Consider the following 57547-nt stretch of genomic DNA (forward strand, 5'->3'; position numbering starts at 1 on the left):
TCCGTCGATGCCTGGGAATCCTATCTGGAGCGCGCCTGATGTCACTCGGTCCCCAACAGGCGATGCGCGCCGCGGTCGCCGTGCCCGGCGTGCCTCGCGATGAGGATGGCCCGGTGTTCCGCGAGCCCTGGGAAGCGCGCGCCTTCGCGATGGCGCTGGCGCTGCACGAGGCCGGCGTCTTCACCTGGAATGAATGGGCGGAGGCGCTGGGCGCCCAGATCAAGCGCGCGCAAGCCGCCGGCGATCCCGATACGGGCGAGACGTACTATCGGCACTGGCTGGCCACGCTGGAAACGCTGGTCGCCGCCAAGGGCGTCACCACGCCGGACAATTTGCACCGCTACCGCGACGCCTGGGACCACGCCGCCGACCGCACCCCGCACGGCAAACCGATCGAGCTGACGCCGGGGGATTTCGGGTAGCGCGCCGTCATTGCCTGCAACAAACGCGAAGCGTTTGTGCAAGGGAGCGAAGTGACGAAGCAATCCATGCATCCGCCACGCGGTGGCATGGATTGCTTCGCTTTGCTCGCAATGACGGGGATAGGTTCTGATTAAATATCAAACAGCCTAATCGTGTCATCACCCGCGCATGCGGGTGATCCAGTATTCCAGAGACGCCTGCGATTGTACCGATGGGCCGCGGCGTACTGGATCGCCCGCATTCGCGGGCGACGACAGTTGAGGTATGCGTCCGCAGCCCCCTACGGCGCCGATCAATGATCCCCGCGCGTGCTGCGCGCCGCATACTCCCGCCAGCCTTTGGCGCGCAGCGCGCAGGCCGGGCATTCGCCACAGCCATAGCCCCAGTCGTGCCGGGCGCCGCGTTCGCCGAGATAGCAGGTGTGGGATTGCTCCCGGATCAGGTCGACCAGCCCTGCCCCGCCGAGATCATGCGCAAGCTGCCAGGTTGCGGCCTTGTCGAGCCACATCAGCGGTGTGTGCAGCTCGAAATTTTTGGCCATGCCGAGGTTGAGCGCGGCCTGCTGCGCCTTGATGGTCTCGTCGCGGCAATCGGGATAGCCGGAGTAATCGGTCTCGCACATGCCGCCGACGATGTGGCGGATGCCGCGGCGATAGGCCAGCGCCGCAGCGAAGGTGAGGAACACCAGGTTGCGGCCGGGCACGAAGGTGTTCGGCAGGCCGTCCGCTCCCATCTCGATCGCGACGTCACGCGTCAGCGCCGTGTCGGAAATCTCCGCCAGCGTCGGGATCGCCAGTGTGTGGCTGTCCCGGAGCTTGGCGGCCCAGTCCGGCCGCATCGCCTTCAGTTCGGCCAGCAGGCGATCGCGGCGATCGAGCTCGATCGCATGACGCTGGCCATAGGCGAAACCGAGCATCTCGACGCGGGCAAAGCGGGACAGCGCCCAGGCGAGGCAGGTGGTGGAATCCTGGCCGCCGGAGAACAGCACCAGCGCGGTTTCAGAGGTGGATTGATCGCTCATGGGCTTCAACTAATTCACTTCCCTGCGATCATCAACGTGTCAGGATACGCCGCCCCGACAGCACGTCCGTTGCAAGCGCATGCGCGCTATGGTAGTGGAGAAATAAATAAGCACCTGATGGAGGAGTTCGAGGGTTTGGTCAACAGCGGTTTCAAAGTCTCGCAAGACGGCCGCTTGCTGTTCTTTCCATGGGGCGTGCTGAGCCGTGGATACGTGGTCCCCTCGGAGGACGATTATTGGCGACTCCAGCGACTGATCACCGCCTGCATGGTGGTCACCACCGCAGTCATCCTCGTACCCACCTTCTTTGGCGCTTACGCCGTTGCGGCCGTTCTGGTCGTCGCCGTGCTTGTCCTCTATTACGTCTGGACGCGGCTCGCGCTGCGTCACTTTGAAGTGGTCGACGAAAGATTGTCGTTCCATGAAATCATGACGCCGGTGGCCCATGCGCTTGGTCCGGTCAAGCTCTGGCTATCGGTAATAGGCTCCTTGGTATTTGTCTTGGTCGGTACACTGCTGTTCATCCTCACGCCTGGTGACTGGCTGTTTCCGCTCGGCATCATCGGCTTTTTCGGTCTCGGTGGAGTAGCAGCTATCTACATGCTCATCCTGCGATATCGGACGGCCGAGACGGAAGCCTGATCGCGGCGGATCGGTGGAAATTGAGGGTGACACCGGCCGGTTCCGCTGGGCTCGCGTGGAAGGTTTTGGCATAAAGCCCAAACCATCCACGTTCCGGTGCCCGATGACCCCTTCCCGCGATATTTCCCGCCTGATCGAGATCATGGCTGCGCTGCGCACGCCGGTGACCGGATGCCCGTGGGACCTCTTGCAGAATTTCCAGACCATTGCGCCCTACACAATCGAGGAGGCCTATGAGGTCGCGGACGCGATCTCGCGCAACGATTTCGAAGACCTGCGCGACGAGCTCGGCGATCTCCTGCTGCAGGTGGTCTATCACGCCCGCATGGCCGAAGAGCAGAATGCGTTTGAATTCGGCGATGTCGTCGAGGCGATCACGAAGAAGATGATCCGCCGCCATCCGCATGTCTTCGCCGACAAGGACGGCAACATCCAGCCGGCCGGCGTCAAGAGCGCCTGGGACCGCATCAAGGCCGAGGAGAAGGCCGAGCGCGCCGCGCGCCGTGGACCTGACGACCTCGCCCACTCGTCCCTGCTGGCGAGCGTGAAAGCCGGCCTGCCCGCGCTGTCGCGCGCGATGGAATTGCAGCGTAAGGCCTCCACCGTCGGCTTCGACTGGAACGACCCGCGCGCCGTGTTGGCCAAAATCCGCGAGGAAGCCGACGAGATCGAGGCTGCGCTCGACCGCAACGACAGCCAAGAGCTGGCGGAAGAAACCGGCGACCTGCTGTTTGCCGTCGTCAACCTCGCCCGCCACGTCGATGCCGATCCAGATGCGGCGCTGCGCGCCACGAATGCAAAATTCGAGCGGCGGTTTGCCTATATCGAGCGGACGCTGACTGCGAAGGGACGTTCGCTGAACGATGCGTCGCTGCAGGAGATGGATGCGCTGTGGAACGAGGCGAAGACGAAATCCCCCACTGTCGTCCCGGCGAAGGCCGGGACCCATACCGCGTGATCTATCGATGGACTGAGGCAGCTAATATCACGCGCGCAAGCCACGCCACGAGTGGGGCAACTGCTCTCGTGCTCAGCAACACGATTCGGTGGTTATGGGTCCCGGCCTTCGCCGGGACGACAATGTCGCGGCAGTAGCGGCCGCCTCACAGCAGCGTGCCGCGCAGAATCACCGCCGCCACGCCGAAATAGATCACCAGCCCTGTCACGTCGACCAGCGTCGCCACGAACGGCGCCGATGCGCTCGCGGGGTCGAAGCCGATGCGCTTGAGGATGAAAGGCAGCATCGAGCCCGACAGTGATCCGAACGTCACGATGCCGACCAGCGCCGCGCCGACGGTCACAGCGACGAGGCCCCAATGCGGGCCGTAGTCGAACAGGCCGAGCGTCTGCCAGAGCGTGATCCTGACGATGCCGATCACGCCGAGAATGGCGCCGAGCGTGATGCCGGTCGGCAGTTCGCGAATGGCCACGCGCCACCAGTCACCAAGCCGCACCTCATGCAGCGCCAGCGAGCGGATCAAGAGCGAGGTGGCCTGCGATCCGGAATTGCCGCCCGAGCTCATGATCAGCGGAATGAAGAGCGTCAGCACGATCGCCTTCTCGAGCTCGCTTTGGTAAGTCTGCATTGCGGTTGCCGTCAGCATTTCCGACAGGAACAGCGCGCACAGCCAGCCGGCGCGCTTCTTGATCATTTCGCCGAAACTGATCCGCAGATACGGCTCGTCGATCGCTTCCATGCCGCCGAACTTCTGGGCGTCCTCGGTCGATTCCTCGACAATGGCGTCGATGACGTCGTCGACCGTGACGATGCCGAGGATGCGGCCGGGACCGTCAACGACCGCGACCGCGAGCACATCGTAACGGGAGATCAGCCGCGCCGCCTCCATGCGGTCGGCTTCCGGCGAGACCGTCAACGGCCGCCGCGCCGGCGCCGCGGTCAGCACGCTGGCGTGCGGGTCGCCCGAGATCAGGCGGCGCAACGGGACGGCCTGGATCAGCGTCTTCTTGACGGGATCGATCACGAAGATCGAGTAGACCGTCTCGCGCGTGCGCTCGACCATGCGGATGTGATGCAGCACTTCTGCGATGGTCCAGGTCGCGGGCACGCTGACGAACTCCGTCGTCATGATGCTGCCCGCGCTGCGCTCGGGATAGGCGAGCAGTCCGGAGATGACGGTGCGGGTCTCAGGGGTGAGCCCGTTCAGCAGCGTGGTGCGCAGCGGCTCGATCAGCTCCTTGAAGATGTCGGCCGCGCGGTCGTCGGAGACGCCGGACAGCAGCGCGACGGCCGTCTCGGTCGGCAGTTCCGCGATGATCTCGCAGGTGCTGGCGAGCCCGGGCAGATCCAACACCTCGATCGCCTTCTCGGCCGGCAGCGACCGCAATATCGCTGCGGCCTTGTCCGGGCCATGTGCATTCATCGCCTCGACGATGTCGGGCGCACGCTCCTGGGCCAGAGTCCCCGTCCCGTTGCCGAGCTTGTCGCCCGCCATGGCTTCATTGGCATTCTGCATGGATCGGCCCTCGCCTTTGCACTCCGCAGCGCAATGGACCAAGACGACGCCGATTTCAAACAGAAAGTGCGGCAACCTGCCGCACCCGGGCAAAGTCATGTCATTGTCATGGTTTCCGATATTGCCCCAGCTGAAACCGTGCGGGACCTAGGCGCCTGATGGTACGGCATCAAACCGGTTCATCACGATATCCCGCTTCGTCTCATCGACGCGGACGGTCATGTCGAAGCGCTCGCCGTGCAGCTCCTTGTTCAGCACCTCGGCGTTGCGATGCAGCCAGGAGATGCCGGCGCCGTCGGACGCTGATATCGAGAGATTGAGCGTCATGCGCTTGGCCGCAAGGCGGTCCTCGATCGCGGTCAGCAGATCGTCGATCCCCTCGCCCGACACGGCCGACACCAGGAAGCACGGCCGTTCCGGCGGTCGGCGCGCGGCGATATTTTTGAGATTGTCGCGCTCCTCGGGATCGAAGCGGTCGATCTTGTTCCAGACCTCGATGATGCGGTTGCCGGAATCGGCCGAGGGATCGATGCCGAGCTGCCGCAGCACGTTCTCGACGTCGGCCTCCTGCGCCTCGGCATCCTCGTGCGAGATGTCGCGAACATGCAGGATGATGTCGGCCTCCAGCACCTCCTCCAGCGTGGCGCGGAAGGCGGCGACGAGCTGGGTCGGCAAATTGGAGATGAAGCCGACAGTGTCAGAGAGCATCGCCTTGCCGCCATGCGGCAGCGTCAGCGCGCGCAAGGTGGGATCGAGTGTGGCGAACAGCATGTCGGCGGCCTGCACGTCGGCACGCGTCAGGCGATTGAACAGCGTCGACTTGCCGGCATTGGTGTAGCCGACGAGCGCCACCACGCGATACGGCACGCGCTGGCGGCCGGCGCGATGCAATCGCCGCGTCGCCTGCACCTTCTTCAACTCGCCTTCGAGCTTGGTGATGCGCTCGCTGATCAAGCGGCGATCGGCCTCGATCTGGGTTTCGCCGGGGCCGCCCATGAAGCCGAAGCCGCCGCGCTGGCGTTCCAGATGGGTCCAGGACCGCACCAGGCGCGAGCGCTGGTAATTCAGATGCGCCAGCTCGACCTGCAGCGCGCCCTCCTTGGTCTTGGCGCGGCGGCCGAAGATTTCCAGGATCAGGCCGGTGCGGTCGAGCACCTTGGTGCTCCAGGCCTTCTCGAGATTGCGCTGCTGGATCGGCGACAGCGCGCAATCCATCACCACGAGCTCGACATGCTCGCTGGCAACGAGACCATTGATCTCCTCGACCTTGCCCTTGCCGAGATAGGTGGCGGGACGGATCTGGCTGATCGGCGCCGGCAGCGCCTGCGCCACGGTGAGATCAATGGCGCGCGCGAGACCGGCGGCTTCTTCGATCCGCGCCTCATAATCGCGAACAGACGATTCCGTTTGCGCATCGCCGTCGCCACGGCGCGTGCGCAGGTAAGGGCCGATGACGATCACTCGCCCGGTCTTGCTGTTCCCCGCCGATCGCGGACGATCGGCGCCCCCTTCACGATCGAAGGGTTCCAATCAGGTCACTCTCAAGCAGGCGCATCCTCGCCGCCTTCGAACAGCTGGATCGGCGCACCCGGCATGATGGTCGAGATCGCATGCTTGTAGACAAGCTGCGAGTGACCGTCGCGCCGCAGCAGCAGGCAGAAATTGTCGAACCAGGTGACAATGCCCTGCAGCTTCACTCCGTTCACCAGAAAGATCGTCAGAGGCGTTTTTGTTTTACGAACGTGATTTAGGAAGGTGTCTTGTAGATTTTGTGCGCGGTCTGCCGCCATTGTTTTTATCCCGCAGTTTCGTGCTTCTTTTTTTGTTGGACCGAGTGTTGCCCTCTCGCGGAGCCTCTCCCGGCCACCGTCCCACCCTGAGATCCCCCTCCGGCAGGCTCGGCGTTAGGATTAGAGGCCACGCGCGCTTTTTAGGCAAGCCGGTTCCTGCGCCACTCCGTACGAACACGGTGGCAATTCTACGAAATCGCTGCGAAAGAGATGAATATTCTCAAGCAGCTGTTTGAATCCCCAGCTTTCGGGCAGATAGCCGCACCCGATCCTGACAAATCAGAATCGGGCGCCGAATTGTATACGCGTGACAGCGCTATCAACCGACGCCGAGCGCCTTCAACTTGCGATGCAATGCCGAGCGCTCCATGCCGACAAACTCGGCGGTGCGCGAGATATTGCCGGAGAAGCGGCTGATCTGGGCGATCAGATAGTCGCGCTCGAACACCTCCCGCGCCTCGCGCAGCGGCAGGCCCATGATGTGCTCGCCATTGTTGGAGGTCGGCATCGCCGGCACCATCGAGCCGACGTCCTGCGGCAACATGTCGGCGGTGATGATCGCCTCGGGGCCGCCGCCGGCGAGGATCATCACCCGCTCGACGTTGTTGCGGAGCTGGCGGACGTTGCCCGGCCAGACATGCGATTGCAGCACGGCCATCGCGTCCTGGCCGATCTGCCGCTTCGGCAGGCCGGTCGCGGCCGAGATCTGGTCCATGAAGTAGTCGATCAATTCCGGAATGTCCTCGCGCCGCTCCGACAGCGGCGGCACGCGGATCGGCACCACCGAGAGGCGGTGATAGAGGTCTTCGCGGAAATGGCCGGCGGCGATCTCCTCCTCCAGGTTGCGCGCGGTCGAGGAGATGATGCGGACGTCGACATGCACCTTGCTGGTGCCGCCCTGGCGCTGGAACGTCTGGTCGACGAGGACGCGCAGGATCTTGTTCTGGGTCTCGCGCGGCATGTCGGCGATCTCGTCGATGAACAGCGTGCCGCCATGCGCCTCTTCGAGCGCGCCGGGCTTGCGCTGCTGCTCGCCGTTCGAACCGCCCTCGATGCCGAACAGCTCGACCTCCATGCGCTCCGGCGTGATCGCCGCCGCATTGATCACCACGAACGGGCCCTCGGAGCGGCTCGAGGCGTTGTGCAGCGTGCGTGCGGCGAGCTCCTTGCCGGCGCCGGAGGGACCGACGATCAGGATGCGGCTGTTGGCCTTGGCGGCGCGGTCGATGGTCTGGCGCAGCTGGTTCATGCAGGCGGAGCGGCCGGTCAGCGTGCTCGCCGCAGGCGCCAGCTGCTTCAGCTCCTTGACCTCGCGCTTCAGCCGCGAGGTCTCCAGCGCGCGGGTCGCGACCAGGATCAGCCGATCCGACTTGAAGGGCTTTTCAATGAAGTCGTAGGCACCGCGCTTGATCGCGGCGACCGCGGTCTCGATGTTGCCGTGGCCGGAGATCATCACGACCGGCAGATCGGCGTTGTCCTTCTTGATCTGCTCGAGCAGCTGCAGGCCGTCGAGCTTGGAGCCCTGCAGCCAGATGTCGAGGAACACCAGATGCGGCCGGCGGTTGGCGATCTCGGCCAGTGCCGAATCGCTGTCACGCGCAGTGCGCGTGGCAAAGCCCTCATCGTCCAGGATGCCCGCAACGAGGTCGCGAATGTCTGCTTCGTCGTCGACAATCAGAATGTCACTGGCCATTTGTTACACCTGTCTTGTCAGTTGCCTGTTGCGGCATTGATTTTTGCTTCATCGTTGGTCGCTGGGTCCGGCGCGCTGGTCGCCTCCGCCGGTGGATTTTTTTCTGCGTCACCCTGCACGGGCGTCTCGGGCTTCACCTCGGGGGGCTGCTCCTTGGCGTCCTGCTTGGCCGCATGCCCGGTGACGGCGAAGCGCAAGCGCATCCAGGCACCGCGCTGGCCGTCCCGGAAGTCGGAGGCGTCCTTCAGCTCGATGCGGCCGCCATGGTCCTCCAGTACGCGGCCGACGATGGCAAGGCCAAGGCCCGTGCCCTTTTGCCGCGTGGTGACATAGGGCTCCAGCAGCCGCTGCCGCGCCACCTTGGGCAGGCCGATGCCGTTGTCGACGACGTCGATGATGATGTCGTCGCCCTCGCGCTGCGCCACCACGTCGATGCGGCCCTTGCCGAGCTCCTCCGGCGGCACCTGCTCGATCGCCTCGGTGGCGTTCTTGATGATGTTGGTCAGCGCCTGCGAGATCAGGCGGCGGTCGAACTGCGCCGGCAGCTTGTCCTGCCTGATGTCGGCCTCGATATCGAGATCGGGATGGCCGACCTTCATCAGGAACACCGCCTGCCGCACCACGTCGGCGACGTCCTCGCCTTCCATCACGGGCTTCGGCATCCGCGCAAAGCGGGCGAACTCGTCGACCATCCGCCTGATGTCGTCGACCTGGCGCACGATCGTGTCGGTGCACTGCTCGAAGATCGACTTGTCCTTTTCCTCGGTGATGGTCTTGCCGAACCTGCGGCGGATGCGCTCGGCGGAGAGCTGGATCGGGGTCAGCGGGTTCTTGATCTCATGCGCGATGCGGCGGGCGACGTCGCCCCAGGCCGAGGTGCGCTGCGCCGAGACCAATTCGGTGATGTCGTCGAGCGTGATGATGTAGCTGTCGCGCGACTGGCTGGTCTGCTCGGCCGAGATGCGGACCGACAGGTTTCGCTCATGGCCGTCGCGCATGATGGTGACCTGACCCTGCACCAGGCGCTGGGTGCCCTCCCGCGCGGTCTTCATCATCTCGTCGAGCTCGGGCAGCACGTCGGACAGTGGATGTCCGAGCGTCTCGGACTCAGCATGGCCGATCAGCTTCTCGGCGGAGCGGTTGAGGATGCCGACGCTGGTCGAGGCGTCGACGCCGATGATGCCGGCGCTGGCCGAGGACAGCACGGCTTCGATGAAGCGGCGGCGGCTGTCGATCAGGTCGCTGGCGCTGACCAGCTCGTCGCGCTGGCTGCGCAGCTCCTGCGTCATCTTGTTGAAGGTCTCGCCGAGCTGGGCAAGATCGCCCTCGCTCTTCACCACAGGCACCTGGACGTGGAGATCGCCGGTCGAGACCTGGTTGGCCGCGCTCATGATGTTGCGGATCGGAGCCACCAGCCAGTTGGCGAAGTTGAGCCCGATCAGCACCGAGGCCATCAGGATGGTCAGCGCGATCACCGCGAACATCAGCGCGAAGGTCACCTGGATGCCGAGCCGGCGCGACTCGATCTGGGCGTATTCGGCGACGCTGGCTTCGGTCTGCTTCAGTTGGCTGACGACGCGCGGGTCAAGCAGTCGCGCGACATAGAGGAACGTGTCGGAATAGGCGCGCAGCCGGATCACGGCGGCGACGTAATTGGCATCAGGAAAGACCGCGATCTGCGGCTCGTTCTCGTCGACGTTCTTGAGGAAATCCGCCGGCGGGCTGGTGAAATCCTGTTTGATGCCGGTCTGCGCCGTCATCAGCACCCTGCCGTCCTTGTCGATCAGCATCGCACCCGGAAGGTTGCGCGCGCCGGCGTTGGAGGTCAGGAACTCCTGGAACGATTTCTGGTCCTGGTCGTAGAGCGGCCGGGCCCGCCAGACGTCGTTGGCCATGCCCAGGATGTCGCCGCGGATCAGCTGGGCGTGCTCATAGGTGTAGGCGCGCGCCACGATCAGCGAGTTCTGGATCACCTCGCGCGTCGGCCCGGAGAACAGACGGTCGAGGCCGCGGTCGATAGTGACGTTGGCGACGATCGCGACCAGCACGGCCGGCAGCACTGCGATGATCGAGAACAGGCTGACGATCTGGACGTGCAGCCGCGCCGCCGCCCGGCCACGGCGGCGGGCCTGGATCACCTGCCAGACGTCGCGGACGATGATCCCGATGATCAGCAGGATCGAGGCCGCGTTGATCAGCAGGAAGGAATAGACGACGTGCTTGGTCGGCTCGATCGGGGTCAGCCCGCTGAGCACGATGAAGGTCAGGAGCGCCGACAGCATCGCGGTCGCCGCCGCAAAGGGCGCCAGCCATTTGCGCAGGCTGAATTCCCTCGGTTCGGCAGGCGTCGTGTCGAGCGTTTGAGCCGTGGTCTCTGCGGTCGTCATTCCGGCAATGGGGTGGTGAGCTGAAAGCCTGAATCCGCGGATTCGCGAACTGATGCAATCATATCACAATGTTGCCGAATTGCGACATTTCCGCGGCGCGTGCTTGAGGAAATGCGGTGTCCACAGCCCTCGCCCTCCGACGCTCAATCGGAGGACGATGCAGGCGGGCCTGGCAGAGGCGCGCTAGCCGCCGCTGCGATAGACTTGGATATCGAGATCCCGGATCTTCTTGCGCAGCGTGTTGCGGTTGAGGCCGAGCAGATCGGCGGCGCGGATCTGATTGCCGCGGGTGGCGGCGAGCGCGGCCGTCAGCAAGGGGATCTCGATCTCCTTGAGGATGCGGTGATAGAGGCCCGGCGGCGGCACGCCGTTCGGGAAGCCTGAGAAGTGCGAGGACAGATAGGCCTCGACCGCGCCGCCGAGATTGTCGACGCCGACCGTGGCGTTGCCGCCCGAGGTCACCGCCGGCGGCGCCAGCTCGCCATCGATCACGGACGACGTGATGACGTCCTGCGGATAGAGCGCGGCCAGACGCCGGGCGAGGTTTTCGAGCTCGCGGACGTTGCCGGGCCAGCGGTGCTGCTTCAATCGCTCCAGCGCCTGGGTGTCGAGCTTCTTCGGCGGCAGTCCGTCCTTCTCGGCGAGCGAGAAGAAATGGCGGATCAGGTCCGGCAGATCCTCGATGCGCTCACGTAAGGGAGGCAGCCGCAGCGGCACCACGTTGAGGCGGAAGAACAGGTCCTCGCGGAACAGGCCCTGCTGGATCAGGATGCGCAGGTCCTTGTTGGAGGCCGCGACGATCCGCACGTCGGTCTTGATCGGGGTGCGGCCGCCGACGGTCGTGTATTCGCCCTGCTGCAGCACGCGCAGCAGACGGGTCTGCGCCTCCATCGGCATGTCGCCGATTTCGTCGAGGAATAGCGTGCCGCCCTCGGCCTGCTCGAAGCGGCCGGAGGCGCGGGTGTTGGCGCCGGTGAAGGCACCGCGCTCGTGGCCGAACAGTTCGGACTCGATGAGGTCGCGCGGGATCGCCGCCATGTTGACCGCGACGAACGGGCCGTTGCGGCGCTTGCCGTAGTCGTGCAGCGCGCGGGCCACCAGCTCCTTGCCGGTGCCTGATTCACCGGAGATCATCACGGTGAGATCGGTCTGCATGAGACGCGCAAGGACGCGGTAGATTTCCTGCATCGCCGGCGAGCGGCCAACCAGCGGGATCGAGTCGAACTCGCCGTCATCGGCCGGATTGGCCACCCGCTCCTTCGGCTCGGCCAGCGCCCGGCCGACGATGGTGATCAGCTCCTTCAGGTCGAACGGTTTTGGCAGATATTCATAGGCGCCGCGCTCGGAGGCGCGGATCGCGGTCATGAAGGTGTTTTGCGCGCTCATCACGATGACGGGCAAGTTCGGCCGCATCTTCTTGATCCGCGGCAGCAGATCGAACGCGTTCTCGTCGGGCATCACCACGTCGGTGATGACGAGATCGCCCTCGCCCTGGCTGACCCAGCGCCACAGCGTGGCGGCATTGCCGGTCAGCCGCACCTCGTAGCCGGCGCGTGACAGCGCCTGGTTCAGGACGGTCCGGATCGCGGTGTCGTCGTCTGCGACAAGAATGCTACCTGCAGGCATAGTTGGTCCTCATCGTGCGCCCTGGGAGGCAGGCGACGGCGTACCCGGAACGCCGTCGCGGTTGCTGTGGTCGTGTTGCTTGGCAGCGCTGTACATCGGCATCAGCACGCGGAAGATGGTCTTGCGCGGCTGCGACTCGCATTCGATGATGCCGCCGTGATCGCCGACGATCTTCGCGACCAGCGCGAGGCCGAGCCCGCTGCCGGTCTGCTTGGTGGTGACGAAGGGATCGAACAGGTTCGGCAAGAGATCTTCCGGCACGCCGGAGCCGTTGTCCTTGACGCAGAATTCCAGCGGCAGCGAGACCCGCGATTTCTTCCCCGGTACCGACAGCCGCACGCCCGGCCGGAATGCCGTGGTGAGCTGGATCTCGGCGTCCGAGCCGAGATCGGCAACGGCTTCGGCGGCGTTCTTCACCAGATTGAGGAACACCTGGATCAGCTGATCCTGGTTCGCCAGCACCGGCGGCAGCGACGGATCGTATTCCTCGATGAAGCGGACGTTGCGGGCGAAGCCGGACTGCGCCAGCCGCTTCACATGGTCGAGCACGGAATGGATGTTGACCGGGCCGCGCGCCACCGGACGGTCGTCGCCGAACACTTCCATGCGATCGACCAGCGTGACGATGCGGTCGGCCTCGTCGCAGATCAGCCGGGTCAGCAGGCGGTCTTCCGAGGACGCCTGCTGCTCCAGGAGTTGCGCGGCGCCGCGGATGCCGGACAGCGGGTTCTTGATCTCATGCGCCAGCATTGCGGCCAGCGCGATCACCGAGCGCGCGGCGCTGCGGTGGGTCAGCTGGCGGTCCATCTTGTCGGCGATGGTGCGCTCCTGCAGCATCACCACGATATGGCCGGGACGCTCGGTCAGCGGCGCGACATGCAGATCGACCTGGCGGTCGCCGCCGATTCGGGGCGTACCGAGATCGACCTTGTATTCATTGACCGGCGAACCCGCGGCGCGGACCTGGTCGATCAGCGCCAGCAGCGGGCTGCCGAACGGCACCAATTCCTTCAGCGACTGGCGGCGCAGGAATTGCGTCGAGATCTCGAAGAAGGATTCGGCCGCCATGTTGGCGTCGACGATGCGGCCATCGGGTGCAATCAGCAGCACCGGGTTGGGCAAGGCGTTGAGGATCGCATCGCCATCGGTGGCCACGGGCCGGCGATAGTCAAAGGCTGACGTCATGCGGCAGCACTCCAGGCAAAATCATCGTAGGCGCGTTCAAGCGATTGGTGGACTCTGGCGGGATCGTCCGATGTCAGGATCGCCTGCCGCCAGCCCTTCAACGTCTCGGCGGGCGCACCGCTGGTTTCGGCGGCGACATCAAGGGCCCAGCCGAGATGCTTGCGCACATGCTTCAGGCCGACGCGGACGCCGTAATGGCGCAACCCCTCGTCATAGAGGGTGCGGATATGCGTGAGCTGCGCGGCCAGTGGCGGCGCGGTCTCGGCAACGCCCGTCTCCAATTGGCGGCCGATCTGGCCGGGCAGCCACGGCTGCCCCTGCGCGCCGCGGCCGATCATGACTGCGTCGGCGCCGGATTGATCGAGCGCGTCGAGCGCCTTGTCGTGCGAGGTGATGTCGCCGTTGACGACGACGGGAAGCGTGACCGCCTCCTTCACGGCGCGAACCGCGCTCCAGTCCGCCTCGCCCTTGTAGAACTGACAGCGGGTGCGGCCGTGGACGGTGATCATCTGCACGCCGGCCGCTTCCGCGCGGCGCGCCAGCTCCGGTGCGTTCAGCGAGCGCTCGTCCCAGCCGAGCCGCATCTTCAGCGTCACCGGCACTTTGACGGCGGCGATCGTCGCGTCGATCAGGGTCAGTGCATGGTCGAGGTCGCGCATCAGCGCAGAGCCGGACTGGCCGCCGGTAACATGACGCGCCGGGCAGCCCATGTTGATGTCGATGATGTCGGCGCCAGAGCCTTCCGCGATGCGGGCGCCCTCCGCCATCCAGTGGGTCTCGCAGCCGGCGAGCTGGACCACATGCGGCCCGATCCCGGCTGCCTCACAACGCAGCTTCGACATCGGCTTACCATTGACGAGATCGTCGCTGGCGGTCATCTCTGAGACCACGAGTCCCACGCCGAGGGCTGCCGCAAGGCGCCGGAACGGGGCGTCCGTGACGCCCGACATGGGCGCCAGAAGAACCCGATTGGCGACGGCAATGTCACCTATCTTCAATGGGTTACGGGGCGAACTTGGTACGCCGGTCACGGCTGTCTCGTCAGGGTCACGGCCACGCCATTGCGGCCGTCGGGTTCTATTCTGAGCACAAATGTTGTGCAGTCAAGCTTCATGCCTACAGTTTAGACAGTTCTTTCGTTTGTGCAAGTGCAGTGCAACAAAATCCTCCTCATCCGAAAGCATGGGAAAGCTCTGTTTTTGCACGGCGATCATGGTAAGGCCTGTGCGCGGCGCGTCCGCGCCCCTCCACATCCCCGATTCGTTTGTCATTGAGTGAACATGTCCAAGCCTGAACGGACCGCAGCTATCCTTGTTGCCGCCGGACGTGGATTGCGCGCCGGTGCCGGCGGGCCGAAGCAATACCGGACCATCGGCGGGCAGACGGTGATCCACCGGGCCCTGGAGGCGTTCTCGACCCACCCCGATGTGTTCGCTGTGCAGCCCGTGGTCAATCCTGACGATGCCGCAGTTTTCCGCGAGGCTGTCGCAGGTCTCCGCCACCAGCCGCCAACCAATGGCGGCGCGACGCGCCAGGAGTCGGTCCGCGCGGGCCTCGAGGCGCTCGCTGCCGAGAAGCCCGACATCGTGCTGATCCACGACGCCGCGCGGCCCTTCGTCACCGAGGGCGTGATCTCGCGCGCGATCGCGGCCGCCGGCCGCACCGGGGCCGCGATCCCCGTCGCCCCCGTCACCGACACGATCAAGGTCACGAACGAAGCCGGCGACGTCGAGGCGACTCCCGACCGTGCGCGGCTGCGCATCGCGCAGACGCCACAGGCATTTCGCTTTGACGTGATACTGGAGGCGCATCGCCGCGCCGCGCGCGAGGGCCGCAATGATTTCACAGATGATGCGGCGATTGCGGAATGGGCGGGATTGACGGTTGCGACATTTGAAGGTGATCCTGCCAACATGAAACTCACCACACCGGAAGACTTCGTGCGCGAGGAGGCGCGGCTTGCGAGCCTGCTCGGCGATATCAGGACCGGCACCGGCTACGACGTGCACGCCTTCGGCGAAGGCGATCATGTGATGATCTGCGGCGTCCGCGTGCCGCATACGAAGGGCTTTCTCGCCCATTCCGACGGCGATGTCGGCCTGCACGCGCTGGTCGACGCGATCCTCGGCGCGCTGGCGGACGGCGACATCGGCTCGCATTTCCCGCCGAGCGACGCCAAGTGGAAGGGCGCCTCTTCCGACCAGTTCCTGAAATACGCGGTCGAGCGCGTGACCCAGCGCGGCGGCCGCGTTGCCAACCTTGAAGTGACGATGATCTGCGAGCGCCCGAAGATCGGCCCCTTGCGCGACACCATGCGCGCGCGCATTGCCGAGATCTCCGGCGTCGACATCTCCCGCGTCGCGGTTAAGGCCACCACGAGCGAGCGGCTCGGCTTTACGGGGCGCGAGGAAGGCATCGCAGCCACCGCAAGTGCCACCATTCGTCTTCCCTGGAGCGTCTAGGCCATGGGCGGCAGCGACGCTAGAGCCCTCTCCCGCTCGCTGCTCGACCTGTGCCGGATGCGCAAGCTGACGATCGCGACCGCCGAGTCCTGTACCGGCGGGCTCGTCGCAGGCGCGCTGACCGACATCCCCGGTTCGTCCGACGTGATCGACCGCGGCTTCGTCACCTATTCCAACGAGGCCAAGCGCGCGATGCTCGGCGTCAAGGCCGCGACGCTGGAAACCTTTGGCGCCGTCAGCAAGGAGACCGCGACCGCGATGGCGGTCGGGGCGCTGGAAAAGGCCGGCGTCGACCTGGCCGTGTCGATCACGGGCATCGCAGGCCCCGGCGGCGCGACGCCGGGCAAACCGGTTGGGCTGGTCCATTTCGCCGTCGCGTCCCGTGACGGCCGCATCATCCATCGCGAGCAGCGCTTTGGCGCGATCGGCCGCAGCACGGTGCGGCAGCGCTCGGTGGTCGAGGCCCTGCGCATGCTGATGGAATTGGCGCGCCCGCCGCAGGCCGCGGTCAAGCCACGCCGCGAGGCGGTGAGCCGATTGCGTCCACGTGTCGCGCGTTCGCCGCGGCGTACTGCCGTGAAGCGCAGGCGCCCGCCGCGCGCTTGAGATCGCGAAGCGAGCCTACGCCCCAGCCTTCCCGTAAATCTGATCCGCCCGCTTCTCGAACGCGGCGGAGAACCGGGCAAATGCGGCGTCGAACATCGAGCCCATCAGCATCGCCAGCATGCGGCTCTTGAACTCGTAGTTCAGGAAGAAGCCCACGTCGCAATCGGTCTCGGATTTCGGCTCGAAGCTCCAGCGGTTTTCGAGATTGCTGAAGGGGCCGCGCAGATACTCAACGAGGATGCGCGAATTCGGCCGGTCGAGGGTCACCTTGCTGGTGAAGGTTTCTTTCACCAGCTTGAACGACACCGTCATGTCCGCGACGACGATTTCGGTGCCGTCCTCCTTCGGCGTGCGCTGGCGGATTTTCAACGACTGGCACAGCGGCACGAATTCGGGATAGCGCTCGACATCGGCGACCAGGTCGAACATTTGCGCTGCGGTGTGCTTCACCCGCCGCTTGCTGGAGAATCTCGGCATCAGTGGAGTTTCGTTGGCATGGTCGTGCGTGCAAGGTCGTTCAAATATTGGTCCGCCTGTGTTCGCCTGGTGAAGCAGATCAGCGCCTGATCCGCCCGCAATCCTTCGAAATATTCGAGCAGTTTTGGCCGCTGCTTTTGGCGATAAGCCCAGACATAGCGGAAGAACTCGAAGTCGATCTTCTCGGGGCAGCCTGCGGCCATTTCGGGGCGGACCTCGCCATAGCTCACCGCAATCCGCCGGAAAATACCGAGCATGCAGGTGATCCGTGGCAAGTCGAACCAGATGATGGTGTCGGCAAGCTCGCGCCGCAATTCGGCGGTGCCGCTATTGGTGTAGTTCCCGTCCATGATCCAGCGCGGCTGCTGCGTGGCCGCCAGCATCCGCAGTTGGAACTCTTCGGTGGCGGATGCCACCCAGCCCGGCTTCCAGAAGATCGCATCGATCGATACGCTCGGCAGGCCGGTGATCTCGGACAAGCGACGTACGAACGTCGACTTGCCGGATCCGGACGATCCCATGACCAGAACGCGTTGCATGGGTGCGATCCAAGGGACTTTGTTTGAGCATGATCTGTTCGGAAAACCGCTTCACACTTTTCCGGATCATGCTCGAGCCTGAGCCGCGCGCGCCGCCTGCAGCTTTGCGAAATCCTCGCCGGCGTGATGCGACGAGCGGGTCAGCGGGCTCGCCGACACCATCAGAAAGCCCTTGGTGTAGGCCACGCGCTCGTACCCGGCGAACTCGTCCGGCGTCACGTAACGCATCACGGCGTGATGCTTGCGCGTCGGCTGCAGGTATTGACCGATGGTGAGGAAATCGACGTCGGCGGAACGCAGATCGTCCATCACCTGCAGCACCTCGTGCCGCTCCTCGCCGAGGCCGACCATGATGCCCGACTTGGTGAAGATGGTCGGGTCGATCTCCTTGACCCGCTGCAGCAGGCGGATGGAATGGAAGTAGCGCGCACCGGGCCGCACCGTGAGATAGCGCGACGGCACGGTTTCGAGATTGTGGTTGAAGACGTCGGGCTTGGCGGCGACCACGCGCTCCAGCGCCCCGTCCTTGCGCAGGAAGTCCGGCGTCAGGATTTCGATCGTGGTGGTCGGGCAGCGCGCGCGGATGGCGCGGATGGTTTCGGCGAAGTGGTCGGCGCCGCCGTCGGTGAGATCGTCACGGTCGACCGAGGTGACGACGACATGGGCGAGCCCGAGCTTGAAGGTCGCCTCTGCGACATATTCCGGCTCGTTGGACTCGAGCGCTGACGGCATGCCGGTCTTGACGTTGCAGAACGCGCAGGCCCGGGTGCAGGTGTCCCCCATGATCATGAAGGTGGCGTGCTTCTTGTCCCAGCACTCGCCGATATTCGGGCAGCCGGCTTCCTCGCACACCGTGACGAGGCCGTTCTCCTTGACGATCTTCTTGGTGTCCCCATAGCCGCGGGTGGTCGGCGCGCGGACCCTGATCCAGTCCGGCTTCGGCGGCGACACGGAATCCGGCCGGTTCACCTTTTCGGGGTGGCGCGGACGGAGCTGGGAGGTGGAGATGGTATCGACGATGGTGACCATGAGCGCCTGCAAGTCGCGAGAGAGCATGATCCGGAAAAGTGGAGACCGGTTTTCCGAAGAGATCACGCTCAAACAATGAACTTAGCTAATCCGTGTTGGAGCGGCTCGCAACCCGGTTGGCGGGACCCTAGCAGAAGGCGCAGGATATTGGCACCCTCACCGCCTGTTCTGGCCCGATTCCCACCTCAAAATGGCTCAAAAACCCAAATCGACCCCCGCCGAGGCGCCGCGCCTCGGCAAGCCGCTGAAGCGCTCGTTCTTCGACCGCAGCGTCCATGAGGTCGCACCCGACCTGATCGGCGCGACTTTCCTGGTGGGCGGGGTCGGCGGCATCATCGTCGAGGTCGAGGCCTATCATCACACCGAGCCGGCGGCGCATTCCTACAACGGCCCGACGCCGCGCAACCAGGTGATGTTCGGCCCGCCCGGCTTCGCCTACGTCTATCGCTCCTACGGCATCCACTGGTGCGTCAATTTCGTCTGCGAGCAAGCGGGATCGGCAAGCGCGGTGCTGATCCGCGCGATCGAGCCGACGCATGGCCTTGCCGCGATGCGCCGACGGCGCGGCCTCGGCGACGAGCGCGCGCTGTGCTCGGGGCCGGGCAAGCTCTGCGAGGCGATGGGGATCACGATCGCGCACAGCGAGCTGCCGCTGGATCGCCCGCCGATCGCGCTCTACGCGCGCACCGAAAAGCCGGAGATTGCGACGGGCATCCGGATCGGCATCACCAAGGCGGTAGAATTGCCCTGGCGCTATGGCGTCATGGGATCGCGCTTCCTCAGCAAGCCGTTCCCGATGTGAGATGGGCGCATTACCTCAGCGCCGGTCGATATGGACGATCCCGTAGGGATTGAACTTCAAATCGTCGGGCTTGTAGGACGAGGCATAGGACAGCCGCGCCTTGCGGATCTTCAACACGGCCTGCACGCCGCGCTGGGCCAGTTCGTCGCCGACCTCATCCATCAGGCTGGCGACCTCGCGCTCGGTCCCCAACGTCTTCGCAACATAGACCTCCGGCAGCCCGACGAGATGATTGCCAACGGTTTCCGTGTAGACGTCGTTGCCCAGCGGACGCTTCGCGAAGGCCAGCCGGCAGATGCTGCTCAAGGCGTGATCGTCATCGGCTTGCAGCGCGGCGGAGGCCTGCTGTGCCAGCACGGCCCATCGGGCGAGCCCGTGCGCGACACCGGCGCTCTCGCCCTTCGCCGCGGTCGCGCCGGCCTTGATCACGGCGTGGATCAGGAACAACGCACCGGTCGAGCAGACGACGGCGTTGTCAGCGGACATCCTGGGTCCCAGCACATAGAGGACGGATTTGTGGTCGGCGACGGCGGCCTCATCGGCCTCGGTCCAGGCGTTCGGCGCGACACGATCCCAGCAGACGCCGAACGAGCGGCTCATCTGCGGGTCCGCCGTGTCCTGCGAATAGGTGGTGTCGATGCTGAAGCCCGTGGCGAATTGTTCGATCGCTTGTGACGCGGCATCCGAGAGCCGCGCCAGCTCATGCTCGCCGCCGAGCAGGCACAGCACGTGGCGCGGCTTCACGGGTGACGGAGCTGCCGCAGCGTCGCCGATACGGGTCACCATTGGCAGGACTCCCATGGCCGCGAGGAGCGTTCGACGGGTCAGAGGCATGTTGACGCACCCGTTCGGGCCGAAGTTTTGCGTGGACGCGCCATTGGTCGATCCCGCGCGCGATCAGGTTCACGGAAGTTCACAAGCGAACCGTTCGAACTTGCCGTGAAAGCCTAACGCGGTCGTAACCACGCGCGCGGGGTTCTTCGCCGAACGCAACAACGGCTCATTCTCGTCACGACACGCCCACGTTGAAACTGCAGCGTTCGCGCGTTGCCTGGTCGTTCGCTTGGTCGAGCGCTCGCACATTCGTCCGCGACGAGAGCGCGGAACCGAAACGCGTGCAGGGTTTCAAAACAAGGAGGCCGCGAGGCAGCAAGACAGAAACTGAAGAAGAAAAGGAGCTGCACGATGGCGGGCGTATTTCCAGTCGAGGGATTTGGCTTTCTATCGAACTACAACGGCGCGTTCGTCACCAGTGCCGCAGCGTCGGCGATGCGCGAAATTGCCGCAACCAACGCGAATTCGATCTCGCTCGCCCCGCGCGTTTTCACGCTGAGTGGAACCTCCAACGACATCATCTTCGATCCCGCCAAGACCGAGAGCGACGCCAATATCGCCACGGCGGTCGCTAATGCCCATGCGCTCGGCCTCGACGTCATGCTCAAGCCGATGCTCACCGGCCTCGACGGCACCAATCAGGGCAAGCTGGCGCCGAGCGATCCTGCTGCTTTCTTCGCCTCCTACAAGGCCGCGCTGGTTCATTTTGCCACCATCGCGCAGCAAGCCGGTGTGGAGTCGTTGTCGATCGGCAACGAGCTCGCCAGCCTCAGCGGCCCGCAATATCGGAGTTACTGGGTCGAAATCATCGACTCCGTGCGCGCCGTCTATGACGGCGCCATCACCTACTCCGCCGCGACCGACGAAGCCATCAAGGTCAGCTTCTGGGACAAGGTCGACGAGATCGGCATCAACGCCTATCCGCCGTTGACGACCAGCCTCGATCCATCGGTCGATCAGATGATCGCCGCGTGGAAGAGCATGCCGACGGACAATTATTGGGCGGCCGCGATGAACCACATGTCGCCGGTCGACTTCTTCCACTCGCTCGCAGTCCAATATGACAAGCCGATCCTGTTTACCGAGACCGGCTACCGCAGCGTCGACGGCACCAATATCAGCCCGGGCGGCTGGGGCGGCACGACGCAGGATCTGCAGGAGCAGCATGACGCGTTCAACGCTTTCTTCCAGGTGTGGGGATCGGAAGGCGGCAGCTGGTTCAAGGGCGCCGAGATCTGGAACTGGGACGCGAACAATCTGTACTCGCCGACCGGCTATTCGCCGATGGGCAAGCCTGCGCAGCAGCTGATCACGGAATGGTACGGCGGACAGCACCAGCCGCCGGCGCTCACCATCACAGGTTCGCCGTCTGCCGATCTGATCGACGTCGGCGGCGGCCATGACTCACTGACCGGTGGCGTCGGCAACGACGTGATCAGGGGCGATGGCGGCAACGATGTCATCACCGGCGGTCCCGACCTGATTCCCAAGCTCACGGAAACAACAATCGCGGTCACGGGCTACAGCCCCCTCGTCGACGGCGTTGGCGGCCAGATGAAGCTTGTGATCAACGGTCAGCAGATCGGCGACATCGTGGAGTTTCACGGCGCGCGCGATTCCTCGGAGTACCAGACCTACACCTTCCAGCTCCACAATCCCGACAGCATAAACAGCCTCGACCTAGCCTTCATAAACGACGCCGTCACCTCCGGCGGCGACCGCAATCTCTATATCAAGGACATCACGGTCAACGGAGAGCACCTCGCTGTCTCCGACGCCGTCAATCCAAGCTCGCCGGGAACCTGGAATCTCTATCAGAACAAATCCATCCATTACGACATGACCGGCCATCAGGACCTGTTCTTCGGTGCGGCGACGGATAATGACAGTCTCGACGGAGGCGCAGGCGCGGATGTGATCAATGGCGGTGCCGGGACGGACATGATCCAGGGCGGCGCGGGCAGTGACGTCATCAATGGCGGGCCCGGCGCCGATGTGATTCACGGCGGCGCCGACGACGACACGATCAGCAGCGGCGCCGGCATCGCGACGGCGACCGATCAGCTCTATGGCGATGCCGGCAACGATATCATCAAGGCCAGTGCCGGCGATACCGGCGCCCTGCTCGACGGCGGCACCGGCAAGGACCAGCTCTACGGCAGCGGCGTCGTCAATGTCATCAATGGCGGTGACGGCAACGACTACCTGTCGGGCGGCGGCGGCGCGGATACCATGCACGGCGATGCCGGAGACGACCAATTAAAGGGCGGTGTCGGAGCAGCCCAATTGTCTGGAGACGACGGCAACGACAGCTTGCAGGGCGGGCGCGGTAACGAATTCCTGTATGGCGGCAGCGGCAATGACCGTCTGATCGGTGGCGCCGGCAACGACTATCTCTCGGGCGGCAGTGGCAATGACACCTTCGTCTTCGCTGCCGGCTTCGGCAAGGACACCATCGCCGACTTTCAGAACACCGATGGCGTGCAGGATGTCATCCAGTTCGACAAGACGCTGTTCGCGGACTTCAGCGCGCTGCAATCGCACATGTCCGAAGTCGGCGGCAGCGTCGTGATCACGCTCGACGCCAACAACACGATCGAGATCAAGAACACGACATTGAGCCAGCTCCACGCCGGCGATTTTCTGTTCGTCTGAGCTCAGGGGAGACCGGCTACACCGGATGGTGGCAGACCGCCTCGATCCGGTTGCCGTCGGGATCGCGCAGGAAGGCCGCGTAGTAGGAGGCGTGATAGTCGCGCAGGCCCGGCGGGCCGTCGTCCTTGCCGCCGGCGGCGATGCCGGCGTCCCAGAACGCATCGACCTGGGTGCGCCACTTCGCCTTGAAGCACCAGTGGCGGCCGAACGCCTCCTCCGGCTTTGAGCCCTTGCGGATGGTGAGGTAGACGCGATCCGGATAGGCCGGCCGCGCCCGCTCGCCGTAGCCGAGCCAGTCGTCGCGGCGCCCGACCTTGACCACGTCGAGCGTCTTCATGATCGCATCGTAGAAGCGTTCGGCGGCGGCGATGTCGGAGACCGTGATGGAGACGTGATCCAGCATCGCCTGCTCCCGTGTTGCCTAAGACGCTTTTTTCAGCCGCTCCAGCGCCTCGAGGATTTTCTCCCGGCGCGCCACGGCCGCCTCGCGCTTTTCCTTCTCTTCCTCGACGACCTCTTCCTTCGCGTTGGCGACGAATTTCTCGTTGGAGAGCTTTGCGTCGGCCCGCTTGATGTCGGCGTCGGCCTTGCCGAGTTCCTTCTCGAGCCGGGTCCGCTCGGCAGCGACATCGACCACGCCCTTCAGCGGTATGGCGACGGCTTCGCCGCGAACCAAAAGCTGCACGGCGCCATCGGGCGTCGTATCGGCAAAGGAAATCTCCGACAGCCGCGCCATCCGCTTCGCGACGTCGCTCCAGCGCTGCGCACGATCCTTCGTTTCGGCCGAGGCACCGACCAGCACCAGCGGAGTCAGCGTCGACGGCGGAATGTTCATCTCCGCCTTCACCGAACGCACCGTGCTCAGGAGATCGACCAGCCAACCGATCTCGGCTTCGGCGGCGGGATCGCTGAACGGGACACTCTCGGGCACGAGCAACGCCGGCGGGATCAAGGGATCGGTCGGGGTCGCCAGCGACATCGCGATCTGCTCGGGCGAGATCGAAGGCGCCTTCAGCGGCCAGTCCGTCAGCACCAGCATCTGGTCGCGCCTGGCCGTCACCGACCACAGCTCTTCGGTGATGAAGGGCATGAAGGGATGCAGCAGCTTCAGGATCTCGTCCCTCACCCACGCGATCATGCCGCGGGTCTCGGTCTTCGCCGGCCCGTCCTCGCCCATCAGCAGCGGCTTGGTCAGCTCGACATACCAGTCGCAATAGACGTTCCAGACGAAGCGATAGATCGCATTCGCGGCATCATTGAAGCGGTAGGCCTCGATCGCCTCCGTCACCTCGCGCGTCGCCAGTGCCGTCTCATGCATGATCCAGCGGTTCAGCGTCTCCTTCGCCTCTTTAGGCGCGAAGCCCGCGGGGATCGCCGCGCCATTCATCTCGGCGAAACGGCAGGAATTCCACAGCTTGGTCGCGAAGCTGCGGTAGCCGTCGACCCGGCTCTCTGCGAGCTTGATGTCGCGGCCCTGGGCTGCCATCGCCGACAGCGTGAAGCGCAGCGCGTCGGCGCCGAACTTTTCGATCAGGTTGAGTGGATCGATGACGTTGCCCTTCGACTTCGACATCTTGGCGCCCTTCTCGTCGCGGACGAGGGCGTGGATGTAGACGATCGAGAACGGCACCTCCTTCATGAAGTGCAGGCTGAGCATCATCATGCGCGCAACCCAGAAGAAGATGATGTCGAATCCGGTGACCAGCGTGTTGGTCGGATAGTAGCGCTGAACCTCCGGTGTCTCGTCGGGCCAGCCGAGCGTCGAGAACGCCCACAGGCCGGAGGAGAACCAGGTGTCGAGCACGTCCTCATCTCTGACGATGAAGCCCTCGCGCTTGGCGGGGTCTTCCGCCATCTCGCGCCCCTGCTCTTCGGTGATCACCTCCTGCTCGACGTAATAGCCAAGCGCGTGACCGACCGCTTCTTCCTCGGTCTCGGCGACGAACACCTTGCCGTCGGGACCGTACCAGGCGGGAATCTGATGGCCCCACCACAGCTGGCGCGAGATGCACCAGGGCTGGATGTTCTCCATCCACTCGTAATAGGTCTTTTCCCAGTTCTTCGGCACGAAGGTCGTGGCGCCCGAGCGGACGGCTGCGATCGCCGGCTGCGCCAGCGTGTGCGCGTCGACATACCACTGGTCGGTCAGGAACGGCTCGATGACGACGCCCGAGCGGTCGCCATGCGGCACCGTATGCACGTTCGGTTCGATCTTCTCGAGAAAGCCAAAGCTCTCCAGCCGCTCGACGATGCGCTTGCGCGCGGCGAAGCGCTCGACCTGATGCAACTCTTCGGCAAACTGCTGCGCGCCTTCGGGCAGACCGCGCAGATAGTCCTCGTTGTCGACCAGGTTGAGACAGCCCTCGCGGTCGAACACGTTGATCTGCGGCAGGCCGTGGCGCTTGCCGACCTCGAAGTCGTTGAAGTCGTGTGCCGGCGTGATCTTGACCGCGCCGGAGCCCTTCTCGGGATCGGCGTAATCGTCGCCGATGATCGGAATCCGGCGGCCGACCAGCGGCAGGATCACGTGCTGACCGATCAAATGGCCGAGCCGCTCGTTCTCCGGATGCACCGCAACGGCCGTGTCGCCCAGCATCGTCTCGGGCCGCGTGGTCGCGACCACGATGAAGCTCGCGGGATCGTCCGGATTGAACGGCTTGCCTTCGATCGGATAGCGCAGATGCCAGAGGCTGCCCTTGACCTCGACCTGCTCCACCTCGAGATCGGAGATCGCGGTGAGCAGCTTCGGGTCCCAGTTGACCAGGCGCTTGTCCTTGTAGATCAGCCCCTCGCGATGCAGTTCGACGAACACCTTCACGACCGCGCGCGACAGACCCTCGTCCATCGTGAAACGCTCGCGCGACCAGTCGCAGGAGGCGCCGAGCCGCTTCAGCTGGTTGACGATGGTGTCGCCGCTCTCGGCCTTCCACTGCCAGACCCGCTCGAGGAATTTGGCCCGCCCGAGGTCGCGCCGGCCGGGCTCCTGCCGTTCCATCAATTGCCGCTCGACCACCATCTGGGTGGCGATGCCGGCGTGATCGGTTCCCGGCTGCCACAGCACGTCGCGGCCGCGCATCCGCTCGAAGCGGCACAGCACGTCCTGTAGCGTGTTGTTGAGGGCGTGGCCCATATGCAGCGAACCCGTCACGTTCGGCGGCGGGATCACGATGCTGAAGGGCGCGGCACCCTTGCGTTCGGGCCGGCCGGCCTTGAACGCGCCGCTCTCCTCCCAGACGCGGGACATCCGGCTTTCGATATCGGCGGGCTGGTAGTTTTTCTCGATCATGACAATGCGCTAAAGGACCATGGGAATGGCTAGAAAGCCGCCGGAACGCGCCAAGTCAACCTGACTGACGCGCAGGACAGCAATTAGAGCGTTTTCGAGCGAAGTGGATGCCGGTTCGCGTGAAGAAAACGCGTCAAAACGAGAATCTACCGATTTGGGTGGCTGAATGAGGGCTTTGGCCCCCTCACCAAGTCAGCGGCCGCGCGATACCCGCTCGATCTCGGCCTTGACGATGCGCTCGACCAGCCCCGGCAGGTTGTCGTCCAGCCAGGATTTCAGCATCGGGCGGAGCATCTCCTTCACCAGGTCCTCCAGCGTCCGCGCATTGTTGCTGAGCACGGTGTTGGCGAGCGAATTGAAGGCGGATTCGACCGATCGCATCGTCGTGCTGGAGATGATGGGCGGGGCCTGCACGGCCTGTTCCATCGGCGGCGGATCATAAGCCGGCTGGTGGTGCAGCGCTTTCGCGGCATTCGACTCGGTGAACTCGACGTCGTCCTCCGGCTCGACCTTCTGGAACGAGGGTGCGGGCGGCGGCGGCGCTGGTGCCGGCTCCGGAATCGCCATCTCGTCGGTCAGTTCGAACACGTCGGCCTCGGGCTGCGGCGGCCTGATGTCGGCTGCCGGCGTGGCCTCATCGAGACTCGCGAGCAGTGCGTCGATGTCGTCCTGACCGTTGGTTTCAGCCGCGGGCGGCGCTGGCGCCGGAGCGGGCTTGGGTGCGGGCGCGGCAGCCTTGGGTGGCGCGGGCGGCGGCGGAGCGGCGGGCTTCGGAGGTGGTGCCTCAGCCTTCGGAGGCGGTGCAGCCGCAGCCGGCTTCTCGGCACCTGCGGGCTTGGCTTCGTCGTCGGCAATGATACGACGGATCGACGCCAGAATCTCCTCCATCGAGGGCTCTTGGACCTTCGCAGGTTGCGTCATCGCCGACTCCACATCGAAACCATTCTACACCAAGCATCACAGGATTCGCTGGTTCCGAATGTGCAGGCCGGGATTTTCATCGCACGCGCCCGACTTGTCCCCAGATCAAGCCCGCCCGACGCATCGCGCGGGGTCCTGCCGCCCCCAAGGCTTTAGGTAAAGGCCTCATCTCAACATCGCGCCGGTCACCGCCTCCGACCCGCCGCGAATCGCTCTGCCGCCCGGAGAAACGGTATGTCAGGGCATTTATCGATTGCAAGCCAACGCAACCAAGCTGCGGCCCGACATGGTCAGACCACAGCCTAGATCACAAAGCCTAGATCAATCTGAAGACGATGATGTGGCGGTTGTTGCGCCAGTTGGTGCAATCGGGAAATCCGCGACGCGGTCTTCCCGATCGGAGATCAACGGCCGTCCGGCGTACGAACGCCGATCCAGCTGTCACGAACCTGATGGTAGTGCACGCTCGGGTCGTAGGTCGTGGTCGCAAGGTTGAGCACCTGCGGCGACAGCCGACCGACGGCTTGCAGGACCGAGTAGGACGCGACCACGCGGTCATGCTGCGCCGTCACCAGCGCGTTGCGCGCGTTGACCAGAGCCTGCTGCGCGTTCAGCACGTCGAGCGTGGTGCGCTGACCGGCCTTGGCTTCTTCGCGCACGCCGTTCAGCGCGATCTCGGACGCCGTCACCTGCGCCTGCGCGGAGGCGACCTGGGCCTTGCCGGCGACCAGCTGGCCCCACGCGGTCACGACGTTGGCACGGGCCTGATCTCGCGTCTGTTCCAGCACGAGACGCTGCTGCGCCAGCGATTCCTTGGATTGGCGGATCAGCGAATATTCCGCACCGCCATTATAGACCGGCACGTTCACTTGCACTAACGCCGAGGCTGTGAAGTTCTTCTGGACCGAAAGCTGCTGATCATTGGCCTGCTGGGCACTGACCTGAAGCCCGACCGTCGGGAACAAGGCGCCTTCGTTGATCTTGACGGTCAGGAAGTTGACGTCGACGCCGAACATCGCCGCAGTGACCTGCGGATTTTGCGTCAAGCCGAGCTCAACGGCAGCCGCCAGCGTGGCCGGCAGGAAGCGATCCACCGGAGATCCCGGTGCAAGGTTCTGCGGTTCGTTGCCGATGACCTGACGGAATTTGGAACGTGTCGTGGTCAGGTTCGATTCAGCCGTGAGCTGCTGGGTCCTGCCGGCGGCGAGCTGCGCCTCCGACTGTGCCACGTCGGTGCGCGTCACTTCGCCGACATTGAAGCGGTCCTGGGTCTGCTTCAGCGTCTGCTCGAGCACGCGCGTGTTGCTGCGCTGAACTTCGACGATGGCGGAATCACGCAAATAGTCCATGTAGGTCGAGGCGGCCGTGAACAGGACGTTCTGCTCGATATTGCGCAGGCCCTCGCGTGCGCCGGACGTCGTGCTCTCGGCGCCGCGCACCCTGTTGGCGGTGACCTGTCCATTGTAGAGGGTCTGGGTGGCGGTGATCCCGACCGATGCCGGAACCAGATTGCCATTGACGCGGATGCCGCTGCTGGTGACGTCCTGATACAGGGCGCCGCCGCTCGCCTGAATGTTCACTTTCGGACGATAGCCGGACAAAGCCTGCGGCACGCCCTCGTCTTGCGCCCGCACAAACGCACGCTGGGCGTTGAGCTGGGGGTTGTTCTGGTAGGCTCGCACCAAGGCGGCATCGATTGTATCGGCGAGCACGGGCGTTGGGCCCATTGCAGCCGATAGGAGGACCGCAACCGCAGCTCCGGTGACAAGCTTCACCCTACGCATCCCCAGTAATCCATTCATATCTTCGCCGGCTGACAAATACGGGCCGGCGTCGCTTCAGACGAAGTGAGTCCCGCCTCACCTTAGTCCGCAGCTAGGCGCAACGGAACTGGTCCGCGAGGCAACACGATGGAAACTCTTCACGTGGGGCAAACGGGCCACACTTCTGATTCAGAACGGAATTTTATCAGCCGCCGCAGTGCAATAGCGGCGACCGACCGGGTGATCAGAAGACGAAGGAAGGAACCTGCGCGAGGCCAGGCAGCACAGGCGCAGCCGCGTCGAACAGCGTCCGATGACCGAAATCGCCGTGCGAGCGGGTTACAACGGTAGCCCGCTGTGGTTGGGAGGTCGCAAAGACCCCAACGAGGCGGCCGCCGTCCTTGAGCTGCTCATAAAGAGCCTTCGGCGGGATCTCGGTCGCACCGTTAAGGACGATCACGTCAAACGGCGCGCTGGTCGCCTCGCCGTCCGCCGCCGCCGCCGTCTTTATACTGACTTGTCCACACCCCTGCTGGGCCAGCACGGTACCGGCCTTCGCGGCGAGCGCCGAATCGCTCTCGGTCGCGACCACGTGAGGCGTGAGCCTGGCGACCACGGCGGCGGCATAACCGGTCGCGCAGCCGACCACCAGGACGCGGTCGCCGTCCTTGATCTCGGCCGCCTGCAGCAGCTTGGCGAACAGCGCCGGCGCGATCAGGCAGCGCTTGGCCGCGCCACCCTCGGCAACGTCGAGATCGAGGTCGAGATAGGCCAGCGCCTGCTTGTCCGCCGGCACGAAGGCCTCGCGCGGCACCAGCAGCATGGCATCGAGGATTCGTGCGTCGGTGACGTCGCTCGGACGCACCTGACCATCGACCATTTTCTGGCGCGCGGTCGAAAAACCGGACATTGGCGGGATCCTGCAGGTCGCGCGGCATTGCCGCGTCAAAGAAAGCTCGAATTGGCCATCTTTTGGAGCAAGCCCCGCCAAAACGCAACACGGCGTTGGCGCACGAAAGCGCGGCTGGTTGCTGCGGGCGGCGAGCCTATTCGATCGTGACGGCGAGCCGGCCGATCAGCCGCGCGACCTCGTCCAGGTGCTCGGAATCATGCTCCTCGACGGCTTTCGCCAGCCGCTGCAGGCATTCATCGTCGCTCATGGCTGGGACATCGGGGCAAAAGACGGTCCGGGGAGCAAGCGTCGGTTCGCGCAGAAACAGGTCGGTCTGGAGAGCGGACATGCAGAATCACCTCTTCGAAACCCGGCAGTCGAAGCGTCGATAGCGATTGAGTCGATTTGGCGGCTAATTCATTCTGTTGTAGGCCACCCACGGCCTTGTGATCGGGGCGCCTTTGGCCCCGATTCCAGACGCCGGGCAGCCGACAAACCCTTGTGCCGCAGCGACTTTCCGCCTCGGCTCGAAACTATGCGGCAGGGTGTGATTTGGTTCTTTGCAAGCCGGAAATGGCCTGTTATACGCTGCCCGCTCGCGAACGACAGTTTCGCCTATTCCTCGGTAGCTCAGCGGTAGAGCATTCGACTGTTAATCGAATGGTCGCTGGTTCGAATCCAGCCCGGGGAGCCAGCAGCTCATGCGCTGGCGTCAACAGTATCTCGTCATCCCGGAATCTCGTCATCCCGGACAAGACATCGTTAGCCACAGTGGCGTTGGGCATTGACGGCCATCGCATGGGAGTTGGCTCAGCGCTAACGCATCGCGTCGACACGCGTGGCCACCATCACTGCGCGCGCCGCGACCTCGCTTTTTGCCGACCTGTAGTCGTTGAAGATTTGTCCGCTCACGAACAGCACTGCGGAAAACACCGCCGCCACCATCAAGGTCGCCAGCTGAGGCATCTCGATCATCGCTTCCGTCCCTCTCCGAGGGCGTAACGGCAGCGGTTTGGCTTGGTTCCTTAAAATGGCGGGATAAAGCTGCAACGGCTCGGCCCCTGCGGTGCTCAGGGGCCGAGGCGAGGATCAGTGGATCATTCAGCCACGAACGACGTGGTCTTGGTGCCGGGGTCGTAGCGCAACCGCAGCACGTTGAACTTGCAGAGGTTGACGTTCTTCCAGAGCACGGACTCGTTGTAGTTCGCCCAGTCGACCTTGATGTTCCAGACGCAGCCTTCGTCCTCGTCGCTGAACTCGACATAGGCGGTGTCCTGGTTCTTCAGGGTCTCGTCGAGTTCGTTCTCCCACTCATCGAGGCCGTCATCCGGTGAATTGAAGCCGAGGAATTTGATGGCGTAGCCGGTCTCGTTGACGACCGAGACGTTGCGGCTGTCGGCGGCAAAAGACGGCGTTGCGGCCAACGACAATCCGATCACCAGCAATGCAGAAAAAATCAATTTCATCGAATCCTCCAGGTGCTCTCCGCCCGCGCGGCGCTGTGCGGGTGCCACGTCAATACCGGTGGAATCGCGCGCCGATCAACTCGTGCGCCGGCTGAGAACAGAGCGTCGAACGGTCGAACCGGTGGGGGATGGCAGCGATGCGGACGCGGCCCACATCCTGGCCACCGCGGTTGAATTTCTGATCGAGAAAACGACGACATTGTCGAGCGCAGCGGCAACGGACGCGCACATGGAGATTCGGGAGTACCGCATCGAAGATGTTGCCTTCGCGGCATGGCCTCCCTAGGTTCGCTGACACCTGCCCGGTTGCGGGAGGCACTGAAATTGCACCAAAGATTATTGGTCAAATGTGAATTGGTTCACACATGGTCCGGTGCGCCGGACCCTAGAGTTCCCGTGGGGCTACTCAACACACTTTTAACCACGACGAACGTGGGCGTTCTTTTGCTAAAATTAGAACGATCCGCTCAATCCAGAAACAAGACGATTTTGCGACGATTGCGCTCTCGGACCCCGGAGGGCGTGATGAGTGAAGTTGAGTTCGATCTGTTGTTGGACGCCGTGAGGACGGCCGTTGCGCCAATTTCAGGGGAGGATTTTTTGACCCAGGCTTCGCCGCGTTTGCAGCCTCTTCCGCGTGCCGCCAATGACAACCGCGCCAATGACAACCGCGCCAATGACAACCGCGCGCCCTGGCCGCTGGTCCCCTTTCCTGAAGGCTGGTACGCCGCCTGCTAATGCGGGCGCGCTCGAACTAGCTAAGGTTGAATCTCGCCTCAAGGGTCTAAGCCCTTGATTTAAATGAGTGGAGGCCACGACCAGAATTGAACTGGTGTACACGGTTTTGCAGACCGTTGCGTAACCACTCCGCCACGTGGCCTCAAGACTTGCGGTGCAAGAGGGCGCACTCTTATACGCCCTCTTCCCGATAGGCAACCTACCCCCGCCGCCGCCTCCTGAAATCCCGCTTCTTCGGTTTTGGCGCCAGCGCCGGCTGCGTCGCCTGCACCTGGCGGAATCGCGCCAGCATCCGCTCGAAGCTTGCGATCAGCGTGTCGGCGATATCCGGTCGCCGCTCCAATGCCGACAAGGTCAGCGCGGCCGCCTCGATCGTGGACAATCCGTCGCGGCGGGGCTCCTTGCGCAACTGGCCATAGCGCGACGGCCGCTTCGGCCCGAGAATCACCCGCTGGCATTTCAGCATCCAGGCGTTGCGCCACCACAGCGCCTTGGCCTGGCTCCAGGTGCCGTCGAGCAGCACAACGCCCTCGATGTCGGCGAGGATGGCGCGCTGGGAGGGCTCGAGCTCACCCTTGCGATTGATGGCGACGATCTCGGCGTCGGTGTCGAGGTCCTCGACCTTGGCCGAGCCGAGATAGAGCACGGCCCAGCGCGACGGATCGGCCACCGGCCGGCCGAGCGCCTTCGACAGGCTCGGCCAGGACAGGCCGATCCGCACCACGGCATCCTTGAAGTGATGCGCGGTCAGCCGGGCGGTGCCGAGCGCCCTGTCCTGCTCCTGCGGATGCAGCAGGATCAGGAGCTGGATGCGGCTCTCGATCGGCGTGACGCTGTCGCAGATGCAGAGCGGCATCGGCTTGCCGCAATGCGGGCAGTCCGGCACGACTTCGGGTGTTTCGACGGGATTCGACATTCAACGGCTATACGCCGGGGATGGCCAAGGCAGCAACCTCAACGCAAGGCCAGCCTGGCAATGCCAAGCGCGACGCTGATGATCCCAATTCCGATGCTGAGCACCTTCAGCTTCTCTCGGCGCGGCAGATCCTTGAACTGGTCGATCAGGAGATAGATCACCGGCGTCGTGTAGAGCGTCAGGATCTGCGACACGAACAGGCCGCCGATGATGGTGATGCCGAGCGGCCGGCGCAGTTCGGTGCCCGGGCCGGTGGCGATCACCAGCGGAATGCCGGCGAACAGCGCCGCCATGGTCGTCATCAGGATCGGCCGGAAGCGCGCCCGGCAGGCCTCGAAGATCGCCTCCCGCGACGACAGGCCCTGGTGCCGCTCCGCCTCCAGCGCGAAGTCGACCATCATGATTCCGTTCTTCTTGACGATGCCGATCAGCAGGATGATGCCGACAAAGGCGATCACGGTCAGCGGCGTATTGGTCACCTGAAGAGCAAGAAGCGCACCGAGCCCGGCCGACGGCAAGGTCGAGATGATCGTGATCGGGTGCGCCAGGCTCTCATAGAGCACGCCGAGCACGATATACATCGCGATCAGTGCGCCGAGGATCAGCAGCGGCTGGCGGCCGCTGGTCTTGTTGAAGTCGCCGGCATTGCCGTCGAAGCTGCCGCGAATGCCTTCCGGCATGTGCAGCTCGTTGACCGCCTGCTGGATGTTCGTGGTGGCGACCTCCAGCGGCACGTCAGGCAGCAGGTTGAACGACACCGTGGTCGAGGGGAACCCCTGCGAGTGATAGACCGCCAGCGCCGCCAATCCGCGCTGCTGGCGCACCAGCGCCGACAGCGGCACCTGCACGTCGTTGGCGCCAGCGACATAGATGCGCTCGAGGTTCGACGGATCGTTCTGGAATTTCGGATCGATCTCCAGCACCACCATGTACTGGTTGCGCTGGGTGTAGACGATCGAGATCTGCCGCTGCGAGAACGCATTGTTGAGCGCGTTGTCAATGTCCTGGACGCGGACGCCGAGGCTCGAGGCGACCTTGCGGTCGATCACGAGGTTGAGCTGCAGCCCGCCGGGATCGCGGTCCGAGGAGATGTCGGTGATGCCCTCCACCGTCTCCATCCGCTTGGCGACGATCGGCGCCCATTTCTGCAGGAGATCGAGATCGGTCGACGACAGCGTGTACTGGTAGTCGGAATCGCTTTGCCGGCCGCCGGTGCGGATGTCCTGTGCCGCGAACATGAACAGGCGAATACCCGGCACCATGAAGAGGTTGCGGCGCAGGCGGTCGATCACCTGCGCGGTAGAGAGCCCGCCCCGCTCCTCCGGCGGCTTCAGGCTGATGAACATGGTGCCGCGGTTGGAGGTCGCCCCGCCCGGGCCGCCGCCCGAGCCGACCGACGAGCCGATGCCGGCGACCGCCGGATCGGCCATCACGATATCGGCGAGCCGCTGCTGCAGCCCCAGCATCGCCTGGAACGAGATGTCGGCGGAGGCGCGCGTCGAGCCGATCACGAAGCCCGAGTCGTCGGTCGGGAAATAACCCTTCGGCGTCTTGACGTAGAGCGTGATCGTCACCCCGATGGTGACGAAGAATACGACCAGGGTCAGCCAGGGATGGACGAGGACGCCGCGCAGCGTCCAGGTGTAGAACGCAACGACCCGCGACAACGTGCCCTCGATGATGCGGTCGTACCAGGTGGCGTGATCGGAGGTCGCTTCCTTGATGTAATGCGCGCAGATCATCGGCGTGACCGTCAGCGACACCACGGTCGAGACCATGATCGCAAAGGTCAGGGTCAGCGAGAATTCGCGCAAGAGACGGCCGACGATGCCGTCCATGAAGATCAGCGGCGTAAAGGCCGCGATCAGCGACAGCGAGATCGACAGCACCGTGAAGCCGATCTGCTTGGCGCCCTCCAGCGCCGCCGGATACGGCGCCATGCCCTGCTCGAGGTTGCGGTACATGTTCTCGATCATGACGATGGCGTCGTCGACCACGAAGCCGACTGAAATCGCCAGCGCCATCAGCGACAGATTGTCGATCGAGAAGCCGGCAAGCCACATCCCCGCGCAAGTGCCGGCCAGCGCTAGCGGCACCGAGACGCCGGCGGCGATGGTCGGCACGCCGCGGCGCAGGAACACGAACACGACCACCATGACCAGCACGACGGTCGCCAGCAGCGTCAGCTGCATGTCCTGCACGCTGGCGCGGATCGTGCCGGTGCGGTCGACGAGCGTGGACACCTCGACGCCGGCCGGGATCCATTCCTTCAGCTCAGGGATCAGCGCGCGGACCCGGTCGACGGTGTCGATGACGTTGGCGTCGCCCTGCTTGGTGATCTGGATCAGCACCGCCGGCTGCTTGTTGAACCAGGCGATCGAGCGTGCGTTACGGACGGAGTCTTCGACCTCGGCGACATCAGAGAGCCGCACGAAATTGCCGTTCGAGCTCTTGATCAGGATGTCGCGAAACTCGGCGGCGGTCCGCATCTGCTTGTTGATCGACAGCGTCTCGCTTTGCCGGCCGCCATTGAAGATGCCCACCGGCCCGAGCGGATTGGCATTGACGATGGCGGTACGGACGTCGTCGGTGGCAATGCCGGCATTGGCCAGCGACACCGGATTGAGCGAGATGCGCACCGCCGGCTGGTCGGCGCCGCTGACCGTGACCTCGCCGACCCCCGGCACCTGCGAGATGCGTTGCGCCAGCACGGTGTCGGCGACGTCGTACATCGCGCTGGTCGAGATCGTCTTGGAGGTCAGCGCCAGCACGAACACGGGCGCCGCGGCCGGATTGGCCTTGCGGAATTTTGGCAGCGACGGCAGGTCACTCGGCAAATCCGCCAGTGACGCATTGATCGCGGCCTGCACGTCGCGCGCGGCGCGGTCGATGTCGCGGCCGATCGAGAACTGCACCTGGATGCTGGTGGTGCCGAGCGAGCTCGTGGACGTGATCTGGTCGACGCCGGAAATCGTGCCGAGCTTGCGCTCCAGGGGAGCCGCGACGGTCGAGGCCATCACCGACGGATCGGCGCCGGGCCGGCTCGCCGAGACCCGGATCATCGGGAAGTCGACATTCGGCACCGAGGACACCGGCAGGAACTCGTAGGCGACGATCCCGATCAGGAACAGTCCGATCGCAAGCAGCGTGGTGCCGACCGGCCTGCGGATGAACGGTTCCGAGATCGACATCACTGCATGCCCTCGGTCGCGCCCGCGACCGGCGGGCCGTGCGGACCGGCCTCGGGCACCGCCTTCTCGATCCGGCGGTTGAGGCGATCCAGCGCGAGATAGATCACGGGCGTGGTGTAGAGCGTCAGCAGCTGGCTGAGCAGCAGGCCACCGATAATGGAGATGCCGAGCGGGAAACGTAATTCGGCGCCGGTGCCGCTCTCGATCGCGAGCGGCAGCGCGCCGAACAGCGCCGCCAGCGTCGTCATCATGATCGGGCGGAAGCGCAGCAGGCAGGCCTGCACGATCGCGTCATAGGACGACAGGCCACGATGACGTTCGGCTTCCAGCGCGAAGTCGATCATCATGATCGCGTTCTTCTTGACGATGCCCATCAGCAGGATGATGCCGATCAGGCCGATCACCGAGAGATCCTGCCCGCACAGCATCAACGCGAGGATGGCGCCGACGCCGGCCGACGGCAGCGTCGACAGAATGGTGATCGGGTGGATGTAGCTCTCATAGAGCACGCCGAGCACGATGTAGATGGTGATGATCGCAGCCAGGATCAGCCAGGGCTGGCCGGCCAGCGACTTGGCGAACTCGGCGGCATCGCCCGCATAGACGCCGACGATGCTGTTGGGCATGCCGATCCGCGTCTCGATCGCCTTCACGGCCTCGACGGCGTCGCCCAGCGCCTCGCCGGGCGCGAGATTGAAGCTCAGCGACGCCGACGGAAACTGTGCCTGATGTGAGATCGCGAGCGGCGCGGTGGTTCGCGTCAGCGTCGCGACCGCGGAGAGCGGCACCTGCGCGCCGGCGGCGCCGGGCAGATAGAGCTTGTCCAGGATCGACGGGTCGCGCTGGTACATCGGCAGGGCCTCGAGCACCACGCGGTACTGGTTGGCCTGGCCGTAAATGGTCGAGATCTGGCGCTGCGCGAAGGCGTCATTGAGCGTGTCGGTGACGCCCTGCAGATTGACGCCGAGTTGGCCGGCGCGCTGCCGGTTGATGTCGAGCGCGGCACGCAAGCCGCCCTCCTGGGTTTCGGAGGAGACGTCACGGAACAGCGGATCGCGGCGCATCTCGGCGACGAGCTTCCCGGCCCATTTCGTCACCTCGGCCGAGTCAGTGCCAGTCAGCGTGTACTGATATTGCGAGCGGCTCGACTGGGTCGAGATCTGCACGTCCTGCACCGGCTGGAAGTAGACGGTCATGCCGGGGATCGATGCCACCTTGGCCTTGAGGCGTTCGACCACCTTGGCGACACCGTCCGGTCGCTCGTCGAGCGGCTTCAGCGTCATCACCAGGCGCCCGACATTGGTGGTCGGATTGACCGAGCCCGAACCGATCACCGACACAACGCCAGTGACGTCAGGGTCGGCCTTGATCGCATCCGCAACCGCAGTCTGGCGCCGCTGCATTTCCGCGAACGAGACGTCGGGACCGGCCTCCGTGACCGCCGTGATCGAGGATGTGTCCTGCAGCGGCAGGAACCCTTTCGGCGCCATCACATACATGAACAGCGTCAGCGCGATGGTCGCGAATGTGACCAGCAAGGTGGTGCGCTGGTGCCGCAACACCACGAGCAGCGTCCGATGGTAGAACGCGACCATGCGGTCGATGAGGCGGCTGATCGCGGCGAGTCCGGGAACCGCGACCTCCTCGTGGATGTTCTTGAGCATCCGCGAGCACATCATCGGCGTCAGCGTCAGCGATACGATGGCCGAGGTCACCACCGCGATCGTCAGTGTCAGCGCGAATTCGCGGAACATGCGGCCGACCAGGCCGGACATGAACAGCAGCGGGATGAACACGGCGATTAGCGAGACCGTCAGCGAGATCACGGTGAAGCCGATCTCGCTGGCGCCCTTCAGCGACGCCTCCATGACCGTTTCGCCCTCCTCCATGTGGCGGACGATGTTCTCGATCATGACGATGGCGTCGTCGACCACGAAGCCGGTGCCGATCGTCAGCGCCATCAACGAGAGGTTATCGAGGCTGAAGCCCGCGAAATACATCACGCCAAAGCTCGTGATCAGCGACAACGGCAGCGCCACGCCGGCGATCAGGGTCGCCCGCAGCGAGCGCAGGAACAGCAGCACCACCAGCGTCACCAGCACGACGCTGAGGATCAGCGTGAACTGCACGTCGTGGACGGAGGCGCGGATGGTGACCGTGCGGTCGGAGACCACGGTCAGCTTGACGCCGGCCGGAATGGAGCGCTGCAGCCGCGGGATCTCCGCCCGGATCTGCCTGACGACCTCGATCACATTGGCGCCGGGCTGGCGCTGGATGTCGATGATCACAGCCGGCGTGCCCTGGTACCAGCCGCCGGTGCGGTCGTTCTCGAGGCCATCGACGATGTTGGCGACGTCGCCGATCGTCACCGGGGCGCCGTTGCGATAGGCGATGATGACAGGCTTGTAGGCGTCGGCGGCTGCGATCTGGTCGTTGGCGGCGATGGTGTAGGACTGCTGCGCGCCGTCGAGCGAGCCCTTCGGTCCCGACACGTTGGCGCCTGCGATGGCGTTGCGCAGATCCTCCATCGCGATGCCGTAAGCGGCGAGCCGGGCGAGATCAGCCTGCACGCGCACGGCAGGCTTGAGGCCGCCGAGGATCGACACTCGGCCGACGCCGGAAATCTGGCTGAGCCGCTGGCCCAGCACGGTGTCGGCGAGATCGCTCATCGCGCGCAGCGAGATCGTCTCCGACGTCAGCGCCAGCGTCATGACAGGCGCGTCGGCCGGGTTCACCTTGGCGTAGACCGGCGGGTACGGCAGAGTCTTCGGCAGGATGCCGGCGGCGGCATTGATCGCGGCCTGCACGTCCTGTGTCGCGCCGTCGATGTCGCGGTTGAGGTCGAACTGCAGCGATATCTGGCTGACGCCGAACGAGCTGGTTGAATTCATCGACGACAGCGACGGGATCTGCCCGAGCTGGCGCTCCAGCGGCGCCGTGATCAGCGAGGCCACCACGTCGGGGCTCGCGCCCGGTAGCTGCGTCGTCACCTGCACGGTCGGGAAATCGACCTGCGGCAATGCGGAGACCGGCAGCGCCCAATAACCGAGCGCGCCGCCGATCATCAGCGCGATCCCGAGCAGCGAGGTCGCGATCGGCCGGCGGATGAATGGTTCGGAGACGCTCATGGCTGCGACTTGGCTGCGCCTGACGGTTCCCCTGCTGCCGGCCCGGTCTGCCCCTTCTGATCGCCCTCGCCGTGCTCGCGCTTCCCGTGGTGCTCGCCGTTCTTACCTTGCCATTCGCCGCGCTTGCCGTCCTTGCCTTGACCCTGCTGGCCCTGACCGCCGCCCTTGCCGTCGGGATTGCGGCTGCGCTTGCGCGGCGCGAGATCGGCTGACGGGGTCTGGTCGTCCTTGCCGACAACGACCTTGGAGCCGTCGGCGAGATTGGCGAAGCCTGTCGTCACCACGCGGTCCGCAGTGGTCAGGCCGCTGGCGATCACAGCATCATGCTCATTTTGCTGTGTCACCGTGACCGGCTTGGCGGTGACGATATCGCCCTCGCCGATCACATAGCTGAAGGTGCCGGCCGGGCCGCGCTGCACGGCCGAGGTCGGCACCACGATCGCCTGCGACAACGTCTCGACCTTCAGCCGCACATTGACGAACTGGCCGGGCCACAGCTGGTAATTGGCATTGGGGAATTCGGCCTTCAGCTTCAGCGTGCCGGTGGTCGGGTCGACCTGGTTGTCGATGCCGGTCAGCTTGCCGGTGTCGATTACGGTGACGCCGTCATTGCCGAACACGTCGACTGCGAGCTGGCCTTTGGCCGCGGCCGCATTGACCCGCATGATCTGCTGCTGCGGCAGGCTGAACCACACCGCGATCGGCTGCAGCTGGGTGATGATCACGAGCCCGGTCGTGTCGGCGGCGTGGATGATATTGCCCTGGTCGACCTGGCGCAGGCCGGCGCGGCCGGAGAGCGGCGCCACGATCTTGGTGTAGCTCAAGGTCGCCGCGGCGTTGTCGATCGCGGCCTGGTCGGCCTTGATCAGCGCCTCCTGCTGCGCGACCGTCGCCTTCTGGGTGTCAGCCTGCTGCTTGGAGCCGGCATTGGAGGCGGCCAGCTGCTGGTAGCGCGCCAGATCGATCTTCTGGTTGGCGAGCAGCGCCTCGTCCTGCGCCTTCTTCGCCACCGCCTGATCGTAGGTCGCCTGATAGAGCGCGGGATCGATCTCGCCGAGCACATCGCCCTTCTTGACGTCCTGGCCCTCGACGAAGTTCACCGCGATCAGCTTGCCGTCGACCTGCGAGCGCACGGTCACCGTGTTGAGCGCCTTCACCGAGCCGACGCCGTCGAGATAAACCGGCACGTCCTGCACGTGCGGGGTGGCCGCCAGCACCGGCACCGGCAGGTCCGGCCGCGCGCCGTTGCCGCGATTGCCGCCTTGCTTGGTCTGGAAGGCGTACCAGCCGATATAGCCGAGGCCGCCAAGGATCACGGCCGTGATCATCAGCGATACCATGCGCTTGAGCAGCCGCGAGATCAGGCTCGGCTTGCGAACCGTGGTCTCGTCGTCTTTCTCCGGCTTAAAGAGCATCGACCGGCCTTTCCATCTTCGGCTCCCAGCCGCCCCCCAGCGCCTGATATAGGCTCACGATCGCCTGCAACCGAGCCAGCTGGGCCTGGGAGTAGGCATCCTCCGCCTGGAACAAAGTCAGTTGCGTGTTTAGCACGGTTACGATGTCCGCCGTGCCTGCGCGGAGCTGCTGCTCAGAGAGTTGAAAGGCCCGCCGCGACGCGGTCAGCACGTCGCGCTGCAGCTGTAGCTTTTTGGTGGTCTCGCGGATCGCGACCAGCGCGTTGTCGACGTCGGTGAAGGCCTGGATCACCGTCTTGCGGTAGGTCTGCAGCAGCTCGTCCTGCTTGGCCTTGGTGTACTCGAAATTGCCGAGGATCCTGCCGCCGTCGAAGATCGGCTGGGTCAGGCTGCCGACCATGCTGAAGAAGGCCGCATGCGGCTGGAACAGCGAGGAGAGCGCCGAGCTCTGATAGCCGCCCTGCCCGGTCAACTGGATGCTCGGGAAGAACTGCGCCCGCGCGCTGCCGACATTGGCGGTGGCCGACGCAAGCTGCGCCTCCTGCCGCCGGATGTCCGGCCGCTGGGTCAGCAATTCCGACGGCAGGCCGGGTGTGACGCGCGGGATCGCGACCGCATTCAGGCTGCCGCCGTCGACCCGCACGCTCTCCGGCGGCCGCGACACCAGCACGGCGAGCGCGTTGATGTTCTGCTCCAGGGTCTGGCGCAGCGGCGGCACCAGCGCGCGCTGGTTGGCGAGCACGCTCTCCTGCTGGGCGACGTCGAGATCGGTGCCGGTGCCGGCCTTCAGCCGCTCCTTGATCGCGTTCAGGATGCGCTCGGCGCTGGCGATGTTGCGCTGGGCGGTGCGCAGCCGGTCCTGCGAGGCCAGCACCGTGAAATAGGCATTGGCGAGCGTCGTCAGCGTGGTCAGCGCCGTGACCTCGCGGTCGAAGCGGTTGGCGACCGATGTCTCTTCCGCCGCCTGCGCGGCGTCGCGGTTCTGGCCCCAGAAGTCGAGCTGGTAGCTCGCGCTCAGATTGGCGTTGTAGTTGACGACCTCGCGCCCGCCATTGGTCAGGCCGCTCGAGCTCGAGCCCGAGGTGCGCGAATAGGTCTCGGAGCCGCCGCCCTGCAGAGTAGGCAAGAGCGCGGCGCCGGCCTGGCGCGCCAGCGCGTCGGCCTGCTTGAAGCGCGCGACGGCCGCGGCGATATCCAGATTGACCTTCTGCGCCTCCTCCATCAGCAAGGTCAGTTCCGCCGAACGGAACGACCGCCACCAGTCGAGCGGCGGCGGCGCGTCGCCGGGCCGCGTCAGCCCGGCCGCCTTGTAGCCCTGCGGCGTGTCGAGGGCGGGATCGGGAATGTCCTGGGTCAGGATGCAGCCCGCGGAACTCACCACCAGCGCAAGTGCCACCAGCGCGCGCGCAACGGACCCGCAGCGAGTTCCAAGCCGCCCCTGGCCCGGCAACGTCATCATGGCAGCAGGCTGGGTCACACCCGCTCTCCGCGCACAGAGTCCGTCCTTGGCGCACGGGGGACGCGTCGAGGGCTGGTCTGTGAGACGTTCACGGGTGATGCTTCCGTTGGAACCGAAGCGGCATATTACCGTCCCGGTGACGGCGCGGACAGTCCCGCGGTTCAATCCGGAGCGCGGGCGAATCATGCCGTTTCGGGGGGCGACACAACTCAACTTACCCTTATTTCATGCAGCTTTCTCGTCGAGTCCCATCTTTTTAGGAGGGCGGAATCTTACAAAGATTTCATGGGTTTTTCCCCTGCCCGATGACGTGAAACCGGGCACCGGTCCTGCCGTATCTCCCCTGTGCCAGGCAGAGGGGGCTTTCGGATGCGCGTCGCGGTGATCGGAACGGGGATTGCGGGCAACGCGGCGGCCTGGACGCTCTCGAAACATTACCCCGTCACCGTGTACGACCGCGAACTGCGGCCCGGCGGCCACAGCCACACCGTGACGGTCGACTACGACGGCACCGAGATCGCGGTCGACATAGGTTTCATCGTCTACAACGAGCTGAACTATCCGGACCTCACCGCGCTGTTCGCTCATCTCGGCGTCGAGACCGTCGAGAGCTGCATGAGCTTTGCGGTAACGGCCGATGCCGGCCGCTTCGAATGGAAGGGCGGCGGCAACAACTGGCTCGAGACGGCAAAGGGCCTGTTCGCCCAGCGCCGCAATCTGCTCTCGCCGTCCTATCTCTGGATGCTCCGGGACATCCTGACCTTCAACCAGCAGAGCGTCGAGGATCACAAGGCGGGCCGGCTCGAGGGGCTGACGCTCGGCGACTATTTCCGCCAGCGGCACTTTGCACCGCGCCTCCTCACGGACTATCTGGCGCCGATGGGGGCTGCGATCTGGTCGGCGCCGGCCAGCGAGATCATGGATTTCCCGGCCGAGAATTTCGTCGCCTTCTTCAGCAATCACCGCCTGCTGCAGTATGACCGGCCGGTCTGGCGCACGGTGAAGGGTGGCAGCCGGCGCTATGTCGAGAAGATGATTGCGGCGTTCCGCGACCGGATCCGGCTCGGCTGCGCCGTCAATTTGATCGAGCGAACGCCGCATGGCGTCGTGGTGCACGACAGCCATGGCGGGCACACGACCTACGATCGCGTCGTGGTCGCCGCCCACAGCGATCAGGCGCTGCGCATGCTTGGCGATGCCGATGACAGGGAGCGCGCCGTGCTCGGCGCGATCGGCTATTCACCGAACACGGTCTATCTGCATCGAGACACCAGGCTGATGCCGCGGCGCAGCCACGCCTGGGCCTCCTGGAATTTTCTGCGCTGGCCGCGCCAAGGTTCGACCGAGCAAGGCTCGACCGACAACGACGTCGCCGTGACTTACTGGATGAACCGCTTGCAGGGCATCGATCAGGACAAGCCGTTGTTCGTCAGCCTGAACCCGCCGTTTGCGCCGAAAGCCGAACTGACCTTCGGCAAGTACATGTGCGAGCATCCGCAATTCAACGCGGCGGCCTTTGCGGCGCAGAAGCAGCTGGGCGAGATCCAGGGCAAGCGGCGCACGTGGTTCTGCGGCGCCTGGACCGGCTATGGTTTCCACGAGGATGGCCTGCGCTCGGGACTTGCGGTCGCCGAGGCGCTCGGCGCGACCGTGCCGTGGCGCACGCCGCTGCTGGCGCAAGCTGCGGAGTAGCCGATGCTCGAGGCCGACACCAAAGCCGACGCTGCCGCGCTCTACCTCGGCGACGTCATGCATGCGCGGCTGAAGCCGATGGGCCATCGCTTCAGTTACCGCGTGATGAGCCTGCTGATCGATCTCGACCGTCTCGATGACGCCGATCGGCAATCTCCGCTGTTCGGCGTCAACCGCCGCGCGCTCTACAGCTTCTACGAAAGGGATCACGGCCCGCGCGACGGTTCATCCTTGCGTGCATTTGCACATCGCTGCGCGGCCGAGCACGGCATCGATCTATCCTGCGGACGCGTGCTGCTGCTCTGCTACCCTCGCCTGCTCGGCTACACCTTCAATCCGCTGTCGGTCTATTTCTGCTATCGCGCCGACGACGAGCTGGCGCTGATGATCTATGAAGTGCGCAATACCTTCGGCGATATCCATTGCTACGTCCTGCCGGTTACTTCAGCGAACCGCAGCGCGGCGGGAATCCGCCAGCAGCAGGACAAGACATTCTACGTCTCGCCCTTCATCGCGATGGCGATGCGCTACCAGTTTCGCGTGTCGCCGCCCGACTCGTCCGTGAAGCTGCGCATCCTCGAGACCGATCGCGAGGGTCCACTGCTGGCCGCAACCTTCAATGGCGTGCGGCAGTCGCTCAACACCGTGAGGTTGCTGAAATCGCTTGTTGCGCTGCCGTTGGTAACCTTCAAGGTGACCGCAGCGATCCATTGGGAAGCATTGCGGCTGTGGGTCAAGGGCGCGCGGCTGGTGCCGCGGCAGCAGGCTGCCAACAATAGCGGCTTGGCGATTGCGGAATCGCGCACATATAATTCTCAGGCGTTGTCAGCCCGCGTCAAGGGACGAAGCTAGCTCGCGAGACGAGCCGGCGATATGCGGGTCGACCGCATTTCGATGGGGCGACCATGGCTGAGACGATTTCGGTCACATCGGAAACCGTGGATGCGCTGCTACCGGATCTGCCGCGCATGGTCCGGCTCGCGCTCGGTTTCGGCGCCAAGCTGAAGCGCGGCACGCTCGACGTCATCCTGCCCGACGGACGCATCGCCCGGCTCGGCGGCAATGGCCCGGGCCCGCTCGCCGTCATGAAGGTCTACGACTATCGCTTTGCGACGCGGCTGTTGCGCAGCGGCGATATCGGCATCGCCGAGGCCTATATGCGCGGCGATTGGGATACCCCCGACCTCACGCAATTCCTCTATCTGTTCTGCGTCAACCAGGACTGGATGCAGACCATGCTCACCGGCAATCCGGTGATGCGAACGGTGCAGACCATCAGGCACTGGTTCAATCGCAACACCAAGCGGCAGGCACGGCGCAACATCTATGCGCATTACGACATCGGCAATGCCTTCTATTCCGCCTGGCTCGATCCGAGCATGACCTATTCGTCGGCGCTGTTCGAGGACGACACGGTCGATCTCACGGCCGCACAAACCAACAAATATCGCCGGCTTGCGGAAGCGATCGATTTGCAGCCGGGACAGACGCTGCTCGAAATCGGCTGCGGCTGGGGCGGCTTTGCGGAATTCGCCGCCAAGACGTTTGGCGCCAAAGTCGTCGGGCTCACCATCAGCCGCGAGCAGCGCGACTTTGCGCAGGCGCGCATCCAGAAGGCTGATCTTGCCGACAAGGTCGAGATCAGGCTGCAGGACTATCGCGACGAGCGCAGCCTCTACGACCGCATCGCCTCGATCGAGATGATCGAGGCGGTCGGCGAGCAGTTCTGGCCAAAATACTTCTCACAGTTGCGCGACCGGCTGCGCCCGGGCGGCCTCGCCGGAATCCAGGCCATCACCATCCAGGACAGTCTGTTCAAGACTTACCGTCGCGACGTTGACTTCATCCAGCGCTATGTGTTTCCGGGCGGCATGCTGCCCTCGCCAGAGATCCTGAAATCGCTCGGCGAGAGCTTTGGTGTGCCCGTCATCCGCGAGCGGATTTTCGGGCAAGATTATGCCAAGACGCTCGCCATCTGGCGAAGCAATTTCCGCGCGGCCTGGCCGAACCTGACGCCATCAGGATTCGACGATCGCTTCCGCCGGCTGTGGGAGTATTACCTTGCCTATTGCGAGGCCGGCTTCCTGTCCGGAAATATCGACGTGCGACAGGTTGTCTTCGCTAAATCGAGCTAAGAAACGCTCCACTTTCGCCGCAGTGCAAAAGGCTTCCCCTTTTGAGCTGGGAACACTAGGGTCGCGCCGGATTTGTAAAAAGAACTGGCGAAGTTACCCCTGACATGACCTTCAACAAAGACGTCATCGAAGCGATCGGCAATACGCCGCTGATCAAGCTGCAGCGCGCCTCCGAGCTCACCGGCTGCACCATTCTCGGCAAGGCCGAATTCATGAATCCCGGCCAGTCGGTCAAGGACCGCGCCGGCAAATGGATGATCCTGGAAGCCGAGAAGCGCGGCGACCTGAAGCCCGGCGGACTCGTGGTCGAGTCGACCGCCGGCAATACCGGCATCGGCCTTGCCGTGGTGGCGAGCGCGCGCGGCTATCGCACGCTGATCGTGATTCCTGAGACGCAGAGCCAGGAAAAGAAGGATATGCTGCGGCTGTGCGGCGCCGAGCTCGTCGAGTCGCCGGCGCTGCCCTTCTCCAACCCGAACAACTATCAGCATATCGGCCGGCGCCTCGCCGATCAGCTGCGCAAGACCGAGTCGAACGGCGTGCTGTTCGCCGACCAGTGGAACAATCTCGACAATCCCAAGGCGCACTACGATTCGACCGGCCCTGAAATCTGGAATCAGACCGGCGGCAAGCTGGATGGTTTCATCTGCTCGGTCGGCACTGGCGGCACGCTCGCCGGCATCAGCCGCTATCTGAAGGAAAAGAACCAGAACATCGTCACCGCCTGCGCCGATCCGCACGGCTTCGGCATGTACAATTTGTTCAAGCATGGCGAAGTCAAATCGACGCCGGGCGATTCGATCACCGAAGGCATCGGCCTCGGCCGCAAGACGCCGGTCGTCGAGACCGCGAATGTGGACACCGCATTCCTGATCTCCGATGAGGAAGCCGTCGCGATCATCTACGAGCTGACCGAGCACGAGGGCCTGTGCCTGGGCGGCTCGACCGGCGTCAACATCGCCGGTGCGATTCAACTCGCCAAGCAACTCGGCCCCGGCAAGACCATCGTCACGATCCTTGCCGATACCGGCGGCCGCTATCAGTCAAAGCTGTTCAATCCGGAGTTCATGCGCTCGAAGAACCTGCCGGTGCCGGAATGGCTGGAGAAGCGCAGCAAGATCCAGTTGCCGTTCGTTTAGCCGCGAATGCTGATGTGTAGGGTGGGCAAAGGCGCTCTTGCGCCGTGCCCACCATTCCCGGCGTGCTCGTGATGGTGGGCACGCTTCGCTTTGCCCCACCCTACAAGATCATCGCAAAATCTGGCTCAAAAACAGCTTCGTCCGCGCGTGCTGCGGGGCGGCGAAGAACTCGTTCGGCGTGTTCGACTCGATGATCTGGCCGGCGTCCATGAACACGACGCGGTTGGCGACCTCGCGGGCAAAGCCCATTTCGTGAGTCACCACCAGCATGGTCATGCCCTCGCGCGCGAGATCGACCATGGTGTCGAGCACCTCCTTGACCATTTCCGGGTCGAGCGCCGAGGTCGGCTCGTCGAACAGCATCACCTTCGGGTTCATGGTCAGTGCGCGCGCAATCGCGACGCGCTGCTGCTGGCCGCCGGACATCTGGCCCGGATATTTGTTGGCCTGATGCGGGATCTTGACCCGCTCCAGGAACTTCATCGCGGTCGCCTCGGCGTCCTTCTTGGGGATGTTGCGCACCCAGATCGGCGCCAGCGTGCAGTTCTCCAGCACCGTCAGATGCGGGAACAGATTGAAGCTCTGGAACACCATGCCGACCTCGCGGCGCACCTCGTCGATGCGCTTGAGGTTGGGGCCGAGCTCGATGCCGTCGACGACGATCTCGCCCTCCTGGAATTCCTCCAGGGCGTTGATGCAGCGAATGAGCGTCGACTTGCCCGAGCCTGACGGCCCGCAGATCACGATGCGCTCGCCCTTGCCGACGTCGAGGTTGATGTCGCGGAGCACGTGGAAATCGCCGTACCATTTGTTGAGGGTATCGATGCTGACGATCGCGTCGGTGGCCATGGGAGTCCCTCAGTTGCGTCGATGCGCATTCAGCCTGTTCTCGACGAACAGCGAGTAGCGCGACATGCCAAAACAGAACATGAAATAGACCAGCCCGACAAAGGCAAAACCGGTGAAGGCCGTGGTCGGCGTCGACCAGACCGGATCGGCGAAGGCGGCGCGAAGCTGTCCGAGCAGGTCGAACAGCGCCACGATCGACACCAGCGAGGTGTCCTTGAACAGCGCGATGAAGCTGTTGACGAGGCCGGGAATGACGTGGCGTAGCGCCTGCGGCAACACGATCAGGAACGTGGTCTTCCACCAGGACAGGCCGAGCGCATTCGCCGCCTCGCCCTGCCCGCGCGGGATTGCGGCGAGGCCGCCGCGGACCACCTCGGCCTGATAGGCGCCGGCGAACAACGCAATGCCGATCAGCGCGCGCATCAGGCCGTCGATGGTGATGCCGGTCGGCACGAACAGCGGCAGCATGTAGGTCGCAAAGAAAAGCACCGTGATCAGCGGGACGCCGCGCCAGACCTCGATGAAGGCGATCGAGAAGATCCGGATCAGCGGAATCGTCGAGCGCCGCCCGAGCGCCAGCGCGATGCCGACCGGCATCGAGGCGACGATGCCGGTGACGGAGACGACCAGCGTCACCAGCAGCCCACCCCACAGCCGCGTGTCGACCACCGGTAGTCCGCCGCGGTCGAGCCCCATGATCGCGATCACGAGCCCGATGCCGGCAAAGGTCGCAAGGCTCATGATCAGCGGCCGCCATCCGGTGCGCATGCCGCCGCCGAGCACGAACAGCAGCGCAGAGACGATCACGGCGGTGAGGAGGAGATCGATCCAAACGGGCCGGCCCGCGGCCTGGATCGCATCGCGCAGCCAGACCAGCGGATACAGCAGCCAGGAGATGACCAGGCTGACCGCCATGATCAGCTTGCCGAGCAGCCACAACAGCGGGCCGAGCACGGCGGTCGTTTCACCTGCCATGGCAAGCTTGTGGCCGCCCTCGCCGATCGAGTCGTTGAAGCCCGAAAGAAGCGACGTGATCCAGCTCAGCGCAAAGCCGTCGAGCCCGCCGCCATGCAACAGGAAGAACGCGACCACCGGAAACGCCAGGAAGAACAGGCCGGCATTCAGACCCTTGGCCGGCAGCCGCGGAATCAGCAGCGGCAGCAGCAACACCGCCGCGAGCAAGAATGTGAGATTGACCCGCCAACGCTCCGGCTCCGGATAGAAGCCGTAGATGAACTGACCGAACTTGGCCTGGATGAACGGCCAGCAGGCGCCGACGACGCGGCCGGCGTTTTCCTGCAGACAGGCGTTGCGATCGGTGCCGCGCCAGACCGCGTCGATCAGCAGGAACTTGATCGCCGGCACCAGCACCACTCCGAGCAGCAGCGCGCAGATGATGGTGACGAGAATGTTGGTCGGCGAGTTGAACAGGCGGGTGCGCAGGAAGCCGACAAGGCCCGTGGTCTTCACCGGCGCGGGACGTTCGGAGACGAGCTCCTGGCGAACGAAGGTCGTGGGCAGGCCGTCGTTCATCAGCCCATGCTCCTGCTGATGCGCCAGCCATAGACGCTCATGATGGCGCTGGTGACCAGCGAGATCAGGAGATAGACGCCCATCGTGATGCCGATGATCTCGATCGCCTGCCCGGTCTGGCTCAGGCTCGTGCCGGCGAACACCGAGACCAGATCGGGATAGCCGATAGCGACCGCGAGCGAGGAGTTCTTGGTTACGTTGAGGTACTGGTTGGTCAGCGGCGGCAGGATCACCCGCAGCGCCTGCGGGATCACGATCAACCGCAGCACCGTACCGCGCTGCAGGCCGAGCGAGGAGCCCGCCTCCATCTGCCCCTTGTGCACCGAGAGGATGCCGGCGCGCACGATCTCGGCGATGAAGGCCGCCGTGTAGATCGACAGTGCCAGCGCCAGCGCTACGAATTCCGGGATCAGGCGCGAGCCGCCGGCGAAATTGAACCCCTTCAGCACAGGGACTTCGAACGTCACGGGTGCGCCGAACACCAGTGCCATGATCAGCGGCAGGCCGATCACGGCCCCGAGCGCGTACGGCCAGACCTTCACGACGTGGCCATGCTGATAGAGCTGCTTGCGCGCATAGCGCCACAGCGCGATCGCCACGACGATGCCGACCAGGACGGCAACGACGAACGGCTCGAAACCAACCTCCCCGATCGGCCGCGGCACGATGAGGCCGCGATTGCTCAGGAAGACCAGGCCGAACAGCGAGATGCTTTGCCGGGGATTGGGCAATGCTCCGAGCACCGCGAGGTACCAGAACAGGATCTGGAACAGCAGCGGCAGATTGCGGATCAACTCGACATAGCCGCCCGCAAGTTTCGACAACAGCCAGTTCGGCGATAGCCGTCCAAGCGCGACGATGAAGCCGAGGATCGTCGAGAACACGATGCCGATCACCGAGACCAGCAGCGTATTGAGCAGGCCGACCACGAACACGCGGGTGTAGCTGTCGGCCCCCGAGTAGGGAATCAGGGTCTGGTTGACGTCGAAGCCTGCATTGTTGCGCAGGAAGTCGAAGCCCGCGGTGATCCGCTGCGCCTGCAGATTGGCGCGGGCATTCGCGATGATTTCATAGGCCAGCCAGCCGAGGATGGCGGCAAACAACAGCTGGACGACGAAGCCGCTCCACCCCGAGCGACCGCCGAGCGCGCGCTGCAGGGTTGCCAGCGTCTGCGAGGGTGGTTTTCGAGGCGCGATCGACATTCGCCGTCAGCCGCGGTTTTGCGATCAGCGGATCGGCGGCGCGTACTGGATCCCACCCTTGTTCCAGAGATTGTTGAGGCCGCGGGCGATGCCGAGCTTGGAGCCGGTGCCGACATTGCGGTCGAACGCCTCGCCGTAATTGCCGACCGCCTTCACGATCCGTGACACCCAGTCCTTGGTCAGGCCGAGCTGTTCGCCGAGATTGCCGTCGGTGCCGAACACGCGCTTCATCTCCGGCTTGTCCGATTTCGCCATCTCGTCGACGTTCTTCTGGGTGACGCCGAGCTCTTCGGCGGTGATCATCGCAAACAGCGTCCACTTCACGATGTCGAACCACTGGTCGTCGCCATGGCGCACCATCGGGCCGAGCGGCTCCTTGGAGATCACCTCCGGCAGCACGACGTGGTCGGCCGGATTGGCGAGCTTCAGGCGGCTGGCATAGAGGCCCGAGACGTCGTCGGTGAACACGTCGCAGCGGCCGGACTCGTAGGCCTTGACCGCCTCGTCGATGGTGCCGAACGCGATCACCTCGTACTTCATGTTGTTGCCCTTGAAGTAGTCGGCGAGGTTCAGCTCGGTCGTGGTGCCGGTCTGCACGCAGACCGAGGCGCTGTTCAGTTCCAGTGCCGAGTTCACCTTGAGCGACTTCTTCACCATGAAGCCCTGCCCGTCATAATAGGTCACGCCGGTGAAGTTGGCGCCGAGCGAGGTGTCGCGCGAGATCGTCCAGGTGGTGTTGCGCGACAGCACGTCGATCTCGCCCGACTGCAGCGCGGTGAAGCGGTCCTTGGCCGACAGCGGCACGAACTTGATCTTGGTCGGATCGTTGAGCACGGCAGCCGCGATGGCCCGGCAGACGTCGACGTCGAGCCCGGTCCAGTTGCCCTTGTCGTCCGGCGACGAGAAGCCGGGCAGGCCCTGGCTGACGCCGCAGGACAGCGTGCCGCGGTCCTTGATCGTCTTGAGGGTTTGCGCCGAGGCGGCGGTGACCGACAGAGCGGCAGCGGCGGCAAGTGAGACAGCCAGGGAGACGCGTTTCATAGGCGGGGCCTTTCAGGGTCGTCCTTGTGGACGTTGCTTGGATCGCCTTGCAGGTAACGGGCCAACCCCGTGATCCGCCTCAGCCAAGATGCTGATTCGACCGGCAGATTGCCTGCAATGCGGTCGGACAACGGATCGAAGGTCGCGGCAGGCCCCTCAACATGCGGCGACAGGATAGTTGCGGCGCATCACATAGCGACTGGCGGGCCGGGTCAAGGGGTTGACGCGCCTCTTCCGCGTCCTGTTAGTAACCAGTCCCCGGCATGCCGCATTATCCCGATGCGGCATGGCTGTGGCAAAAAGTCTTGAACGGCGACCCCGCATGGATTCCTCGCACGGCTCCCGCCCCTCTACCCCGCAACAGCCCGAAACCCGATTGGTCACCGCCGGCCGCGATCCCAAGGCGCAAAAGGGCTTTGTGAACCCGCCGGTGTTTCACGGTTCCACCGTGCTCTACCCGACCGCCGAGGACCTGCACGCCCATCGCGCCGAATTCACCTATGGCCGTCACGGCAGCCCGACGACGCGGGCGCTGCAGGACGTGCTGAAAGGCCTCGAAGGCCCGCAATGCGCCGGCGTTGGCCTGGCGCCCTCCGGCCTTGCCGCCATCACCACCACCCTGCTCGCGGTGCTCAAGACCGGCGATCATCTCCTGGTCTGCGACAACGTCTATCGGCCGACGCGCAACTTCTGCAACGGCATGCTGACGCGGCTTGGCATCACGACGGAGTATTTCGATCCCCTGATCGGCGCCGGCATCGAAAAGCTGTTCAAGCCGAACACCAGGGCGGTGCTGGTCGAGGCGCCGGGCTCGCAGTCGTTCGAGATGCCCGACATCCCGGCCATCGCCGCGGTCGCGCATGCCAAGGACGCGCTCGTGATCGACGACAATACCTGGGCGACACCGCTCTTCCATCGTTCGCTCGATCTCGGCGTCGACATCAGCATGCAGGCCGCAACCAAATATATCGGCGGCCATTCCGACATCATGTTCGGCACCATCTCGGCCAATGCCAAGGCGTGGCCGCTGATCACGGATGGCATCCGCCAGCTCGGCGTCTGCGCCGGCCCCGACGACGTCTATCTCGCGCTGCGCGGCGTACGCACGCTGTCGGTACGGCTGGCGCAGCACCATCGTTCCGGGCTCGAGATGGCGCGCTGGCTCGCCGCACGGCCCGAAGTCGCGCGCGTGCTGCATCCGGGCCTCGAGACCGATCCCGGTCACACCATCTGGAAGCGCGACTTCACCGGCGCCTCCGGCCTGTTCAGCATCGTGCTGAAGCCGGCGCCGCAGAAGGCGGTCGATACCCTGCTCGACACGGTCAAGCTGTTCGGCATGGGCTTCTCCTGGGGCGGCTTCGAGAGCCTGATCATCCCGTTCGACTGCAACGAGTATCGCACCGCGACCAAGTGGTCGCCCGGTGGCCCGACGCTGCGGCTGCATATCGGGCTGGAGAACACCGACGACCTCAAGACCGATCTCGATCGCGGTTTTGCTGCGCTGAAAGCTGCGCTCTGACGTCCTCGCGATCGCGCACGACGTACCGTTAAGCAGGCGCGTCCTGCACGTTTGCGGACGCTAGGACGAACGTCGCAACTGCCGATGTCTCCGTGATTTTGCGGAGATGTGAACGACTGCGATAACTCGCCGTTCACCATCCCCGACAATCCCGGAACGCGCCGTTAGGCCTATCAAGTTCCTCTACACTTTTGCTGCCGTACTGCTGCTTACGGGAAGGGCTGCCGCGACCGGGGGGTCGTGACAGGTCAGTGTAAGAGTAGACAGCGTATGAAAACCGCACGCATCGTGGTGCTGGCCATTGCCGGTGTTGCCGGTCTGGCCGCCATGTATCTCGCGAGTGGGGCCGACCACAGCAAGCCCGCCGCCCCCGTAGCCCCCGTCGCACAACTTCCCACCGTTGAAGTGCTGGTCGCCAAGTCCGACATCGGGCTTGGCCAGGCCGTGAAGCCGGAGGATCTGCAATGGCAGACCTGGCCGGCCGAGACCGCCAGCGCGAGCTTCCTGCGCCGGGACACCGCGCCTGAAGCGATGAAAGACGTGATCGGCTCGATCGCACGCACGCCCTTCATCCAGGGCGAGCCGATCCGCGAGCAGAAGCTGGTCAAGGCCAATGGCAGCGGCTTCATGGCCGCGATCCTGCCGAGCGGCATGCGCGCGGTCTCCACCGAAATCTCGCCCGAGACCGGCGCCGGCGGCTTCATCCTGCCGAACGACCGCGTCGACGTGATCCTGTCCCGCCGCGACAAGAACCCGGACAAGACCGGTCCCGACATCATCTCCTCCGAAATCCTGATCTCGAATGTGCGCGTGCTCGCGATCGACCAGGCGCCGAAGGAGAAGGAAGGCATGAACTCGCTGGTCGGCAAGACCGTGACGCTGGAGCTCAAGCCCGAGCAGGCCGAGACGCTGGCCCGCGCCCGGCAGACCGGTGTGCTGTCGCTCGCGCTGCGCAGCATCGCCGACGTCAACATGGTCGAGAATTCAACATCAGACGAAGCGGCCCCGAAGCGGGGCCAGGGCATCAGCGTGTTTCGCTACGGCGTGCTGAGCTCGACGACGACACAGAAGTGATCTTTGGGGGATCTGGGGTATGACGAGGGGTGAACATCAACGGACCATGCGGACCTCGCTGGCGCGCATGCTGTCGTTTTCGGCGGTCGCCGCGCTGACGCTGGGCCCTGCCCTGTCGCCGGCCATCGCGACCGAGCCGGATAAGGACAAAGACAAGGACAAGAGCCCGGCCATCACGGTGACCGGCTCGATCCCGGTCAAGACCCGCTTCGTGGCGCTCGGCGTCGGCAAGTCGGTCGTGGTCGACCTGCCCCGCGAGGCCAAGGACGTCCTGGTCGCCGATCCAAAGATCGCCAATGCGGTGATCCGCTCGGCGCAGCGCGCCTACATCATCGGCGCCGCGGTCGGCCAGACCAACGTCGTGTTCTTCGACGGCGACGGCAATCAGGTCGCCTCCTACGACATCGCGATCAAGCGCGACCTCAACGGCATCCGCGCCGCCCTGCAGCAGAGCATTCCCGGCGTCAATATCGAGGGCGTCGGCGACAGCGTGATCCTGACCGGATCGGTGTCGAGCCCGGTCGAGGCCACGACCGCCGGTGAAGTCGCGGCGCGCCTGGTCGGCGGCGCCGACAAGGTCGTCAACTCCATCGTGGTGCGCGGCCGCGACCAGGTGATGCTGAAGGTCACCGTCGCCGAAGTGCGGCGCGACATCATCAAGCAGCTGGGCGTCGATCTCAGCGCCAACATGAACTACGGCACCGCCGCCGTGGTCTTCAACAACAGCAATCCCTTCACCGCCAACAACGCTCCGCTCGTCTCGACCAATGCGCTGACCGGCGCCGCCCTGAACAAGGCCGGCGTGCCGACGGTTACCGCGACGCTGCGGGCGATGGAAAGCGCGGGCGTGGTCCGGACCCTGGCCGAACCCAATCTCACGGCGATCTCGGGCGAGTCGGCAACGTTCATCTCGGGCGGCGAATTCCCGATCCCGACCGGCGTGACCTGCCAGACCACGACGTCGGGCACGATCGGCCAGTGCGTCCAGACCGTCAGCTTCAAGAAGTTCGGCATCTCGCTCAACTTCACCCCGGTGGTGCTGACCGAAGGCCGCATCAGCCTGAAGGTGATGACCGAAGTGTCGGAAATCTCCACCGAGAACGCGCTGACCGGCGGCGCCAACGGAACCACCATTCCCTCGATCAAGACCCGCCGCGCCGACACCACGCTGGAAGTGCCGTCCGGGGGCTCGGTCGCGATGGCCGGCCTGATCCAGGAACAGACCAAGCAGGCCGTCAACGGCATGCCCGGCGTCGACCAGATCCCGATCCTCGGCCAGCTGTTCCGCAGCCAGGATTTCATCAATCACGAGACCGAGCTGATGGTCATCGTGACGCCCTATGTGGTGCGCGCCGTGGCGCAGAAGGAATTGTCGCGCCCGGATGACGGCTTTGCGCCGGCATCCGATGCCCAGTCGGCCCTGCTCGCCCGCATCAACCGCATCTACGGCGTTGCCGCACGCGCCGAGCCGATCGGCGCCACGCCCGCCAATTTCGGCTTCATCATCGACTGAGCGCATCGCGAGATTGGGGATCAAACGATGACACGCAAGCTTCACGCAGGCCGTTTTGGAACATTGCCGTTCACCGGCGCCCTCTTCGCGGTCTCCGTCGCACTCGGCGGCTGCAACCTGACGAGCCCGGATATCGTGACGGGAACGGTGCCTGACGACTATCGGCTCCGCCATCCGATCGCCGTCACCGAAGGCGAGCAGTCGATCGTCATCTTCGTCGGCCGCAACCGCGGCAACATGACGGAGACGCAGCGTGACGACGTCGCCGGCATGGCCCGGCGCTGGGCCCGCGAAGGCACCGGCGGCTTCATCGCCGACGTGCCGTCGGAGGGACCGAACGCCCGCGCCGCCTCCGCCATCTATCAGGAAATCCGGAGCATGCTGACCCAGCGCGGCGTGCCCGGCCACGCCATCACCAGGCGGCCCTACCGGAGCGACGATCCGCGCGAGCTCGCCACCATTCGCCTCAGCTTCCCGCGCATGAAGGCGGTTGCCGGTCCCTGCGGCACCTGGCCGGCCGATCTCGGACCGTCGATCTACGATCCCGGCTACAACGAGAACAAGCAGTATTACAATTTCGGCTGCGCCACCCAGCGCAACATCGCCGCGATGGTCGAGAACCCGTCCGATCTCGAGCAGCCGCGCAGCGAGACCCCGGCCTACCAGCCCCGCCGCGACATCGCGTTCGACCGCTATCGCAAGGGCAATCCGACTGCCACGACCTACCCCGAAGTCGACAAGGCCAAACTGAGCGACACAGGCAAATGAGCGCGCAACAAGATCAAGAACGGCCGCACGCCGACGAGTATATCGCGCCGGCCCCCCGCATTTCGGTCCAGGCGTTCTGCGCGACGATCGCGACCGCCGCCTCCGCCAAGGCGGCCGCCGAGGATCGCCGCCTCGCCAAGGCGCATCTGTCGGTGCACATGGGCGGCGTCGTCGCCGCCATCGATGCCTATCACAAGGCGCCGACGCCGAACGTCATTGTGATCGAGACCGAGCCGGACAGCGACATCCTCGCCGGGCTCGACGAGCTCGCCACCGTCTGCGACCCCGGCACCCGCGTGGTCGTGCTCGGCAGCGCCACCGATGTCGCGCCCTATCGCGAACTGGTGCGCCGCGGCGTCAACGATTACGTGGTGGGTCCGATCCAGGTGCTCGACATCGTTCGCTCGATCTGCAGCCTGTTCTCGTCGTCCGAGCAGGTCTCGGCCGGCCGCCTGATCGCGGTCGCCGGCGCCAAGGGCGGCGTCGGCGCCTCCACGGTCGCCCACAACGTCGCCTGGTCGATCGCCCGCGACCTCGGCCTCGATTCCGTCGTGATCGATCTCGACCTCGCCTTCGGCACCGCCGGCCTCGACTACAATCAGGATCCGGTGCAGGGCATCGCCAATGCGGTGTTCTCGCCGGAGCGGCCGGACACGGCCTACATGGAGCGCCTGCTCGCCAAATGCGGCGACAATCTCAACCTGCTGGCGGCACCCGCGACCCTCGACCACGTCTATGATTTCGGCGCCGAGGCGTTCGATGCGATCTTCGACACCATGCGAATGTCGATGTCCTGCATCGTGCTCGACGTGCCGCATCAATGGACCGCCTGGACCAAGCGCGTGCTGGTCGGCGCCGACGACATCCTGATCGTCGCCGAGCCCGATCTCGCCAACATGCGCAACACCAAGAACATGATGAACCTGCTCAAGGCATCGCGGCCCAACGACCGGCCGCCGCTGTACTGCCTGAATCAGGTCGGCATGCCGAAGCGGCCGGAGATCGAGGTCAAGGATTTCGCCAAGACCATCGAGAGCCAGCCGATCGCCAGCATTCCGTTCGACTGCCGCCTGTTCGGCGAGGCCGCCAATAACGGCCAGATGATCGCCGAGATCTCGGCGCGTCACCGCACCACCAGGACCTTCCAGCAGATCGCGCATCGCCTGACCGGCCGGCCCGATCTCGCCGATCAGCGCGAGTCGCTGCTGGCGCCGCTGCTCAAGCGCTTCCAGGGCGGCCGTGGTGGTCGCCGCGCTGTGGGT

At 64.7% G+C, this 57547-nt stretch carries 49 protein-coding genes and 2 tRNA genes (2 of these 51 only partly in view); 20 read left to right on the top strand and 31 right to left on the bottom strand.

Going from position 1 to position 57547, the window contains the following annotated elements:
* Both nthB and JQ604_RS16145 read left to right on the top strand, forming a co-directional pair.
* Positions 1-39, top strand: the 3' end of a protein-coding gene (gene nthB, locus JQ604_RS16140) for a nitrile hydratase subunit beta (protein WP_212358405.1). Its footprint begins 621 nt before the window's first position; 39 of the gene's 660 nt are visible here — the last part of the coding sequence; its start codon lies beyond the left edge, outside the window; its stop codon occupies positions 37-39.
* A complete protein-coding gene (locus tag JQ604_RS16145; RefSeq protein WP_212358406.1) occupies positions 39-422 on the top strand; it encodes a nitrile hydratase accessory protein in 384 nt (127 codons plus the stop codon). Before nthB ends, JQ604_RS16145 begins: the two co-directional genes overlap by 1 nt.
* Positions 423-715: 293 nt before the next feature.
* On the opposite strand, the gene queC is transcribed toward JQ604_RS16145, so the two are convergent.
* Positions 716-1444: a 7-cyano-7-deazaguanine synthase QueC gene (gene queC, locus JQ604_RS16150; protein ID WP_212358407.1), complete on the bottom strand. Its 729-nt coding sequence runs from the start codon at positions 1442-1444 to the stop codon at positions 716-718.
* 117 nt (positions 1445-1561) lie between these two features.
* Between queC and JQ604_RS16155 the strand changes: the two genes are divergently transcribed.
* Complete coding sequence (locus JQ604_RS16155) at positions 1562-2086, top strand: hypothetical protein (RefSeq protein WP_212358408.1); 525 nt, start codon at positions 1562-1564, stop codon at positions 2084-2086.
* Positions 2087-2189: 103 nt separating this feature from the next.
* Positions 2190-3044, top strand: coding sequence for a nucleoside triphosphate pyrophosphohydrolase (mazG, locus tag JQ604_RS16160; protein WP_212358409.1), 855 nt, complete (start codon positions 2190-2192; stop codon positions 3042-3044).
* A gap of 145 nt (positions 3045-3189) precedes the next feature.
* Here mazG and mgtE read toward each other — a convergent pair whose 3' ends face one another.
* The 8 genes from mgtE to dusB all read right to left on the bottom strand — a co-directional run bounded on the left by mgtE (position 3190) and on the right by dusB (position 14239).
* Positions 3190-4560 carry a magnesium transporter gene (mgtE, locus tag JQ604_RS16165; protein ID WP_212358410.1) on the bottom strand — a complete coding sequence of 457 codons (1371 nt, stop codon included), beginning with the start codon at positions 4558-4560 and terminating at the stop codon, positions 3190-3192.
* A gap of 147 nt (positions 4561-4707) precedes the next feature.
* A complete protein-coding gene (gene hflX, locus JQ604_RS16170) occupies positions 4708-6090 on the bottom strand; it encodes a GTPase HflX (RefSeq protein ID WP_212358411.1) in 1383 nt (460 codons plus the stop codon).
* Positions 6091-6101: 11 nt separating this feature from the next.
* A complete protein-coding gene (hfq, locus tag JQ604_RS16175) occupies positions 6102-6350 on the bottom strand; it encodes an RNA chaperone Hfq (protein WP_006020546.1) in 249 nt (82 codons plus the stop codon).
* Between the two features lie 319 nt (positions 6351-6669).
* Positions 6670-8043 carry a sigma-54-dependent transcriptional regulator gene (locus tag JQ604_RS16180; protein ID WP_212358412.1) on the bottom strand — a complete coding sequence of 458 codons (1374 nt, stop codon included), beginning with the start codon at positions 8041-8043 and terminating at the stop codon, positions 6670-6672.
* 17 nt (positions 8044-8060) lie between these two features.
* Positions 8061-10430 carry a sensor histidine kinase NtrY-like gene (locus tag JQ604_RS16185; RefSeq protein WP_212358413.1) on the bottom strand — a complete coding sequence of 790 codons (2370 nt, stop codon included), beginning with the start codon at positions 10428-10430 and terminating at the stop codon, positions 8061-8063.
* Positions 10431-10613: 183 nt separating this feature from the next.
* Positions 10614-12056, bottom strand: coding sequence for a nitrogen regulation protein NR(I) (ntrC, locus tag JQ604_RS16190; RefSeq protein ID WP_212358414.1), 1443 nt, complete (start codon positions 12054-12056; stop codon positions 10614-10616).
* A 9-nt stretch (positions 12057-12065) separates the two neighbouring features.
* Positions 12066-13241: a two-component system sensor histidine kinase NtrB gene (locus JQ604_RS16195; RefSeq protein ID WP_212358415.1), complete on the bottom strand. Its 1176-nt coding sequence runs from the start codon at positions 13239-13241 to the stop codon at positions 12066-12068.
* Positions 13238-14239, bottom strand: a complete 1002-nt coding sequence (gene dusB / locus JQ604_RS16200) for a tRNA dihydrouridine synthase DusB (RefSeq protein ID WP_212358642.1) — start codon at positions 14237-14239, stop codon at positions 13238-13240. Before dusB ends, JQ604_RS16195 begins: the two co-directional genes overlap by 4 nt.
* 282 nt (positions 14240-14521) lie before the next feature.
* On the opposite strand from dusB, the gene JQ604_RS16205 reads away from it, so the two are divergent.
* Positions 14522-15703, top strand: coding sequence for a bifunctional 2-C-methyl-D-erythritol 4-phosphate cytidylyltransferase/2-C-methyl-D-erythritol 2,4-cyclodiphosphate synthase (locus tag JQ604_RS16205; protein ID WP_212358416.1), 1182 nt, complete (start codon positions 14522-14524; stop codon positions 15701-15703).
* A 3-nt stretch (positions 15704-15706) separates the two neighbouring features.
* Positions 15707-16309 (top strand): CinA family protein, encoded by a 603-nt coding sequence (locus JQ604_RS16210; protein ID WP_212358417.1) that lies wholly within the window; start codon positions 15707-15709, stop codon positions 16307-16309.
* 15 nt (positions 16310-16324) lie between these two features.
* On the opposite strand, the gene JQ604_RS16215 is transcribed toward JQ604_RS16210, so the two are convergent.
* The 3 genes from JQ604_RS16215 to lipA form a co-directional block, all read right to left on the bottom strand.
* Positions 16325-16786, bottom strand: coding sequence for a type II toxin-antitoxin system RatA family toxin (locus JQ604_RS16215; protein ID WP_212358418.1), 462 nt, complete (start codon positions 16784-16786; stop codon positions 16325-16327).
* On the bottom strand, positions 16786-17325 hold the full coding sequence (locus tag JQ604_RS16220) for a DNA topology modulation protein (protein ID WP_212358419.1): 540 nt from the start codon (positions 17323-17325) through the stop codon (positions 16786-16788). Before JQ604_RS16220 ends, JQ604_RS16215 begins: the two co-directional genes overlap by 1 nt.
* A gap of 66 nt (positions 17326-17391) precedes the next feature.
* Positions 17392-18354, bottom strand: coding sequence for a lipoyl synthase (lipA, locus tag JQ604_RS16225; RefSeq protein WP_212358420.1), 963 nt, complete (start codon positions 18352-18354; stop codon positions 17392-17394).
* 190 nt (positions 18355-18544) lie between these two features.
* Here lipA and JQ604_RS16230 point away from each other — a divergent pair, with 190 nt between their 5' ends.
* Positions 18545-19156: a DNA-3-methyladenine glycosylase gene (locus JQ604_RS16230; protein ID WP_212358421.1), complete on the top strand. Its 612-nt coding sequence runs from the start codon at positions 18545-18547 to the stop codon at positions 19154-19156.
* 15 nt (positions 19157-19171) lie between these two features.
* Here the strand turns inward: JQ604_RS16230 and JQ604_RS16235 are convergent, their stop codons facing one another.
* Entirely contained in the window at positions 19172-19942 is a 771-nt protein-coding gene (locus JQ604_RS16235; RefSeq protein ID WP_249158294.1) for a hypothetical protein, read from the bottom strand.
* Between the two features lie 399 nt (positions 19943-20341).
* On the opposite strand from JQ604_RS16235, the gene JQ604_RS16240 reads away from it, so the two are divergent.
* A complete protein-coding gene (locus JQ604_RS16240) occupies positions 20342-22645 on the top strand; it encodes a glycoside hydrolase family 113 (protein WP_212358423.1) in 2304 nt (767 codons plus the stop codon).
* 16 nt (positions 22646-22661) lie between these two features.
* Here JQ604_RS16240 and JQ604_RS16245 read toward each other — a convergent pair whose 3' ends face one another.
* The 6 genes from JQ604_RS16245 to JQ604_RS16270 form a co-directional block, all read right to left on the bottom strand.
* Entirely contained in the window at positions 22662-23048 is a 387-nt protein-coding gene (locus JQ604_RS16245; RefSeq protein ID WP_212358424.1) for a VOC family protein, read from the bottom strand.
* A gap of 18 nt (positions 23049-23066) precedes the next feature.
* Positions 23067-25931, bottom strand: coding sequence for a valine--tRNA ligase (locus tag JQ604_RS16250; RefSeq protein WP_212358425.1), 2865 nt, complete (start codon positions 25929-25931; stop codon positions 23067-23069).
* A gap of 192 nt (positions 25932-26123) precedes the next feature.
* The gene (locus tag JQ604_RS16255) at positions 26124-26852 is read right to left on the bottom strand and encodes a PopZ family protein (RefSeq protein ID WP_212358426.1); all 729 of its coding nucleotides are present in this window, start codon (positions 26850-26852) and stop codon (positions 26124-26126) included.
* Between the two features lie 404 nt (positions 26853-27256).
* Positions 27257-28636 (bottom strand): TolC family outer membrane protein, encoded by a 1380-nt coding sequence (locus JQ604_RS16260; RefSeq protein ID WP_212358427.1) that lies wholly within the window; start codon positions 28634-28636, stop codon positions 27257-27259.
* A gap of 223 nt (positions 28637-28859) precedes the next feature.
* Positions 28860-29525, bottom strand: a complete 666-nt coding sequence (locus JQ604_RS16265) for a protein-L-isoaspartate O-methyltransferase family protein (RefSeq protein ID WP_212358428.1) — start codon at positions 29523-29525, stop codon at positions 28860-28862.
* A gap of 136 nt (positions 29526-29661) precedes the next feature.
* Positions 29662-29856, bottom strand: coding sequence for a hypothetical protein (locus JQ604_RS16270; protein WP_212358429.1), 195 nt, complete (start codon positions 29854-29856; stop codon positions 29662-29664).
* A 270-nt stretch (positions 29857-30126) separates the two neighbouring features.
* Here JQ604_RS16270 and JQ604_RS16275 point away from each other — a divergent pair.
* Positions 30127-30201, top strand: a tRNA-Asn gene (locus JQ604_RS16275).
* 122 nt (positions 30202-30323) lie between these two features.
* On the opposite strand, the gene JQ604_RS16280 is transcribed toward JQ604_RS16275, so the two are convergent.
* The gene (locus tag JQ604_RS16280; RefSeq protein ID WP_212358430.1) at positions 30324-30482 is read right to left on the bottom strand and encodes a hypothetical protein; all 159 of its coding nucleotides are present in this window, start codon (positions 30480-30482) and stop codon (positions 30324-30326) included.
* 122 nt (positions 30483-30604) lie between these two features.
* Positions 30605-30973 carry a hypothetical protein gene (locus tag JQ604_RS16285; protein ID WP_212358431.1) on the bottom strand — a complete coding sequence of 123 codons (369 nt, stop codon included), beginning with the start codon at positions 30971-30973 and terminating at the stop codon, positions 30605-30607.
* Between the two features lie 58 nt (positions 30974-31031).
* Here JQ604_RS16285 and JQ604_RS16290 point away from each other — a divergent pair, with 58 nt between their 5' ends.
* Together JQ604_RS16290 and JQ604_RS16295 are read left to right on the top strand one after the other, a co-directional pair.
* Positions 31032-31259, top strand: a complete 228-nt coding sequence (locus tag JQ604_RS16290) for a hypothetical protein (protein ID WP_212358432.1) — start codon at positions 31032-31034, stop codon at positions 31257-31259.
* A gap of 239 nt (positions 31260-31498) precedes the next feature.
* Positions 31499-31711: a hypothetical protein gene (locus JQ604_RS16295; RefSeq protein WP_212358433.1), complete on the top strand. Its 213-nt coding sequence runs from the start codon at positions 31499-31501 to the stop codon at positions 31709-31711.
* Between the two features lie 68 nt (positions 31712-31779).
* On the opposite strand, the gene JQ604_RS16300 is transcribed toward JQ604_RS16295, so the two are convergent.
* The 6 genes from JQ604_RS16300 to JQ604_RS16325 all read right to left on the bottom strand — a co-directional run bounded on the left by JQ604_RS16300 (position 31780) and on the right by JQ604_RS16325 (position 41820).
* Positions 31780-31853 (bottom strand) — tRNA-Cys (locus tag JQ604_RS16300).
* Positions 31854-31910: 57 nt separating this feature from the next.
* Positions 31911-32627 (bottom strand): tRNA-uridine aminocarboxypropyltransferase, encoded by a 717-nt coding sequence (locus tag JQ604_RS16305; protein WP_212358434.1) that lies wholly within the window; start codon positions 32625-32627, stop codon positions 31911-31913.
* Between the two features lie 38 nt (positions 32628-32665).
* The gene (locus JQ604_RS16310) at positions 32666-35821 is read right to left on the bottom strand and encodes an efflux RND transporter permease subunit (protein ID WP_349631108.1); all 3156 of its coding nucleotides are present in this window, start codon (positions 35819-35821) and stop codon (positions 32666-32668) included.
* Complete coding sequence (locus tag JQ604_RS16315; protein WP_212358435.1) at positions 35818-38946, bottom strand: efflux RND transporter permease subunit; 3129 nt, start codon at positions 38944-38946, stop codon at positions 35818-35820. Before JQ604_RS16315 ends, JQ604_RS16310 begins: the two co-directional genes overlap by 4 nt.
* Positions 38943-40361, bottom strand: a complete 1419-nt coding sequence (locus JQ604_RS16320) for an efflux RND transporter periplasmic adaptor subunit (protein WP_212358436.1) — start codon at positions 40359-40361, stop codon at positions 38943-38945. Before JQ604_RS16320 ends, JQ604_RS16315 begins: the two co-directional genes overlap by 4 nt.
* The gene (locus tag JQ604_RS16325) at positions 40351-41820 is read right to left on the bottom strand and encodes an efflux transporter outer membrane subunit (RefSeq protein WP_212358644.1); all 1470 of its coding nucleotides are present in this window, start codon (positions 41818-41820) and stop codon (positions 40351-40353) included. Before JQ604_RS16325 ends, JQ604_RS16320 begins: the two co-directional genes overlap by 11 nt.
* A 369-nt stretch (positions 41821-42189) precedes the next feature.
* Here JQ604_RS16325 and JQ604_RS16330 point away from each other — a divergent pair, with 369 nt between their 5' ends.
* From JQ604_RS16330 to JQ604_RS16345, 4 genes are all read left to right on the top strand, one after another.
* Positions 42190-43512, top strand: a complete 1323-nt coding sequence (locus JQ604_RS16330) for an NAD(P)/FAD-dependent oxidoreductase (protein WP_212358437.1) — start codon at positions 42190-42192, stop codon at positions 43510-43512.
* 3 nt (positions 43513-43515) lie between these two features.
* On the top strand, positions 43516-44364 hold the full coding sequence (locus JQ604_RS16335) for a DUF1365 domain-containing protein (RefSeq protein WP_212358438.1): 849 nt from the start codon (positions 43516-43518) through the stop codon (positions 44362-44364).
* A gap of 53 nt (positions 44365-44417) precedes the next feature.
* Entirely contained in the window at positions 44418-45647 is a 1230-nt protein-coding gene (locus JQ604_RS16340; protein ID WP_212358439.1) for an SAM-dependent methyltransferase, read from the top strand.
* Between the two features lie 104 nt (positions 45648-45751).
* The gene (locus JQ604_RS16345) at positions 45752-46786 is read left to right on the top strand and encodes a cysteine synthase A (protein ID WP_212358440.1); all 1035 of its coding nucleotides are present in this window, start codon (positions 45752-45754) and stop codon (positions 46784-46786) included.
* A gap of 108 nt (positions 46787-46894) precedes the next feature.
* Here JQ604_RS16345 and JQ604_RS16350 read toward each other — a convergent pair whose 3' ends face one another.
* The 4 genes from JQ604_RS16350 to JQ604_RS16365 are packed head-to-tail and all read right to left on the bottom strand — an operon-like array spanning position 46895 to position 51411.
* A complete protein-coding gene (locus JQ604_RS16350; RefSeq protein ID WP_249158296.1) occupies positions 46895-47635 on the bottom strand; it encodes an amino acid ABC transporter ATP-binding protein in 741 nt (246 codons plus the stop codon).
* A 9-nt stretch (positions 47636-47644) separates the two neighbouring features.
* Complete coding sequence (locus JQ604_RS16355) at positions 47645-49168, bottom strand: amino acid ABC transporter permease (RefSeq protein WP_212358441.1); 1524 nt, start codon at positions 49166-49168, stop codon at positions 47645-47647.
* Positions 49168-50370 (bottom strand): amino acid ABC transporter permease, encoded by a 1203-nt coding sequence (locus JQ604_RS16360; RefSeq protein ID WP_212358442.1) that lies wholly within the window; start codon positions 50368-50370, stop codon positions 49168-49170. The genes JQ604_RS16355 and JQ604_RS16360 overlap by 1 nt, the downstream gene beginning before the upstream one ends.
* Before the next feature lie 24 nt (positions 50371-50394).
* Entirely contained in the window at positions 50395-51411 is a 1017-nt protein-coding gene (locus JQ604_RS16365) for an amino acid ABC transporter substrate-binding protein (protein WP_212358443.1), read from the bottom strand.
* Positions 51412-51733: 322 nt separating this feature from the next.
* On the opposite strand from JQ604_RS16365, the gene metC reads away from it, so the two are divergent.
* The 5 genes from metC to JQ604_RS16390 all read left to right on the top strand — a co-directional run.
* Positions 51734-52930 carry a cystathionine beta-lyase gene (gene metC, locus JQ604_RS16370; protein ID WP_212358444.1) on the top strand — a complete coding sequence of 399 codons (1197 nt, stop codon included), beginning with the start codon at positions 51734-51736 and terminating at the stop codon, positions 52928-52930.
* A 270-nt stretch (positions 52931-53200) separates the two neighbouring features.
* Complete coding sequence (gene cpaB / locus JQ604_RS16375; RefSeq protein ID WP_212358445.1) at positions 53201-54004, top strand: Flp pilus assembly protein CpaB; 804 nt, start codon at positions 53201-53203, stop codon at positions 54002-54004.
* A 19-nt stretch (positions 54005-54023) separates the two neighbouring features.
* Positions 54024-55517: a type II and III secretion system protein family protein gene (locus JQ604_RS16380; protein WP_249158297.1), complete on the top strand. Its 1494-nt coding sequence runs from the start codon at positions 54024-54026 to the stop codon at positions 55515-55517.
* A gap of 27 nt (positions 55518-55544) precedes the next feature.
* A complete protein-coding gene (locus tag JQ604_RS16385) occupies positions 55545-56285 on the top strand; it encodes a CpaD family pilus assembly protein (protein ID WP_212358446.1) in 741 nt (246 codons plus the stop codon).
* On the top strand, positions 56282-57547 hold the 5' portion of the coding sequence (locus tag JQ604_RS16390) for an AAA family ATPase (protein WP_212358447.1). 3 nt of this gene lie beyond the right edge of the window; only the first 1266 of its 1269 coding nucleotides appear in the window; it begins with the start codon at positions 56282-56284; the stop codon falls past the right edge of the window. Before JQ604_RS16385 ends, JQ604_RS16390 begins: the two co-directional genes overlap by 4 nt.

It is taken from the genome of Bradyrhizobium jicamae (assembly GCF_018130695.1).
Taxonomy (GTDB): domain Bacteria; phylum Pseudomonadota; class Alphaproteobacteria; order Rhizobiales; family Xanthobacteraceae; genus Bradyrhizobium; species Bradyrhizobium jicamae_B.

Coding starts and splice junctions, on each gene's coding strand:
- JQ604_RS16340 (WP_212358439.1), top strand. CDS start 44,418: ATGGCTGAGACGATTTCGGTCACATCGGAAACCGTGGATGCGCTGCTA.
- JQ604_RS16355 (WP_212358441.1), bottom strand. CDS start 49,168: ATGAACGACGGCCTGCCCACGACCTTCGTTCGCCAGGAGCTCGTCTCC.
- JQ604_RS16240 (WP_212358423.1), top strand. CDS start 20,342: ATGGCGGGCGTATTTCCAGTCGAGGGATTTGGCTTTCTATCGAACTAC.
- JQ604_RS16215 (WP_212358418.1), bottom strand. CDS start 16,786: ATGCCGAGATTCTCCAGCAAGCGGCGGGTGAAGCACACCGCAGCGCAA.
- JQ604_RS16335 (WP_212358438.1), top strand. CDS start 43,516: ATGCTCGAGGCCGACACCAAAGCCGACGCTGCCGCGCTCTACCTCGGC.
- JQ604_RS16320 (WP_212358436.1), bottom strand. CDS start 40,361: ATGCTCTTTAAGCCGGAGAAAGACGACGAGACCACGGTTCGCAAGCCG.
- JQ604_RS16205 (WP_212358416.1), top strand. CDS start 14,522: ATGTCCAAGCCTGAACGGACCGCAGCTATCCTTGTTGCCGCCGGACGT.
- JQ604_RS16255 (WP_212358426.1), bottom strand. CDS start 26,852: ATGACGCAACCTGCGAAGGTCCAAGAGCCCTCGATGGAGGAGATTCTG.
- JQ604_RS16185 (WP_212358413.1), bottom strand. CDS start 10,430: ATGACGACCGCAGAGACCACGGCTCAAACGCTCGACACGACGCCTGCC.
- JQ604_RS16145 (WP_212358406.1), top strand. CDS start 39: ATGTCACTCGGTCCCCAACAGGCGATGCGCGCCGCGGTCGCCGTGCCC.
- JQ604_RS16265 (WP_212358428.1), bottom strand. CDS start 29,525: ATGTCCGGTTTTTCGACCGCGCGCCAGAAAATGGTCGATGGTCAGGTG.
- JQ604_RS16155 (WP_212358408.1), top strand. CDS start 1,562: ATGGAGGAGTTCGAGGGTTTGGTCAACAGCGGTTTCAAAGTCTCGCAA.
- lipA (WP_212358420.1), bottom strand. CDS start 18,354: ATGGTCACCATCGTCGATACCATCTCCACCTCCCAGCTCCGTCCGCGC.
- JQ604_RS16325 (WP_212358644.1), bottom strand. CDS start 41,820: ATGATGACGTTGCCGGGCCAGGGGCGGCTTGGAACTCGCTGCGGGTCC.
- JQ604_RS16365 (WP_212358443.1), bottom strand. CDS start 51,411: ATGAAACGCGTCTCCCTGGCTGTCTCACTTGCCGCCGCTGCCGCTCTG.
- hfq (WP_006020546.1), bottom strand. CDS start 6,350: ATGGCGGCAGACCGCGCACAAAATCTACAAGACACCTTCCTAAATCAC.
- JQ604_RS16230 (WP_212358421.1), top strand. CDS start 18,545: ATGGCTCAAAAACCCAAATCGACCCCCGCCGAGGCGCCGCGCCTCGGC.
- cpaB (WP_212358445.1), top strand. CDS start 53,201: ATGAAAACCGCACGCATCGTGGTGCTGGCCATTGCCGGTGTTGCCGGT.
- JQ604_RS16380 (WP_249158297.1), top strand. CDS start 54,024: ATGACGAGGGGTGAACATCAACGGACCATGCGGACCTCGCTGGCGCGC.
- JQ604_RS16305 (WP_212358434.1), bottom strand. CDS start 32,627: ATGTCGAATCCCGTCGAAACACCCGAAGTCGTGCCGGACTGCCCGCAT.
- JQ604_RS16210 (WP_212358417.1), top strand. CDS start 15,707: ATGGGCGGCAGCGACGCTAGAGCCCTCTCCCGCTCGCTGCTCGACCTG.
- JQ604_RS16235 (WP_249158294.1), bottom strand. CDS start 19,942: ATGGTGACCCGTATCGGCGACGCTGCGGCAGCTCCGTCACCCGTGAAG.
- JQ604_RS16385 (WP_212358446.1), top strand. CDS start 55,545: ATGACACGCAAGCTTCACGCAGGCCGTTTTGGAACATTGCCGTTCACC.
- ntrC (WP_212358414.1), bottom strand. CDS start 12,056: ATGCCTGCAGGTAGCATTCTTGTCGCAGACGACGACACCGCGATCCGG.
- metC (WP_212358444.1), top strand. CDS start 51,734: ATGGATTCCTCGCACGGCTCCCGCCCCTCTACCCCGCAACAGCCCGAA.
- JQ604_RS16250 (WP_212358425.1), bottom strand. CDS start 25,931: ATGATCGAGAAAAACTACCAGCCCGCCGATATCGAAAGCCGGATGTCC.
- JQ604_RS16180 (WP_212358412.1), bottom strand. CDS start 8,043: ATGGCCAGTGACATTCTGATTGTCGACGACGAAGCAGACATTCGCGAC.
- JQ604_RS16360 (WP_212358442.1), bottom strand. CDS start 50,370: ATGTCGATCGCGCCTCGAAAACCACCCTCGCAGACGCTGGCAACCCTG.
- queC (WP_212358407.1), bottom strand. CDS start 1,444: ATGAGCGATCAATCCACCTCTGAAACCGCGCTGGTGCTGTTCTCCGGC.
- mazG (WP_212358409.1), top strand. CDS start 2,190: ATGACCCCTTCCCGCGATATTTCCCGCCTGATCGAGATCATGGCTGCG.
- JQ604_RS16285 (WP_212358431.1), bottom strand. CDS start 30,973: ATGAAATTGATTTTTTCTGCATTGCTGGTGATCGGATTGTCGTTGGCC.
- JQ604_RS16280 (WP_212358430.1), bottom strand. CDS start 30,482: ATGATCGAGATGCCTCAGCTGGCGACCTTGATGGTGGCGGCGGTGTTT.
- JQ604_RS16350 (WP_249158296.1), bottom strand. CDS start 47,635: ATGGCCACCGACGCGATCGTCAGCATCGATACCCTCAACAAATGGTAC.
- JQ604_RS16195 (WP_212358415.1), bottom strand. CDS start 13,241: ATGACGTCAGCCTTTGACTATCGCCGGCCCGTGGCCACCGATGGCGAT.
- JQ604_RS16345 (WP_212358440.1), top strand. CDS start 45,752: ATGACCTTCAACAAAGACGTCATCGAAGCGATCGGCAATACGCCGCTG.
- JQ604_RS16295 (WP_212358433.1), top strand. CDS start 31,499: ATGAGTGAAGTTGAGTTCGATCTGTTGTTGGACGCCGTGAGGACGGCC.
- JQ604_RS16270 (WP_212358429.1), bottom strand. CDS start 29,856: ATGTCCGCTCTCCAGACCGACCTGTTTCTGCGCGAACCGACGCTTGCT.
- JQ604_RS16330 (WP_212358437.1), top strand. CDS start 42,190: ATGCGCGTCGCGGTGATCGGAACGGGGATTGCGGGCAACGCGGCGGCC.
- JQ604_RS16260 (WP_212358427.1), bottom strand. CDS start 28,636: ATGCGTAGGGTGAAGCTTGTCACCGGAGCTGCGGTTGCGGTCCTCCTA.
- JQ604_RS16220 (WP_212358419.1), bottom strand. CDS start 17,325: ATGCAACGCGTTCTGGTCATGGGATCGTCCGGATCCGGCAAGTCGACG.
- JQ604_RS16315 (WP_212358435.1), bottom strand. CDS start 38,946: ATGAGCGTCTCCGAACCATTCATCCGCCGGCCGATCGCGACCTCGCTG.
- mgtE (WP_212358410.1), bottom strand. CDS start 4,560: ATGCAGAATGCCAATGAAGCCATGGCGGGCGACAAGCTCGGCAACGGG.
- JQ604_RS16245 (WP_212358424.1), bottom strand. CDS start 23,048: ATGCTGGATCACGTCTCCATCACGGTCTCCGACATCGCCGCCGCCGAA.